The sequence below is a fragment of the Thalassospira permensis NBRC 106175 genome (assembly GCF_000714555.1).
Lineage (GTDB): Bacteria > Pseudomonadota > Alphaproteobacteria > Rhodospirillales > Thalassospiraceae > Thalassospira > Thalassospira xiamenensis.
In genome coordinates this window covers 57,672-115,342 of sequence record NZ_AUNC01000002.1, presented here as the reverse complement: position 1 = coordinate 115,342, position 57,671 = coordinate 57,672, and the positions used below count along the sequence as shown (strand labels likewise).

At 54.1% G+C, this 57,671-nt stretch carries 53 protein-coding genes and 1 tRNA gene (2 of these 54 cut by a window edge); 31 read left to right on the top strand and 23 right to left on the bottom strand.

Annotated features, from left to right (window positions below; genetic code table 11):
• Both mnmC and dusA read right to left on the bottom strand, forming a co-directional pair.
• Positions 1-824 carry the start of a bifunctional tRNA (5-methylaminomethyl-2-thiouridine)(34)-methyltransferase MnmC2/FAD-dependent 5-carboxymethylaminomethyl-2-thiouridine(34) oxidoreductase MnmC1 gene (mnmC, locus tag SMB34_RS02760; protein WP_037987575.1) on the bottom strand. The gene continues 1,210 nt to the left of window position 1, outside the view, so the window shows 824 of its 2,034 coding nt (coding positions 1-824); its start codon is at positions 822-824; the stop codon falls past the left edge of the window.
• The gene (dusA, locus tag SMB34_RS02755) at positions 821-1,816 is read right to left on the bottom strand and encodes a tRNA dihydrouridine(20/20a) synthase DusA (RefSeq protein ID WP_037987574.1); all 996 of its coding nucleotides are present in this window, start codon (positions 1,814-1,816) and stop codon (positions 821-823) included. The genes mnmC and dusA overlap by 4 nt, the downstream gene beginning before the upstream one ends.
• A gap of 144 nt (positions 1,817-1,960) precedes the next feature.
• On the opposite strand from dusA, the gene SMB34_RS02750 reads away from it, so the two are divergent.
• Positions 1,961-2,314 (top strand): ArsC/Spx/MgsR family protein, encoded by a 354-nt coding sequence (locus SMB34_RS02750; RefSeq protein WP_037987573.1) that lies wholly within the window; start codon positions 1,961-1,963, stop codon positions 2,312-2,314.
• 23 nt (positions 2,315-2,337) lie between these two features.
• Positions 2,338-3,009, top strand: coding sequence for an HAD family hydrolase (locus SMB34_RS02745; RefSeq protein ID WP_240478729.1), 672 nt, complete (start codon positions 2,338-2,340; stop codon positions 3,007-3,009).
• Between the two features lie 59 nt (positions 3,010-3,068).
• On the opposite strand, the gene ggt is transcribed toward SMB34_RS02745, so the two are convergent.
• Both ggt and SMB34_RS02735 read right to left on the bottom strand, forming a co-directional pair.
• Positions 3,069-4,844 (bottom strand): gamma-glutamyltransferase, encoded by a 1,776-nt coding sequence (ggt, locus tag SMB34_RS02740; protein WP_240478728.1) that lies wholly within the window; start codon positions 4,842-4,844, stop codon positions 3,069-3,071.
• Between the two features lie 149 nt (positions 4,845-4,993).
• Positions 4,994-5,830, bottom strand: coding sequence for an alpha/beta hydrolase (locus SMB34_RS02735; RefSeq protein WP_037987572.1), 837 nt, complete (start codon positions 5,828-5,830; stop codon positions 4,994-4,996).
• Between the two features lie 252 nt (positions 5,831-6,082).
• Between SMB34_RS02735 and SMB34_RS02730 the strand changes: the two genes are divergently transcribed.
• Both SMB34_RS02730 and SMB34_RS02725 read left to right on the top strand, forming a co-directional pair.
• Positions 6,083-6,763 (top strand): Crp/Fnr family transcriptional regulator, encoded by a 681-nt coding sequence (locus SMB34_RS02730; protein WP_007089920.1) that lies wholly within the window; start codon positions 6,083-6,085, stop codon positions 6,761-6,763.
• A 273-nt stretch (positions 6,764-7,036) separates the two neighbouring features.
• On the top strand, positions 7,037-7,414 hold the full coding sequence (locus SMB34_RS02725) for a DUF423 domain-containing protein (RefSeq protein WP_037987571.1): 378 nt from the start codon (positions 7,037-7,039) through the stop codon (positions 7,412-7,414).
• Between the two features lie 106 nt (positions 7,415-7,520).
• Here the strand turns inward: SMB34_RS02725 and rpmG are convergent, their stop codons facing one another.
• The 3 genes from rpmG to SMB34_RS02710 form a co-directional block, all read right to left on the bottom strand.
• A complete protein-coding gene (rpmG, locus tag SMB34_RS02720; protein WP_007089918.1) occupies positions 7,521-7,688 on the bottom strand; it encodes a 50S ribosomal protein L33 in 168 nt (55 codons plus the stop codon).
• Between the two features lie 94 nt (positions 7,689-7,782).
• Complete coding sequence (locus SMB34_RS02715; RefSeq protein ID WP_240478727.1) at positions 7,783-9,399, bottom strand: S41 family peptidase; 1,617 nt, start codon at positions 9,397-9,399, stop codon at positions 7,783-7,785.
• Between the two features lie 74 nt (positions 9,400-9,473).
• Complete coding sequence (locus SMB34_RS02710) at positions 9,474-9,911, bottom strand: DUF983 domain-containing protein (RefSeq protein ID WP_007089916.1); 438 nt, start codon at positions 9,909-9,911, stop codon at positions 9,474-9,476.
• A gap of 137 nt (positions 9,912-10,048) precedes the next feature.
• Here SMB34_RS02710 and SMB34_RS02705 point away from each other — a divergent pair, with 137 nt between their 5' ends.
• Positions 10,049-10,831 (top strand): Hpt domain-containing protein, encoded by a 783-nt coding sequence (locus SMB34_RS02705; protein ID WP_007089915.1) that lies wholly within the window; start codon positions 10,049-10,051, stop codon positions 10,829-10,831.
• A gap of 54 nt (positions 10,832-10,885) precedes the next feature.
• Here the strand turns inward: SMB34_RS02705 and rnr are convergent, their stop codons facing one another.
• The 7 genes from rnr to SMB34_RS02670 all read right to left on the bottom strand — a co-directional run bounded on the left by rnr (position 10,886) and on the right by SMB34_RS02670 (position 21,522).
• On the bottom strand, positions 10,886-13,315 hold the full coding sequence (rnr, locus tag SMB34_RS02700) for a ribonuclease R (RefSeq protein ID WP_037987569.1): 2,430 nt from the start codon (positions 13,313-13,315) through the stop codon (positions 10,886-10,888).
• Between the two features lie 48 nt (positions 13,316-13,363).
• Entirely contained in the window at positions 13,364-16,015 is a 2,652-nt protein-coding gene (topA, locus tag SMB34_RS02695) for a type I DNA topoisomerase (protein WP_037987568.1), read from the bottom strand.
• Between the two features lie 166 nt (positions 16,016-16,181).
• Entirely contained in the window at positions 16,182-17,495 is a 1,314-nt protein-coding gene (gene dprA / locus SMB34_RS02690) for a DNA-processing protein DprA (protein WP_240478726.1), read from the bottom strand.
• A gap of 19 nt (positions 17,496-17,514) precedes the next feature.
• The gene (gene plsY, locus SMB34_RS02685; RefSeq protein ID WP_205618032.1) at positions 17,515-18,162 is read right to left on the bottom strand and encodes a glycerol-3-phosphate 1-O-acyltransferase PlsY; all 648 of its coding nucleotides are present in this window, start codon (positions 18,160-18,162) and stop codon (positions 17,515-17,517) included.
• Positions 18,163-18,164: 2 nt separating this feature from the next.
• Positions 18,165-19,502, bottom strand: a complete 1,338-nt coding sequence (locus SMB34_RS02680) for a dihydroorotase (RefSeq protein ID WP_156962627.1) — start codon at positions 19,500-19,502, stop codon at positions 18,165-18,167.
• Positions 19,499-20,458, bottom strand: coding sequence for an aspartate carbamoyltransferase catalytic subunit (locus tag SMB34_RS02675; RefSeq protein WP_110252313.1), 960 nt, complete (start codon positions 20,456-20,458; stop codon positions 19,499-19,501). Before SMB34_RS02675 ends, SMB34_RS02680 begins: the two co-directional genes overlap by 4 nt.
• A 140-nt stretch (positions 20,459-20,598) precedes the next feature.
• On the bottom strand, positions 20,599-21,522 hold the full coding sequence (locus SMB34_RS02670; RefSeq protein WP_037987566.1) for an AEC family transporter: 924 nt from the start codon (positions 21,520-21,522) through the stop codon (positions 20,599-20,601).
• 255 nt (positions 21,523-21,777) lie between these two features.
• Here SMB34_RS02670 and SMB34_RS02665 point away from each other — a divergent pair, with 255 nt between their 5' ends.
• Positions 21,778-22,605: a VOC family protein gene (locus SMB34_RS02665; RefSeq protein WP_037987565.1), complete on the top strand. Its 828-nt coding sequence runs from the start codon at positions 21,778-21,780 to the stop codon at positions 22,603-22,605.
• Between the two features lie 56 nt (positions 22,606-22,661).
• On the opposite strand, the gene ruvX is transcribed toward SMB34_RS02665, so the two are convergent.
• Positions 22,662-23,192: a Holliday junction resolvase RuvX gene (ruvX, locus tag SMB34_RS02660; RefSeq protein ID WP_051682089.1), complete on the bottom strand. Its 531-nt coding sequence runs from the start codon at positions 23,190-23,192 to the stop codon at positions 22,662-22,664.
• Between the two features lie 492 nt (positions 23,193-23,684).
• On the opposite strand from ruvX, the gene SMB34_RS02655 reads away from it, so the two are divergent.
• The 7 genes from SMB34_RS02655 (at position 23,685) to gatB (ending at position 31,851) form a co-directional block, all read left to right on the top strand.
• Positions 23,685-25,145, top strand: a complete 1,461-nt coding sequence (locus SMB34_RS02655; protein WP_037987564.1) for a YfcC family protein — start codon at positions 23,685-23,687, stop codon at positions 25,143-25,145.
• A 21-nt stretch (positions 25,146-25,166) separates the two neighbouring features.
• Positions 25,167-26,396, top strand: coding sequence for an arginine deiminase (locus tag SMB34_RS02650; RefSeq protein ID WP_037987563.1), 1,230 nt, complete (start codon positions 25,167-25,169; stop codon positions 26,394-26,396).
• 40 nt (positions 26,397-26,436) lie between these two features.
• Positions 26,437-27,438, top strand: a complete 1,002-nt coding sequence (argF, locus tag SMB34_RS02645; protein ID WP_037987562.1) for an ornithine carbamoyltransferase — start codon at positions 26,437-26,439, stop codon at positions 27,436-27,438.
• 1 nt (position 27,439) lies between these two features.
• Positions 27,440-28,345: a carbamate kinase gene (arcC, locus tag SMB34_RS02640; RefSeq protein ID WP_037987561.1), complete on the top strand. Its 906-nt coding sequence runs from the start codon at positions 27,440-27,442 to the stop codon at positions 28,343-28,345.
• 279 nt (positions 28,346-28,624) lie between these two features.
• On the top strand, positions 28,625-28,915 hold the full coding sequence (gene gatC / locus SMB34_RS02635; protein ID WP_007089905.1) for an Asp-tRNA(Asn)/Glu-tRNA(Gln) amidotransferase subunit GatC: 291 nt from the start codon (positions 28,625-28,627) through the stop codon (positions 28,913-28,915).
• Complete coding sequence (gene gatA, locus SMB34_RS02630) at positions 28,915-30,393, top strand: Asp-tRNA(Asn)/Glu-tRNA(Gln) amidotransferase subunit GatA (RefSeq protein ID WP_037987560.1); 1,479 nt, start codon at positions 28,915-28,917, stop codon at positions 30,391-30,393. Before gatC ends, gatA begins: the two co-directional genes overlap by 1 nt.
• Positions 30,394-30,396: 3 nt before the next feature.
• Entirely contained in the window at positions 30,397-31,851 is a 1,455-nt protein-coding gene (gatB, locus tag SMB34_RS02625) for an Asp-tRNA(Asn)/Glu-tRNA(Gln) amidotransferase subunit GatB (RefSeq protein ID WP_037987559.1), read from the top strand.
• Between the two features lie 176 nt (positions 31,852-32,027).
• On the opposite strand, the gene SMB34_RS02620 is transcribed toward gatB, so the two are convergent.
• Positions 32,028-32,462: a helix-turn-helix domain-containing protein gene (locus SMB34_RS02620; protein WP_037987558.1), complete on the bottom strand. Its 435-nt coding sequence runs from the start codon at positions 32,460-32,462 to the stop codon at positions 32,028-32,030.
• A gap of 653 nt (positions 32,463-33,115) precedes the next feature.
• On the opposite strand from SMB34_RS02620, the gene SMB34_RS02615 reads away from it, so the two are divergent.
• On the top strand, positions 33,116-34,780 hold the full coding sequence (locus SMB34_RS02615) for a methyl-accepting chemotaxis protein (protein WP_037987557.1): 1,665 nt from the start codon (positions 33,116-33,118) through the stop codon (positions 34,778-34,780).
• 202 nt (positions 34,781-34,982) lie between these two features.
• On the opposite strand, the gene SMB34_RS02610 is transcribed toward SMB34_RS02615, so the two are convergent.
• Positions 34,983-35,741: an AraC family transcriptional regulator gene (locus SMB34_RS02610; RefSeq protein WP_037987556.1), complete on the bottom strand. Its 759-nt coding sequence runs from the start codon at positions 35,739-35,741 to the stop codon at positions 34,983-34,985.
• A 135-nt stretch (positions 35,742-35,876) separates the two neighbouring features.
• Here SMB34_RS02610 and SMB34_RS02605 point away from each other — a divergent pair, with 135 nt between their 5' ends.
• Positions 35,877-37,082, top strand: coding sequence for an MFS transporter (locus tag SMB34_RS02605; protein ID WP_037987555.1), 1,206 nt, complete (start codon positions 35,877-35,879; stop codon positions 37,080-37,082).
• Between the two features lie 66 nt (positions 37,083-37,148).
• Here the strand turns inward: SMB34_RS02605 and SMB34_RS02600 are convergent, their stop codons facing one another.
• Together SMB34_RS02600 and SMB34_RS02595 are read right to left on the bottom strand one after the other, a co-directional pair.
• On the bottom strand, positions 37,149-37,349 hold the full coding sequence (locus SMB34_RS02600; protein ID WP_007089898.1) for a heavy-metal-associated domain-containing protein: 201 nt from the start codon (positions 37,347-37,349) through the stop codon (positions 37,149-37,151).
• 70 nt (positions 37,350-37,419) lie between these two features.
• A complete protein-coding gene (locus SMB34_RS02595; RefSeq protein WP_037987554.1) occupies positions 37,420-38,100 on the bottom strand; it encodes a type 1 glutamine amidotransferase domain-containing protein in 681 nt (226 codons plus the stop codon).
• Between the two features lie 110 nt (positions 38,101-38,210).
• Between SMB34_RS02595 and SMB34_RS02590 the strand changes: the two genes are divergently transcribed.
• Both SMB34_RS02590 and SMB34_RS02585 read left to right on the top strand, forming a co-directional pair.
• Positions 38,211-39,122, top strand: a complete 912-nt coding sequence (locus SMB34_RS02590; protein WP_037987553.1) for a LysR family transcriptional regulator — start codon at positions 38,211-38,213, stop codon at positions 39,120-39,122.
• A 78-nt stretch (positions 39,123-39,200) separates the two neighbouring features.
• Positions 39,201-39,779, top strand: coding sequence for a thymidine kinase (locus tag SMB34_RS02585; RefSeq protein WP_037987552.1), 579 nt, complete (start codon positions 39,201-39,203; stop codon positions 39,777-39,779).
• A 60-nt stretch (positions 39,780-39,839) separates the two neighbouring features.
• On the opposite strand, the gene SMB34_RS02580 is transcribed toward SMB34_RS02585, so the two are convergent.
• On the bottom strand, positions 39,840-40,466 hold the full coding sequence (locus SMB34_RS02580) for a LysE/ArgO family amino acid transporter (protein WP_037987551.1): 627 nt from the start codon (positions 40,464-40,466) through the stop codon (positions 39,840-39,842).
• Between the two features lie 283 nt (positions 40,467-40,749).
• Here SMB34_RS02580 and SMB34_RS02575 point away from each other — a divergent pair, with 283 nt between their 5' ends.
• The 7 genes from SMB34_RS02575 (at position 40,750) to SMB34_RS02545 (ending at position 49,711) form a co-directional block, all read left to right on the top strand.
• A complete protein-coding gene (locus SMB34_RS02575; RefSeq protein ID WP_037987550.1) occupies positions 40,750-41,649 on the top strand; it encodes a LysR family transcriptional regulator ArgP in 900 nt (299 codons plus the stop codon).
• 151 nt (positions 41,650-41,800) lie between these two features.
• Entirely contained in the window at positions 41,801-43,087 is a 1,287-nt protein-coding gene (locus tag SMB34_RS02570; RefSeq protein WP_037987549.1) for a paraquat-inducible protein A, read from the top strand.
• Positions 43,084-44,769 (top strand): PqiB family protein, encoded by a 1,686-nt coding sequence (locus SMB34_RS02565; RefSeq protein ID WP_037987548.1) that lies wholly within the window; start codon positions 43,084-43,086, stop codon positions 44,767-44,769. Before SMB34_RS02570 ends, SMB34_RS02565 begins: the two co-directional genes overlap by 4 nt.
• 14 nt (positions 44,770-44,783) lie before the next feature.
• The gene (locus SMB34_RS20565; protein WP_167332727.1) at positions 44,784-45,386 is read left to right on the top strand and encodes a PqiC family protein; all 603 of its coding nucleotides are present in this window, start codon (positions 44,784-44,786) and stop codon (positions 45,384-45,386) included.
• A 203-nt stretch (positions 45,387-45,589) separates the two neighbouring features.
• Positions 45,590-47,278, top strand: a complete 1,689-nt coding sequence (locus tag SMB34_RS02555) for a hypothetical protein (protein WP_037987547.1) — start codon at positions 45,590-45,592, stop codon at positions 47,276-47,278.
• Between the two features lie 164 nt (positions 47,279-47,442).
• Complete coding sequence (locus SMB34_RS02550; protein WP_084716464.1) at positions 47,443-48,483, top strand: GlxA family transcriptional regulator; 1,041 nt, start codon at positions 47,443-47,445, stop codon at positions 48,481-48,483.
• Positions 48,484-48,535: 52 nt separating this feature from the next.
• On the top strand, positions 48,536-49,711 hold the full coding sequence (locus SMB34_RS02545) for an MFS transporter (protein WP_037987546.1): 1,176 nt from the start codon (positions 48,536-48,538) through the stop codon (positions 49,709-49,711).
• Positions 49,712-49,857: 146 nt separating this feature from the next.
• Here SMB34_RS02545 and SMB34_RS02540 read toward each other — a convergent pair whose 3' ends face one another.
• A complete protein-coding gene (locus tag SMB34_RS02540) occupies positions 49,858-50,079 on the bottom strand; it encodes a hypothetical protein (RefSeq protein WP_007089886.1) in 222 nt (73 codons plus the stop codon).
• 287 nt (positions 50,080-50,366) lie between these two features.
• Here SMB34_RS02540 and SMB34_RS02535 point away from each other — a divergent pair.
• Together SMB34_RS02535 and SMB34_RS02530 are read left to right on the top strand one after the other, a co-directional pair.
• Positions 50,367-50,459: transfer RNA gene (locus SMB34_RS02535), tRNA-Ser, on the top strand.
• A gap of 149 nt (positions 50,460-50,608) precedes the next feature.
• Positions 50,609-51,076 (top strand): hypothetical protein, encoded by a 468-nt coding sequence (locus SMB34_RS02530; RefSeq protein WP_240478725.1) that lies wholly within the window; start codon positions 50,609-50,611, stop codon positions 51,074-51,076.
• 81 nt (positions 51,077-51,157) lie between these two features.
• Here the strand turns inward: SMB34_RS02530 and SMB34_RS02525 are convergent, their stop codons facing one another.
• Both SMB34_RS02525 and SMB34_RS02520 read right to left on the bottom strand, forming a co-directional pair.
• A complete protein-coding gene (locus SMB34_RS02525; RefSeq protein ID WP_007089884.1) occupies positions 51,158-51,400 on the bottom strand; it encodes an Lrp/AsnC ligand binding domain-containing protein in 243 nt (80 codons plus the stop codon).
• 97 nt (positions 51,401-51,497) lie between these two features.
• On the bottom strand, positions 51,498-52,373 hold the full coding sequence (locus SMB34_RS02520; RefSeq protein ID WP_037987587.1) for a MurR/RpiR family transcriptional regulator: 876 nt from the start codon (positions 52,371-52,373) through the stop codon (positions 51,498-51,500).
• Between the two features lie 508 nt (positions 52,374-52,881).
• On the opposite strand from SMB34_RS02520, the gene SMB34_RS02515 reads away from it, so the two are divergent.
• The 5 genes from SMB34_RS02515 to SMB34_RS02495 form a co-directional block, all read left to right on the top strand.
• Complete coding sequence (locus SMB34_RS02515; protein WP_037987544.1) at positions 52,882-53,391, top strand: TRAP transporter small permease subunit; 510 nt, start codon at positions 52,882-52,884, stop codon at positions 53,389-53,391.
• Entirely contained in the window at positions 53,388-54,713 is a 1,326-nt protein-coding gene (locus SMB34_RS02510; protein ID WP_007089881.1) for a TRAP transporter large permease, read from the top strand. The genes SMB34_RS02515 and SMB34_RS02510 overlap by 4 nt, the downstream gene beginning before the upstream one ends.
• A gap of 169 nt (positions 54,714-54,882) precedes the next feature.
• Positions 54,883-55,935 (top strand): TRAP transporter substrate-binding protein, encoded by a 1,053-nt coding sequence (locus tag SMB34_RS02505; protein WP_007089880.1) that lies wholly within the window; start codon positions 54,883-54,885, stop codon positions 55,933-55,935.
• A 256-nt stretch (positions 55,936-56,191) separates the two neighbouring features.
• Positions 56,192-57,559: a glutamine synthetase family protein gene (locus tag SMB34_RS02500; RefSeq protein WP_037987543.1), complete on the top strand. Its 1,368-nt coding sequence runs from the start codon at positions 56,192-56,194 to the stop codon at positions 57,557-57,559.
• Between the two features lie 84 nt (positions 57,560-57,643).
• Positions 57,644-57,671, top strand: the start of a protein-coding gene (locus SMB34_RS02495; protein ID WP_037987542.1) for an aldehyde dehydrogenase family protein. 1,364 nt of this gene lie beyond the right edge of the window; only the first 28 of its 1,392 coding nucleotides appear in the window; its start codon is at positions 57,644-57,646; its stop codon lies beyond the right edge, outside the window.

Genomic DNA, 57,671 nt, shown 5'->3' with positions numbered 1-57,671 from the left:
GCGACACGTTTGTTATCCGTCACTTTTGGCAATACAAACCAAGGGTTTTCGTCCATTCCTTTGCCGCGATCTGCGCTTTTATCGGTCCCTTTCGGGGCAAGGCGGGCCGTGATCATATCGCGCTTATAGGCATATCCCTTGCGCTTGGCGACTTCAAACCCGGCCTGTTCCAGCCCGTCACGCACGATACGTGCTGCACTGAATGTCGAAAGGGTCGCGCCATCACGGCTTGATGCCGCGGCAAGGGCGGTGAACAATTCCGGTCGCCACATATCGGGATTGCGCGACGGGGCAAAACCGTCAAGGAACCAGCAATCGACCATTCCGTGATAATCGCGATAACAGTCAATCGCATCCCCGATCAGGAGTGTCAGCGTGACCGAACCATCGCCCAGATCAAACCGGTGCACACCGGGCAACATCGTTCCGGTTGGCCATTGTGTGACCAGTTGGTCAGAAATTTCGGCCAATTCCAGCCAGTTCTGATGCGCGCGCGCAATCGCATCACGCGTCAGCGGGAATTTCTCGACCGATACGAAATGAAGCCGTTTGGACCGCGCCGGGTCCTTTTGCCAGCAATCCCACGCGGCAAGGAAATTTAATCCTGTGCCAAAGCCGGTTTCACCAATCGTGAAATTCTCCCGGTTTTGCCATGCTTCGGGCAGGTTATTGCCCGAAACAAACACATATTGCGTTTCGGCCAATCCGTTTTTTGGATTGTAATAGATGTCGCCAAATTGCGGGGAAAAGGGGACGTTGCCTTCCCGCCATGTAATGCCGCCGGTTTGTCTCGCGGCTTCGGGCGATTGTTCATCTGCGCTCATGCAGACAATGCCTCGGCATCTTCTTTGGAAACCAGTGCCAGTGCCTCGCGCACCGTATCAACACCCGCGCCCTTGCGATGGGCATTTTCGCTTAAATACCGGCGCCATTGTTTGGCACCGCGCATCTGCTGAAACAGGCCAAGCATATGTCGCGTCACATGGCCAAGCGTCCCGTTGTTCGATTTCAGATGTTCGTCGATATAGGGCAACATCGCCTCTGCCACCTGATGACGGCTTAAGGGCTTTGTATCATCACCATAAAAACGCCGATCCACATCCGAAAGCACATAGGGGTTCTGATAGGCTTCCCGCCCGATCATCACGCCGTCCACCTGTTTCAGATGTTCTTCGGTTTCATCCAGTGTCTTGATGCCGCCATTGATCAGGATTTCAAGTTCCGGCAATTCCTGTTTCAACTGGTAAACCAGATCATATTTGAGCGGCGGGACTTCGCGGTTTTCCTTGGGACTAAGCCCGTTCAGCCATGCCTTGCGGGCATGCACGATGAAAGTTCTGCACCCGGCATCCGCCACGGTTTCCACAAACCGTTTAAGCGATGGGTAATCTTCCTGATCGTCGATACCGATGCGGTTTTTAACCGTTACCGGTGCGTCACTGGTGCCAATCATCGCTTTGACGCAATTTGCTACCACATCGGGGGTCGCCATCAGACAGGCACCGAATGCCCCGTTCTGCACGCGATCCGACGGACAACCGCAATTCAGGTTGATCTCGTCATAGGCATAATCATTGGCAATCTCGCAGGCACGCGCCAGATCATCGGGGTTGCTGCCGCCCAGTTGCAGGGCAACGGGATGCTCTGCCGTGTTATAGCGCAAATGCCGGGCCACCCCACCATGGATGATCGCACCCGTGGTAACCATTTCGGTATAAAGCAGCGCATGCCGACTGATCTGCCGCAAGAAATAGCGATCATGCCGATCTGTCCAATCCATCATCGGGGCGACGGAAATACGCCGATTGACAGTCATACCGAGTTGTTCCTGAACCTGAGCACGTGAATGGGGTTGCCGATTTCCGGGCGCGGTCTTTATATATGTTCCGGGATTTAGGGTCAAAACCCATTCGGCGATGCATGGCTGCATCGCACATTGCGCGACATACAGGAAGCATTCATGATTACGGTCTATGGCATCAAAAACTGCGATACAGTCAAAAAATCCCTTAAATGGTTCGACGCCAAGGGGATTGATCACAAGTTTCATGATTTCCGCATTGACGGAATTGATGCCAAAACCATTGAAGGGTGGCTTGCCGAAGTCGGCGGCAAAACCCTGATCAATAAACGCGGGCCAAGCTATCGTAATCTTTCCGAGGGCGACAAGGCCGTGCTTGAAAATGATGATGCGGCGGCGGCCGTCATCCTTGCGGCCAATCCGACCGTGATCAAACGGCCGGTTGTCGATTTCGGCACAACCCGCACGGTTGCCTATGACGAAGGGCGCTGGTCCGAACTGGCTGGGGCATGAGTGACAGGATGATGGACTCGATTGTGACTAAAAAACCTGTCGTCCGCGGCGTGATCTTTGATTGTGATGGTGTTCTGGTTGATACCGAAAACCTGGCAAACAGGGTTCTGACCGATCTGCTGTGCGAATATGGCTGTGACATGACCCCGGCGCAAAGCCACCAATTCTTTATCGGTGGCACGCTGGCGGCTGTTGCACCCAAAATGGCCGAAGCTTTTGGTGTGACCTTGCCTGACGACTGGATTAAGGAATGTTATGCCAGAACCTTCAAATCATTTGAAAAAGATTTGAAGCCATATCCAGACCTTGATCCTGTTCTCGACCTTCTGGATGCGAAGGGGATCCCGATGGCAATCGGTAGCAACGGCCCGCATGACAAAATGGATGTATCGCTTGGCAAGGTCGGGTTGCTGGATCGTTTTCGTGGTCGGATATGCTCCGCCCATGATGTGCAACATGCAAAACCGGCCCCCGATGTTTATTTGCTGGCTGCTGAAAAAATCGGTATCGACATCACCGAATGCGTGGTTATTGACGACAGCATCAGCGGCGTGCGCGCCGGTGTTGCATCGGAGGCCACGACAATCGGTCTGGTCGATCTGACATCGGCGGATGCTCTGCGCGGGGCAGGGGCGCATTATGTCGCAGAAAATCATCTGGCATTACGTGACTTTCTGGCTGATTGGCTTGCTTGACAAAAAAAGGGCGGCATCGCAATCGATGCCGCCCGTCCTCAAATCATCGAAATCTATATTTACCCGCCGATAACAATGCCTTCGCGTCGTGGATCTGCCCCGCCAATCAGACCCTGATCGGTAATCCGGATGATGTGCAAACCGGAATTAAGATCGCGGATCTCGGTTTTGAAACCGCGTTGCTGAAGGTATGGCTCAAGAGCCTCGGCCTCTGTTCCTGCCTCGATATCAAAGGTTCCGAACCGGTTGATCAGATGGGGCATGTTGATGGCCTGCTGCGGGTCCAAGCCCCAGTCAATCATCCCGACTAGCGCCTGTGCGACATACCCGATAATCCGCGATCCGCCAGGTGACCCGGCGGCGATAACCGGTTTGCCTTCCTGCATGACGATTGTCGGTGCCATGGAAGAACGCGGGCGTTTGCCCGGTTCCAGCCGATTGGCAATCGGCACACCGTTGCTGTGTGTCTTGAACGAAAAATCGGTCAGTTCATTGTTCAACATAAAGCCGCGCACCATCAGGCGCGACCCAAAGCCGTTTTCAATGGTGGTGGTCATCGACACAACGTTACCCATGGCATCGACAATTGAAAAATGGCTGGTGCTGGGGAATTCGATTGCTTCATCATCGGCCAGCCGCATGGCGTGACTGAACGCGGGCATGCCCGGTTCCACACTTTCCAGTGCCTGGTCGCTTTCCAGAAGCTTCGATCTTTTTGCCAGATAATCCTTGTCCAGTAATCCGGTCAAAGGCATCGGCACAAAATCGATATCAGCCATATATCGCCCGCGATCAGCAAAGGCCAAACGTGATGCATCACCAATCAATCGCCAGCTTTCCGGCGATTTGGGGCCAAAATCACCAATATCAAACGGTTCGATCAGCCCAAGTATCTGCCCGACCGTCAGGGCACCGGATGATGGCGGGCCCATTCCACATATTTCATATCCGCGATAATCGGCGCAAACCGGATCACGTTCCTTGACAGTATAATTGGCAAGGTCTTTCAGGGACAGAACACCGGGGTTCCAGCTTGCCTCCTGAACCTTGTTAATGATGTCATTGGCAATCGGCCCAAAATAGAACCCGTCAGTACCGTTTTGTGCCAACGCTTTAAGGGTATTGGCATATTCCGGGTTTTTCAGAAGCGCACCTTCTTCAAGCGGCGCGCCATTGCTGTCAAAGAAATAGCCCTTTGCGGTATCATCGCGTGAGAGCTTTTCGGCATCCTCGGCGATCAGTCCGGCAAGGCGAGGGGAGACATTAAAACCGATTTCGGCGCGTTCTATGGCAGGGGACAGCAATGAGGGCCATTCCAGTTGACCCCATTTTTCGTGGGCTACTTTCAGTAATGCTGGTGTTCCCGGTGTCCCGACGGACCGACCGCCGACAACAGCATCATAAAATTCCATTGGTTCGCCTGTTTCGGTCTGAAACAGGGGCGGTGTGGCGGCCATCGGCGCCGTTTCGCGGCCATCCATGGTTGTCAGCTTGCCGCTGCGTGCATCAAAATAAACCAGAAAGGCACCGCCCCCCAGTCCCGACGACTGTGGCTCAACTAGTCCAAGCATCGTCTGAACGGCGACCATGGCATCAATAGCATTGCCGCCGCGACGAAGCACATTTGCACCAGCTTCAACCGCCAGCGGGTTGGCCGCCGTAACCATCCAGTTCGGCGCGCGAACAGCGTCGCGATGTGAGACCGGCGATGTCGCACTTTCGGGTGCAATCGCATCCGTGGCCTGTTGTGCGTTGGCCGGCAGTGTCAGCAATATCGCCGTTGCACTGCTCAGCAGAAAGGACCGCAGACGGAAACCTTTGATCATGTGGGGCATGTCACCAACCTTTTTGTTGTGGTTCTGATGGCCCATGCTTCCAGAAATGGTGGTGATTGAAAAGAAAACAGTTGGGGACGTTCAGAAAAACAAAAGGCAGAATGCGCTAACATCCTGCCTTTAAAAATGAATTCGTTTTTTGTAATCAATCAGGCTGCGGACTTCTTTGAGGTACTGTCCTGTTTTTCGATTACGTTTTTTTCAAGCCATTTAGCAATTTGGGATGCTGCTTTTTCCCATTTTGCGTCAAGCATCATCGCGTGTGCGATATCATCAAGCAGAATGCAATCCGCGCCCAAACGCTTCGCGGTATGATTGACCAGCTCGCTTTGAATGATCTCATCATTGCGTGCCCCGATGGCCAGTATCGGCGGCAGATCTGTTTGCGATAGAAACACAGGATTGGCGCCCATCATATCCATCAGGGCGCGGTGGCTTTCTGTTTCAAGGCGACCGAAATAAATCATGCCTTCGTCCTCGGCGATGTCGGGCGACAGCATGGCACGCCCAAGCCTGTCTCGCAGCAGGGTGTGCGGTCCTATTGCCTGAAGCCAGAACATCTGAAGATAAAGATCGGGCTTTGCCATCGCCATCATGGCGTTGCTGGCAAGAAGGCCTTCCGGTGGGACGGATGCCATCAGTACCGCAGCGGCGGCCTTATGTTTTTCAAGATATTTCTGGATGATGTAACCACCCATCGAATGCCCGATCAGGATCGGCTTCTGTCCCAGCGTATCGACAACGGTTTCAAGGTCTTCGACATAATCATCAATTGACGCCAGACTGCGCAGGTCGCGTCCGCCGCTGCCACCATGGCCGCGCAGTGAAAATGAGATGGTTTCAAACCCCTGATCGGCAAACCAGGTCAGGAAATGCTCGTTCCAGCACCAGGCACCAGTAAACGCACCATGGACGAAAACAATCGGGGTTTTAGATTTGGGCTTGCTGCTTGGGTTACGGCGAAAAATTTCCAATTCGGGACTCATGGCAGGCCTCCTGCATGCGAATTGTGTAGGGATCCATATAATCTAACATGAAAATCGACAATTCACATCCGCAGCATTCGTTTGGATAGAGTATGGTCATACAATTGTATTGAAAATAGCCCCGAAATTGATTGCCGGTGATTGTCAGTGCCGACTGCTTTGCATATGATCCTAAGGGGATAGTCGGTATCGGTCACATTCGCGATGAACCGGTAAAACGATGAAAACGAGAGCATGGAAAAGCTGGGGTAGATGGTAGAATTATCGGTGGTCGGTATTCTTGCGGGGCTTGATCAAGCCGCACTTGCGGATGTCGAACGGCACATCAACCGAAAAACATTTTCGGCCGGTGCGCAGATCATTGAACCGGAATCGGACAGTTCGGATGTCTATCTGATCCTGTCGGGTAAGGTCAGGATCGTGAATTATTCGCTATCGGGGCGTGAAATCACGCTGGAGGAAATCGGGGCCGGCGGCTGTGTCGGCCATCTTTCGGCCATCGATGGAGAACCCCGTTCGGCTTGTGTGCTGGCCGTTACCAATACCGATGTTGCCATTGTCAGTCCGGCCAATTTCGAAAAAGTCGTCAAGAACCACCCATCTGTCGCCTGGAATGTCATTCATGAACTCGCGCGTATCGTGCGGACGTCGACCCGGCGGATTGTTGATGTGAGTACCCTTGGCGCGAACGAACGTGTCGTGGCGGAAATTCTGCGCTGCGCACAGATCGCGATTGCAGGGGACGGATCGGCAACGTTAAACCCGGTGCCGGTTCATTCCGACATTGCCGGGCGTGTCAGCACATCGCGCGAAACGGTTGCGCGCGTTATGGGCAGTCTGGCGCGCAAGGGACTGGTGACCAAAAACGATACCGGTCTTTACGTTCCCGATGTACGACGTCTGGAAGAATTCCTGAGTGAGTCGATCCATTGATTTAATCAGGTCGGTTGCGAAATGATGAAATGTCGACAGAAAGTCGAAATTGTTTCGTCAATTGTGACGGGTGTCACAGAAACCTTTGGCCGTACAGGATAGAAAAACAGGGTGACGGGCATTTAAATGGTCCGGAACATCTCCCCCAAGAGAGTTTACTGGCCGTACAATTTTTTGTACGGCCATTTTTTTTGCGTTTGATCATGGCGCGCCCAGCTACCGGTCTATAAAGTATCGCCAGTTTAAGGCTTTATAAAATCAGGAAACATCTTCATGCGGTTATCTGTTGTTTTGGCGGGGCTTAATGGGGCAATTGCCGTCGCACTTGGTGCGTTCGCAACCCACGGCATGGCAGGCGAAGAAATGAGCCACGCCCGTGATCTTGTCGAAACTGCCGCCCATTATCAGCTGGTTCATGCTGTGGGGGTTGCTGCCATCGCAGCCCTTGCCCATCAGGTGCCCGATGAACGGCTTTTGCGCTGGGCGGCATATGCAATGCTGGCGGGTATTTTATTCTTCTGCGGAGCGCTTTATGTCATTGCCTTTGCCGGGATAAGCGCCTTTGGCATGGTGGCTCCAATTGGCGGGCTGTCTTTCATTGCCGGCTGGCTGATGCTGGCGGGGGCAGGCTGGAAAAGATTTTCAGCCTGACGGGAGTTGGGGCGTTTCACTAGGTCCACCAGACAATAAAAAAGACGCGACCCGAAGGTCACGTCTTTTTTAAATTCCGGTAACCTAATCAGCCGAGGCTGAAAGATTACTTCATTTTCGCTTCTTTGAACTCGACGTGCTTGCGCACGACCGGGTCGTACTTGCGAAACGAGAATTTCTCGGTGGTATTCCGCGGGTTCTTCTTAACGACGTAGAAGTAACCGGTGTCAGCGGTGCTTACCAACTTTACGAGGATCGAAGCGGGCTTCGCCATATCTCAGCTTCCTGTGTTCAGGTGTATCTCAGGCCGCGGAACATAAAGGTTATGCGCCGGGTGTCAAGCCATTTTGGCAAAATTAATGCCATTTTTATTGCGAGGCAAAGGTATCGGCAATTTCATTGATCGGCAACTGAGCCAAATCCTTGTAACCCGGGAGGTTTTTGATCAATTCAAGCGCGATATCAATGTCGTTTTCATCAATGCCCTGACGGGCCGGGCACACCTTTCTAAGGTCCTGTCGTGCCTGTTCGTTCTGATAATCAAGATTGCGCCATTTTGTCATCACGGCGACCATGTCATCGCGATGGGCCAATGCAGATTTGATCTGTTCATCCGGACCAACTCCGTCGGCGGTTGTGCAGATCGACGGGAAAAGTCCGATACGATCAAATGTGTAACCGGATGGAGCCGTCATCTGCGACCATGTAAAGGTCAGGGTACCCTTGTTCGAAAGATCATTGATCGCCTGAACCGATCCCTTGCCAAAACTGGTCGACCCGATCAGAACGGCGCGATTGCGGTCCTGAAGGGCCGCGGCGACCAGTTCGGCCGATGATGCCGTTCTTCCATCAATCAGAACCACAAGCGGGGCACCGCGGGTCAGGTCCTCGGCATCGGCTTTGAAGATATGGCGCGCGGCCATCACGCGTGATCGGGTATTGGCAATCGGGCCACCGGCAATAAACAGATCGGCAACCTCCACACCCTGCTGCAAAAGCCCGCCACGATTGCCGCGAAGGTCAAGGATCACCCCGCGCAAACCACCGGGATAAAGATCGGCCTTCAGGATTTCATCGCCAAGCGCCTGTGCCGTCGCGCTGTTAAAACTGGCGATCCGCGCAATCAGAATATTGTCGCGAATTTCGGCAAAAACGGTCCGGCCGATAACGCGTTCTCGCATAATTTCAACCGGTGTGACGACCGGGCTATCGGCCCCATTGATCTCGATTGAAACACGTGTGCCTTCCTCGCCATGCAAAAGGTCGCTGGCGTAGGAGGCGGTCCGGTTATAAAGGTTGATCCCGTTCACCGAAATCAGTTGATCGCCGATATTAAGGCCTGCCTTGGCCGCCGGGCTGTCTTCGTGCACTTTCTTGATGACCGGATATCCATCGCCACCGATCAGTCGCACGCCAACCCCGATATAACCATCGCGCCGTGTCCGCGCCGTTTCGGCCTGGCTGGGACCCTCGTAACGGCTGTATCGATCAAGGTTCTTGATTGATCCACTGACAAGGGCCGATTGTACCGAAAGCGGATCGGCATGGCGCAAGTCTGGTGAATAAACCCGGTAAATGCCAACGCCCGTAAGCGTCAGCTCCGTCCACAAAAGGGTGTCCTGTTCTTCGCTATCGGCAGCGGGCAGGGCAAGATTGCGAACGGTTTTACCGTTATATCCAAGGATGATTTCGTCAGGCGTCATGCCGATGCGAATGTTCGGATCAATGGTCGAAAGCCCGTCAAGCGCATTGACAACGATCTGTTCACGGCCAATTGGATCAATATATCGGGTCGCGACCAGTTCGATGGTTTGTGACATCACATCGCGCGTCTGCGCATCATCACTTGAAATGATCACATCCGCACGCTGGGTCACACACCCGGCCAGCAAAAGGCAAATACCAACCATCCCGGCAACACGCCTTATCGGGCGTAAAGCCGGACGGAAAGAAACAGTATCGAAGTCCTGCGTGGCTGATGCCAAAATGTGCTCAATCCGAAAGGAGATGGATCAATGTGAAAGTCATTCTACTGCGAATGATGTGCAGTCGACAATGACTATCCCTTGATCTTCATCGCCCACTGGGTTCCAAGCACCGCCCCCTTGATAAAGGGCAGGAAGCCGAGGCAAAGCAAAACAGTGATCGGTAGCCAGACCGACAATTGCAGCGCCATGGATGGCTGCATGGATTGTTCCATCGTAAGCGCCCCGCCAACAACGATATGGCCGACAATGAAAATCGTGAAATAGGGCGGTGCATCATCACAGCGATATTCGCCGATCGGATGCGCACAGCAATCACATTCCTGACGCAGCTTCAGATACCCGCCAAACGCAAGTCCATGCCCGCAATTGGGGCATTTCCGGCGGAAACCGCGGCTAAGACCGGTTAGCAGGCGCGACCCGCTGCTTTGTTCGCTATATTCTGGCTGCATGGTGGCATTCGTTCCTGTTTTTTGATCCAGCCCCTTGATCGGGCCGAAAAAAAGGGGCATTGAAACGGATATCTATCATCATGAAGTTGAAGTGATCGGGCAAGTGCTTTTCTGGCATGGCTGAAAACCCTGCGAAACGCCGTTATAATACCGACTCTTTGATACTGATGTCTTCAACCCGGTACAGGAGCGCCCAGATGGGGAATGCAGACGATATCGTCGCCCGACTGAAACAGGATTTCATTGAAGACACTCTGGAACGCGCAGACCGCATCGAAACCACCATTGATCGTGTTGCCGGCGGTATGGACAAGGCTGATGTTGGCATCGCCGAACTGCGGCGCGAAGCCCACACAGTCAAAGGTTTGGCCGGATCGTTCGGTTTCCCGCTTGTCGGCGCTATTGCGCACCGCATGGAAGATTACATCGCCGAACTGACTGAAATTGATGATCTCGAAGCCGCATCGCTTGTCGATTTCACGACATGGATCCGCGAAATCATCGAAAGCGGGACCAATCCCCCGGCGGAGGAAGAAACCCGCATTCTGCGCTCATTGCCGACCCGAAGTGCAAAAAAGGGGGATGAGGATAGCGTCTCGAACACGCCAACAGCGCATGACAAGGAAGTTCTGATTGTCACTGCAACCACGGTTCAGGCGCACTTTCTGCAACGCGAATTGCGCGAAAAGGGGTTCCGGACCATCACCGCACGTAACGCAGTCGAAGCATTCGAGACCGTCGTGCAATCGCGCCCAGATGCAATCATCACTGCGGCGGTCCTTGATGGTCTAAGCGGGATCGAACTGATCCGCGCCCTTGCCGCAATGAAAACCATGAAGGACAAGGCGCTTGGCCTTCTGACCAGCTTCGAGGCATTCCACCCCGATCTGGAAGGTCTGCCATCAAATGTCGTGATCATTTCAAACCGGGGCAAGCAGACAGCCGAGCATCTGGCAAAGTTCATTGAAACGCTTGACTGATTGCAACATCCGATATCAACGAAAAAGGGCGACCATCGCGGCCGCCCTTTTTCTTTAACTTTCGCGTTTGGTCGTGTTGCGTGCGACCCGGCTTGATGCCACCAGCTTGCGCTGTTTTTTGGGTGTGGTTTTCTTCTTGCCTGCAGCCTTGGCACCAGGCTTGCTGCCCGGGTTTCCCCCACGGGGGCCACCACCAGATGCACCGCTTTTATCCTTTGGATTGGCGCGGAAACCCGGTTTGGTGCCGTGACGGTGGCTGCGATCACCGGGGCTGCCACGGCGCTTGCCGCGTCCACGCGGCCGTTCGATCAGGTCACGGTCGGTGATATCGGCATGTCCCGCCAGACGCAGTGCAAGCGATCCGGTTGCTGCATCCGCCTCAGCAATGCGGACAACAACATCATCTCCCAGACGGAATGTCTTGCCGCGATTTTGCCCGACCAATGCATGTCCGATGGCATCATGCACATAATAATCATCGGGCAGGGTGGAAATCGGGACGAGACCATCGGCACCGGTTTCCTGAAGCGATACGAACAGGCCAAAATGCGTGACCCCCGAAACACGTCCGGGGAATTCCGCGCCGACCTTGTCGGCCATATAGGCCGCTACATAACGGTCAACCGCATCACGTTCGGCCATGGCCGCCCGTCGTTCGGTGCCGGAAATGTCTTCGCCGATCTGCTCGAACCGTTCGCCATCTTCGGTCGGTAATCCGCCTTCGCCAAGTTTCAGGCCCGCAATCAGCGCGCGATGCACCAGAAGATCGGCATAACGTCGGATCGGGGATGTGAAATGGGCATATTTCTTAAGGGCCAGACCAAAGTGCCCGATATTGTCCGGGCTATACATCGCCTGTGACTGGCTGCGCAGTACGACCGTATTGATCAACTCGGCCTCGGGTGTGTCCTTGGCCTGTTCAAGGATGCGGTTGAAATCGCGCGGGCGCAGGACCGCCCCTTTGTTCAGCTTGTATCCAGCCCCCTCAAGAAATTCATGAAGTGCCTCAAGCTTTTCCTCGCTTGGCGCATCGTGAATACGATACATGCAGGGCTGCTTGATCCGTTCAAGTTCCTCGGCCGCACAGACATTGGCTGCTACCATGAATTCCTCGATCAGCTTGTGGCTGTCAAAGCGTGCCCGCGGGGCAATGGCAATGATCTGGCCCTTGTCATTCAGCTCGATCTTGCGTTCCGGAAGATCAAGTTCCAGAACACCGCGCCCTTTGCGGGCTTCAAGAAACGCTTCATACGCGCCGTAAAGCGGCTTGATAATGGTTTCAAGCAATGGCCCCGTTGTGTCGTCGGGATAGCCATCCATGGCGCGCTGAACCTGATCATAGGTAAGGCGTGCTGCTGATCGCATCATGCCGCGACAGAATTTATGCCGCAACTTTGTACCATGCCTGTTTAACCACATCTCGACGGCCATGCAGCCGCGATCTTCATGTGGAACCAGCGAACACCAGCCGTTTGACAATTCAAACGGCAACATCGGCACCACCCGGTCCGGGAAATAGCAACTATTGCCGCGCTTTACCGCTTCACGGTCGAGAGCGTCGTGCGGGCGCACATACCAGGACACATCGGCAATCGCGACCATGATGTGCCAGCCGCCCTCGTTTTCCGGATCAGGATCGGGTTCGGCCCAGACAGCATCGTCAAAGTCGCGCGCATCCGCACCGTCAATCGTCACCAGCGGAATATCGCGCAGATCGGTGCGCTTGCCCATTGGTGTTGCCTTGGACTCACGCGCCTGCAATTCGACCTCGGGCGGGAATTCAAACGGAATACCGCGCGCATGGATCGATACCAGACTGATCGATTTCGGTTCGTTGATATTGCCCAGAACCTCTGTAATCCGGCCTTTGCGCAGGCCAAAATGCTTGCCTGGGAGAATTTCGGTCAGAACCAGCGAACCACCTTCAAGATCGGGATGGTCATCCAGCGGCACGGCGATCTCGCCGCTATCCTTGCGGTCTGTCGGCACAACCCGGCCTTCGCGTTCATTGGGGCGGAAAATGCCCAGAACGCGTTGCGGGCCGCTGCCCAGAACCCGCATGATGCTGGCTTCATAGGTCTGCTTGCCGGTATAGCGCAGTTTGGCAAGGATTTTATCGCCAATTCCCGGTGCGCTTGGTCCGCCACGCCGGATCGTTTTCACGTAAATGACCGGTGGTTCGTAATCTTCTTTCCAGACATTGGGACGGGCAATTACCTCGCCATCATCATCAATGCCGATGATTTCCAGTACTTCAACCGGCGGCAGGCGGTCGGGTTTGTCAAACCGTCTGCGGCCCTTGACCACGTCACCACCGATTTTCAGATCCCTCAGGATCTTTTTAAGCTCGATCTTCGCTGCACCCTTGATGTTGAAGGCGCGCGCAATTTCGCGCTTGCCCACCGGGGTGGGGCTCATATCGATGAATTCCATGATCTGTTCCCGTGTGGGGAACGGGGTTTTATTTTCTGTGTCGTTCGCCAACTTCGCGGCGTCCTTTCAAATATATCGTCAAGAAAAGGAAGGCGGCGATTAGTTCGCCGCCTCTTTCCTGATTGTTTTTTTCGCTGCGGTTTTCTTTGCAGCGGTCTTTTTGGCGGCTGGCTTCTTGGCTGCCGCTTTTTTCGTCGTTGTTTTCTTTGCTGCGGTTTTGGTTGCCTTGGCCGGTTTTCCCGATTTGGCTTCCTTTTCCTTCAGTGCCGCAATGGCCATTTCCAGCGTGACATCTTCCTTGTTGGTGTCACGCGGCAGATTGGCATTGGTTTTCTTGTGTTTGACAAACGGACCCCAGCGGCCATCGGCTAGGAATATTGGTTCGCCGTCATCGGGATGTTTGCCGATTTCCTTGCCTGCTTTTTCGCGCTTATCCGCAATCAGGGCAATGGCACGGTTTTCTCCAACCGTCAGAACGTCATCCTCGGCCTTAAGCGATGCAAAAATGCTGCCCGCCTGAACATAGGGGCCAAAACGGCCGACATTGGCTTTAATTTCCTCGCCCGTATCGGGGAATACGCCCACCAGACGCGGCAATGTCAGCAATTCTTCCGCCTTGGTCAGATCGACAACCGATGGCTCCAGACCTTTCGGAAGCGACGTCCGCTTCGGCTTGACCTTTTTGGGTTTGCCGTTCTTGCCTTCAACTTCTTCTTCTTCACCCAGTTGCACATAAACGCCATACGGCCCTTTGCGCAGCGTGATTTCCTTGCCGGTTTCTTTGTCGATGCCAAGCACCTTGGGCCCGGAATCAAGTTCGGAATCACCGCCATTTTCATTGGCAACCAGCGGACGGGTAAAGTTGCATTCCGGATAATTCGAACAGCCAAGGAATGCGCCGAATTTACCAAGCTTGAGGCTCAGCGTCCCTTCGGAACATTTCGGGCATTTATGCGGGTCCGTACCATCTTCGCGCGTCGGGAACAGATAGTTTTCCAGCATCACCTGAAGCGCATCAAGCACATCGGTGATTTTCAGTTCCTTGGCTTCGTCAACATTGCCCTTGAAGGCCGACCAGAACTGGTTCAGCACATCACGCCAGGCAAGGCTTCCGTTTGAAACGTCATCAAGCTGGTTTTCCAGATCGGCCGTAAAGTTGTACTGCACGTAACGTTCGAAGAATTTCGACAGGAACGCCGTGACCAGACGACCGCGGTCCTGTGCGATAAAGCGGCGCTTGTCCAGCGTCACATAATCGCGATCCTGCAACACCGAAATGATCGATGCGTAGGTCGACGGACGGCCAATTCCCAGTTCTTCCATTTTCTTGACCAGGCTCGCCTCGGTATAACGGGGCGGGGGCTGTGTGAAATGCTGGTCGATACTGACTTTGCCAAGATCGGGCTTCTGGCCTTCGTTCAAAGGTGGCAGACGACGATCATTTTCGTCTTCTGCCTCGTCATCCTTGCCTTCCTGATACAGTTTCAGGAAACCGTCGAATTTCACGACCGAACCATTGGCGCGCAGAACCACGTGATTGTCATTCGATGACAGATCAACCGCGACCTGATCGAATTTGGCATCTTCCATCTGGCAGGCGACGGTGCGTTTCCAGATCAGGGTATAAAGCGCAAGCTGATCCTTATCCAGGTGACGCGCAACCTGATCAGGGCGACGGAACAGGTCCGTCGGGCGGATGGCTTCGTGGGCTTCCTGCGCGTTCTTGGCCTTGTTGGCAAAGCTGCGCGCACTTGGTGGCAGGTAATTTTCACCGTAATCCTTGGAAATCAGGCGGCGTGCTGCTGCCAGTGCCTCGCCCGACAGCACGACCGCATCGGTACGCATATAGGTGATCAGGCCAACTGTCTCGCCACCGATATCAACCCCTTCATAAAGGCGCTGTGCCAACTGCATGGTGCGTTTCGCGCCAAAGCCCAGCTTGCGTGACGCTTCCTGTTGCAGGGTCGAGGTGGTGAAAGGCGGCTGCGGACGACGTTTGACGTCTTTGCGCTCGACCTTTGAAACCGTATAGCTGCGGCTTTCGACCTTTTCCTTGGCAATCGTCGCTGCACCCTCATTGCCCAGTGCCAGCTTATCAAGCTTCTCACCGTTCAGATGAGTCAGACGCGCGGTGAAGTTGCCCTCAGGCACCTTGAAACCGGCTTCGAGTGACCAGTATTCGTCGGGGCGGAATGCTTCGATCTCAATCTCGCGCTCGCAAATCAGGCGAAGGGCGACCGACTGAACACGACCGGCCGACCGTGATCCGGGCAATTTGCGCCACAGAACCGGCGACAGGTTAAAGCCCACCAGATAATCAAGGGCACGGCGCGCCAGATAGGCATCGACCAGTTCCTGATTAAGCTCGCGCGGATTGGCAATCGCGTCGGTAACCGCTTTTTTCGTGATCTCGTGGAACACAACGCGATGAATATCGCGACCGCGCAAAAGCTTTTTCTGTTCCAGAACTTCCAGAATATGCCATGAAATCGCTTCCCCTTCGCGATCCGGGTCAGTCGCGAGATAGATGGTATCGGCATCGCGTGCAGCCGATGCGATCTCGCGGATCTGTTTTTCGGAACGGCCATCGGTTTCCCAGACCATCGCAAATTCGTTGTCGGGATCAACTGATCCATCTTTTGACGGAAGATCGCGGATGTGACCAAACGAGGCCAGCACCTTGTAATCGTCACCGAGATATTTATTGATCGTCTTGGCTTTGGCCGGGGATTCGACGATGACAAGATTCATTACGTTTTTCGTGTCCGGTTCTTGCGCCCTGGGGCGAAAATGTATGTCGTGCTGCGAATGATCCGAATGTCCGACACATATATATAGTGTGATCGTATTTCAGATCAGATTGCGCAAATTGCGGCAAATCACAACAATATTGTCGCAGCACAGATGTCTGCGACACTCATTCGGCGATACGCGATACCCTATTTCCGGGGTGACGTTCAACCCTTCCTGCAAGCTCAAGCTCAATCAGCATGGTCGAAATCACATCGGCAGGCATGCCAGAAGCCCGGATAAGTTGATCAATCAGAAGCGGACTGGACGACAATAATTCAAGTATATGGTCCGTTTCACGGTCTCCGTTTCGGGTCGGGGCAGGGACCCCTGTTTCTTCTTGGTTATCAATGCTTTCCGGGGTGTCGACGATGATCGCGCTTTGGGCATCGCGTTCGATGGATTTGGTGATGTCGCTGAAATCATCTGATGAACTGGTTGTGGTTGTCGCACGGCCGTCGATGGCAAAATGATGAATTCCTTCACGCAGATGGTTGTTTTGTTCGGAAACACGCAAGGCATCCAAAATCACATCAACGGAGTCGCACAGGATCGCCCCGTCACGGATCAGGCTGTTGGGGCCTGCCGCACGCGGATCGGTCGGACTGCCTGGAACGGCAAAAACATCACGTCCCTGTTCTCCGGCAAAACGCGCGGTAATCAGCGATCCGGAATTGCGTCCGGCCTCGACCACGACAACGCCATGCGACAGGCCGGAAATGATTCGGTTGCGCCTTGGAAAATGCCGTGCCTGCGGATTAAGTCCCGGTGGCATTTCCGAAATCACGCAGCCATTTTCGCAAAGCTTGCGATACAGATCGGCATGTTCACGCGGATAGATCACATCCACACCCCCACCCAGAACCGCGACGGTGCCGCCATCTGTATTTGCGATTTGCAGACAGGCATCATGAACCGCGCCATCAATCCCGCGCGCCATGCCCGATGCGACAACATATCCCGCGTCGCAAAGGGCGGCGGATAACCGCCGGGCAAAACCGCACCCATTGGCCGATGCATTGCGGGCACCGACGATCCCGATGGTTGGCCTGGTCAAAAGTTCAACACGACCCAGCGCATAAAAATAGGGTGGGGCATCCTCGATCGCGGCCAGCATCACCGGATATTCCGGATCACCGATAATCACCGGCTTGGCATCGCAGGCGCGCGCCTGTTCAATTTCGGCAATCGTGTCTTCGCGCGTTGCCAGAACAATCTGCCGTTTGCCACCTGTGCGCGCGATGATATCGGGCAGGGCATCAATGGCATTGCGTGCCGATCCGAACCGCTCGACCAGCTTGCGGAATGTGACCGGGCCAACATTGGTACTGCGCGCCAGTCGCATACGTGCGAGGCGTTCAGATTGCGGTAATCGTATCGGTTGTTGCATGTCAGAAACCATAACGCCCGGATTGTGATCATCCGGGCGTTGTTTCGTCAAGCTATTCCAACTGCACAGCTTATTCTTCGCTGGTGGCTGCGGCTTCTTTTTTCTTCTGGCCGATTTTCGGCTCTTCGCCTTTAAGAAGGCGGCGGATATTGCTGTGATGTGCAGCCCAGACAATCACCGCAAGGAAGATTGCAAGCCATCCGGCACCGGGATCATTGGCAATCAGGAAGGCGGCAATCGGGGCGGCAATCATCGCAATCAGGGCCGAAAGCGATGAAATGCGGAAAATCAGCGCCATGACAAGCCACGCCGCTGCCGCGACAAGCCCCATGATCCAGTTGACCGCAACAAGGGTCCCAAGGGTGGTGGCAACACCCTTGCCGCCCTTGAAACGCAGCCATACGGGGAACATGTGCCCGACAACCGCGGCACCACCAGCAAAAATACCGGCCTCGGCATTGACAAAATGGGTAAATAGCAGGGCTGCTGCCGCACCCTTGCCGACATCGCCGACAAGTGTCAGGAATGCCAGAAATTTGTTGCCGGTACGCAGTACGTTGGTCGCACCAATATTGCCCGATCCGATCTTGCGGATATCGCCAAGCCCGGCCATCCGCGTCAGAACCAGACCAAACGGGATCGAGCCCAGCAGATAACCGCAAACGGTCGCAATCTGCAGCGACATCAGGGTTGCCTTGTAAGTGGCATCAAGTTCCATATTCACGCGCCTTCCGCGACAGAGGGATCGGCAAAAACCTCGCGACCATCAATGATGGTGCGCAGGACACGGCCTTGGGTAAGGCGGCCGTCAAATGGCGAGTTTTTCGATTTTGACTCGAACTGATAAGGATCAATCTTCCACGGGCGATCCGGATCAAACAGCACCAGATCGGCTGCCGTCCCGATTTCAAGCGTACCGGCACCCTTGATGCGTACCAGTCCCGCAGGGGCGGTTGTCAGCTTGGTAATCACATCAAGCATCGACATGTGCCCGTTATGATAAAGCTCTAGCGTGATCGGCAGAAGTGTTTCAAAACCAACACCACCGGCGGCGGCCTGCGCAAAAGGCAGGCGTTTGGAGTCAACATCCTGCGGATTATGGTCCGACGCGATGGCATCAATCGTGCCATCGGCAAGGCCTGCCACAATCGCCTGACGGTCGTCTTCGGACCGAAGTGGGGGCGACAGCTTGGCAAAGGTCCGGTAATCCGAAACCGCATTTTCGTTAAGCGCAAAATAGAACGGGGCGGTATCGCACGTGACCTTAAGGCCGCGTTTCTTGGCCTTGCGGATTATCTCGACCGATTCCCCGGTCGAGATATGGGCAAAATGCAAACGTCCGCCCGTCATTTCAACCAGCCGCAAATCGCGCTCTATCTGCATGACTTCCGCAAGGGGTGATACACCGCTAAGACCAAGGCGCGTGGCAAGTTCGCCGCTATTCATCGACGCCCCCCTGGAAAGTTCCGGTTCCTCGGGATGCTGGACAATCATGCCATCAAAGAAGGTCGAATAAGATAGCGCCTGTCGCAGCAACCGGGCACTGGCGATGGTTTTTACGCCATCGCAAAACGCCACTGCACCGGCCTGATGCAAAAGGCCCATCTCGGTGATTTCGCCACCCTCAATGCCCTTTGATACCGCGCCATAGGCAAAAACCTTGGCCAGGCCAACCTTGCGTGCCCGGCGTGCGATAAATTCGACACCGGCCACATCGTCAATTACCGGATCAGTATTGGGCAGTGCGATGATCGTGGTGATCCCGCCGGCTGCCGCCGAACGACCGGCGGTTTCGATGGTTTCCTGATGTTCGAACCCCGGATCGCGCAATTGTGCGCGCATATCGACAAGCCCGGGCGCAAGACACGCACCCGCAGCATCAACAATTTCGCAATCCTTGGGCAGATTGTCGCGGGTGACCTGCGCACCGCAGTCGATGATCTTGCTGTTTTCAATCAGGATGCCACCCGCGCCGTCGGTCTGTGCCGCCGGGTCAAGCAGACGGGCATTGATAATGGCCTTACGGCCCGTACCCTTTACGCGAATGGCGGGGGTCATGCCTGGCCTCCCGCCTGTCTGTGGTTCTGGACCAGCAATTCAAGGGCGGCCATGCGCACCGCAACCCCCATTTCAACCTGTTCGCGGATGACGGATCGTTCGACGTCGTCGGCGACTTCGCTGTCGATTTCCACCCCGCGATTCATCGGGCCGGGATGCATGATCAGCGCGTCGGGCTTGGCATTGGCAAGCTTGGCGCGATCAAGGCCATGGAAATGGAAATATTCGCGGACCGACGGGATAAAGCTTCCTTCCATGCGTTCAAGCTGAAGGCGCAGCATCATGACGATGTCGCAATCCTTAAGGCCTTCTTCCATGTCATGGAAAATCTCGACCCCCATCCGGTCGATCTTTGACGGGATCAGGGTCGGCGGCGCGACAAGGCGCACGCGCGATCCCATGGTATTAAGCAGCAGGATATTGGACCGGGCGACGCGCGAATGCGCGATATCGCCGCAGATCGCAACATTAAGCCGATGCAGGCGGCCCTTGTGGCGGCGGATGGTCAGCGCATCAAGCAACGCCTGTGTCGGGTGCTCGTGGCGGCCATCCCCGGCATTGAGAACCGCACAATTGACCTTCTCGCTCAGAAGCTTGACCGCACCGCTGTCACCGTGACGGACCACAAGTGCATCGGGGTTCATGGCATTCAGCGTCATTGCCGTATCAATCAGGGTTTCACCCTTTTTAACCGAACTGGTGCCGACCGTCATGTTGATGACCATCGCCCCCAGCCGCTTGGCGGCAAGTTCAAACGATGTCAGCGTTCTGGTCGAATTTTCATAGAACAGATTGACGACCGTGGCCCCGGCAAGAATGTTGCTGGTCTTGTCTGCGGTGCGGTTCTTTTCCGCATAATGCTGCGCACGATCAAGAATAAGGGTGATTTCCCCCGGGGTAAGACCTTCGATACCGAGGAGGTGAGGATGCGGATAGTGATCCGCCGCTGGTCCCATGACACTCATGGCGTTGCACATATTCCTTAAATGGTATGGGCAGAATTTCGCGCGGAGCATACCCAATTGCCCCTGCCACGGAAAGTTAAAATATTGCCCCAACATCCTGACCGAATGGTCAATATTTCGCTTGGTTTAAATCACACCACATGCAGCAAAACCGCAAGGATCGGGATGCTGACAATCGCGACAAGCGTATGAACCGTAATGATGCTGGCCATCATCGGGGCGTCACCACCCATCAGGCGCGCCAGCACAAACGCACTCGCCGAACAGGGCAATCCGGCATACAGCACAACCGCCGCCAGTTCGACCTGCGGCAGGCCGAGCAAAAGGCAAAGCCCCGCTGCAATTGCCGGGCTGATGACAAGTTTGCCCAGCGTGGAAAATCCGACCGGCCCCCCGGCGCGTCGTGCCGCCGAAAGATCAAGCCCCGCACCAACCGCCAGAAGCCCGATCGGCAATGCCGCACGCCCCAGAACTTCCAGAAACGGTCCAAGCACTGGCGGCAGGCCAAATCCCGTCATATTGATCCCAATGCCAAGAACACACGCCATCAGCAACGGATTGCGCAGAACATCGCTCAAAAGCGATACCGCGCCGGGCGTGCGGTCATTATCCCCCCAATGCGCGCATGCCAGAACCGACAGCACATTGACCGTCGGCACGACAAGGGCAACGCAAAGGGCCGTTACCGTCAATCCGGCTTCGCCCAGAAGGGCCGCGGCAACGGCAAGTCCGATATAGGTATTGGGCCGGATGGCGCCCTGAAACAGAGATGAAAACGCCGGATTGCCGACTTTCAGAACCGGCTTGGCGATTAGGATAAGAACGGTACATATGAAAACCGTGCCCAGCATCGCAGTCGCAATTCCCGCTAGTGGCAGGCTGCCCAGATCGGCGCGCGCTGTATTGGAAAACAGCAATGCCGGGAATGTCACATAATAGGTCAGCTTTTCCGCCCCTGGCCAGAACGCATCAGGCAGGAATTTGCGTTGCCGCAGGATGAAGCCCAGCACGATCAGGGCAAAGGTCGGTATCAGGGCGGACAGGATGGCTAACATGGGGCGCTTTCGAAAATATCTTGCCGCACGATGGAGCGGTTATTAATCGGTTGTTATGTGATTTTCTGTGATGGTTTGCATTGTAACAGTCCGGCCTGACGTCGTATCGACAAGACTGCCTGTTTCATTGCACGGACATCCTGTGATAATGGATGTCGCTCAGATAATGCGTTCAACGCACTGATTTATCAATTGAAAGAAATTCCTGCGCTGTGACCTGCCGCGGCAAACAGGAATGCAATCAGGGGAAAGCCCATGAGTCGCGCAATCGATCATCTGGTTCTATGTGTCAATGATCTTGATGCGGCCTGCGATGCCTATCGCAAGCTGGGTTTTACCCTCACCCCGCGTGCCAATCATCCGTTTGGCACCGGCAATGCCCTGATCCAGCTTGATGGCATGTATATCGAATTGCTTGCCGTGATCGAGCCGGAAAAAATCGCTGAAACCGATCTTGCCGCGCCGTTTTCCTTCCCGATTTATAACCGCGATTATCTGCGTCATCGCGAAGGCATGTCGATGCTGGCGCTGCAATCGCGCGATGCCGAAAAGGACCGGGAGGATTTCATTGCCGCGGGTGCCGCCGTGCCCCGTGTTTTCAAGTTCGAACGCGAAGCGACCCTTCCGGATGGATCGCTTACCGATCTGGCTTTTTCGCTGGCCTTTGCCAATCATCCGCTGTTGCGCCATGCGGTGACCTTTGTCTGCCAGCATCGACATCCGCCGCAGAATTTCTATTATCCGGAATATCAAAACCACGCCAACGGCGCCTATGCGATTGGCAAGGTATTCCTCACGCATTGGGCGGCGGACGCGGTTACGGATTTCGTCGAAGAAATCGGAACCGAGAAGATCGTCACAGCTCTGCATAGTGATGAAATGGTCACCCGGTTCGGAATTGACGACCCGGCTTTCCCTACCGATGGCTTTGCCGGTTATGAAATCATCGTCAACACGCTCGACACGATTGCCCAAGCCGCCCAGTCCATGGGGGCAATCCATAAAAAGGGCCGTCTGATCCTGCCGCCCTCGAAATTTTTCGGAACACTGGTTGTTTTTACGGCCAAAGGAAAAGCCGCCTGAACAAACAGGCGGCTGATCGAAAACTCTGAAACCAAGTGGTTTCGTTTGGCTGAAAATCAGGCTTCTTCGTTACCAAATTCATCTTCATCATCGTCGTCATCAGGGGTTGCGCCCGGATCGGTATGAAGATTAAGGTTATCAAGCGCGCCTTGCAGTATATAGGCCGCAGCCGTTTTATCGACGACCTGGGCCCGGCGTTTGCGCGTCATGTCGACATCTTCAATCAGGATGCGTTCAACCGCGTTGGTCGAAAGACGTTCATCCCAAAGCAGGATCGGCAGATCGATATAATTCTGCATCTCGTCGACAAAGGCATAAACCCGGTGGCATGCCTTGCCGACCGTGCCGTCAAGTTCACGCGGAAAACCGATGATGATGCCGCCGACATTCTGCTTGGTGACGATTGCCGAAAGTTCGGCAATATCACGCGTGAATTTCTTGCGCGAAATCAGCGAATAGGGGGACGCGATCTGTAGCCCGACATCCGAAAGGGCCACGCCAATGGTTTTGGTGCCGAGATCCAGCCCCAAAACGCGTGCTGCCGGTGTTAGAAACCGCAGCAATTCCTGTGTGTCATTGCAAATCATGGCGCCCTTATAGGTGTAAGTTATGTCCTGTGCCAGAGCTAATATTTCGGATCGATCAAAAGGCCAAATGGCAAATTGTTAGCTTTTGAAAATGACGCCATATTCAGCCCGAAAATCCACCATAAGGCGATTTAACGCAGATTGTAACGCATGATTGATAAGGTTGAAGTCAATTTGGGAAGCGGACGTGCTGGATGGCCGGTTGAAGGTAAATTTAAGGTATTTGAATTTTTATTTTCCATTATTTCAATTTATAAATTACTTCTAATAATAAAATAAGAATAAAAATAGATTTTATTTTTCTTATTTCAAATTTTACATAAAATTTATTCTGGTTTTACTTTTTTGTGAATTCAATTTTTTTAGATGTATGTCAATGAATTTGGCGTCTGCTTATGGGATAAGTGGATATCCATCCTGATTGGATTGCAGTTTTTCTGAGACGAGACCTGAAAACATTGTTGGTTTTTCGTTATTTAGCAGGAGTTTGCAATGCCGTCCAAGCTTGACAAACCGCCAAAGCCAGAACAGACACATGAGCATGATTTGTTGTCCCGTTTTCCCACGGCCTACACGATCCTGTTTGCTCTGATTACTGTTGTCGCGGCTCTTACCTGGGTCATTCCGGCCGGGCAGTATGACCGGGAAATGAATGAGGCGATTGGTCGTGAGGTTGCCGTTCCCGGCACATATCACGAAGTCGATCCGAATCCGCAGGGATTCTTTGATGTCATGCTGGCACCCGGTGCCGGTTTTTATGATCCTGATAGCTATGCCGCAAATGCGATTGATGTGGCGCTGTTTGTTCTTTTCCTTGGCGGTTTTCTCGGCGTGGTAAACGCGACCGGTGCAATCGATACCGGTATTCGATCTGCGATGAAAAAGCTAAAAGGGCACGAGATATGGATGATCCCTATTTTGATGACCTTGTTTGCCATCGGGGGGACCACCTATGGCATGGCGGAAGAAACGCTGGCTTTTTATGGTCTGTTAATTCCGGTCATGATTGCAGCGGGCTACGATACCGTGACTGCGGTTGCGATCATCATGCTTGGTGCTGGTATCGGTGTTCTGGGCTCGACCATAAATCCGTTTGCCACCGTGATTGCGGCGAACGCAGCGAATATTCCGTTCACTTCGGGTATTGTGTTGCGCTTTGTTATCCTGATTTTGGGTTTGGTCATCTGCATTGCTTATGTGATGCGTTATGCCGGTCGGGTGAAAAATGACCCGTCGAAATCGATTGTTGCCAAGCAACTGGATTCACACCGGTCCTTCTTTCTGAAAGGCCATAACGCCCAAACCGACAGTGCGACCCTTACTGGTAAACAAAGCCTGATCTTGATCCTGTTCGGTTTAACCTTCGCGGTGATGATCTGGGGCGTTTCATCCCAGGATTGGTGGATGGCCCAGATGGGGGCTCTGTTCCTTGGTTCTGCGATTGTGATCGGTCTTTTGGCGCGAATGGGCGAAAAAGAAGTGACGGGGCATTTTGTCGACGGGGCGCGCGATCTTTTGGGGGTCGCCCTTGTTGTCGGGCTGGCTCGGGGGATTGTGGTGATCATGCAAAACGGCCTGATTGCCGACACATTGCTGCACGGGGCTGTTGGCAGCCTGAGCGGGCTTGGCAATCTGGCTTTTATCAACCTGATGTTCTGGATCGAGGCGGGAATGAGTTTCCTTGTGCCGTCGTCATCGGGGCTGGCTGTTCTGTCGATGCCGATTCTGGCACCCTTGTCCGATTTTTCCGGGGTCGACAGGCATCTGATCGTGACCGCCTATCAGTCGGCAAACGGGTTGGTCAATCTGATCAATCCGACATTTGCCGTGGTGGTTGGCGGGCTCGCCATTGGTCGGGTGTCTTACGACCGCTGGCTGGCATTTGTCTGGCCGCTTCTTTTGATGCTGACAGTCATGATTACTGTCGTTTTGTCTGTCGGAACTTCTCTTTAGGTCCCCCGAAAGGACAGTGTCATGTCTGAAAAAATGCTCGGCGTTCATTCTGAGACCGGAACGTTGCGTCAGGTTGTTGTTTGTCGCCCCGGATTGGCCCATCGTCGTTTGACGCCGGGTAATTGTCAGGAGCTTTTGTTTGATGATGTTTTTTGGGTCAAGCAGGCCCAAAAGGATCATGATGTCTTTGCCAGTATCATGCGCAACGAAGGTGTCGAAGTCCTTGATGTCAATGATCTGCTATCTGAAACGCTTGCCATCAAAGAAGCCCGTTCCTGGGTTCTTGATCATCGCATCACTGCCGATCAGATCGGTGTTGGCGCGCTTTCGGAATTGCGTGGCTGGATGGAAGATCTTCCGGCTGCCAGCCTTGCGGAACTCCTTCTGGGCGGGTTGACCGTCGATGAGTTGCCTTTTGAGCCGACCGGCTTGTTCGGCAGCTATCTGGGGCATCATGGTTTCATTTTACCGCCATTGCCCAATGCGCTGTTTACCCGCGACAACAGTGCCTGGATTTATGGCGGGGTTACCGTCAACCCGATGTTCTGGGCGGCACGGCGGCCGGAAACATTGCTTAATACGGCAATATACAAATTTCATCCAAAATTTTCGGGAAAGACAAAGATCCACTGGGGCGATCCAACCCGCGATCATGGTCTGGCGACGCTGGAGGGCGGTGATATCATGCCGGTCGGGAATGGCACGGTACTGGTTGGCATGGGCGAGCGATCTTCGCCACAGGCGGTGGGGCAACTTGCGCAGGCTTTGTTCCGCGATAACGTGGTTGAACGTGTTCTTGCCTTCCAGATTCCGAAATCACGTGCCGCCATGCATCTGGATACGATTTTCACCCTGTGCGGAGGGGATGTCGTGACGACGTTCAAGGAAGTCGCTGACGGTCTGGTTTGCTATGATATTCGTCCTGGTTCCGAAGCAGGCAAGCTGAACTTCCGTGTCGATCCGCGTCCCATCTTTGACATCGTTGCCGAGGTTCTTGGCTATAAATTCCTGCAAGTTGTCCCGACTGGCGGCAATAACGAAGCCGAACAGTCACGCGAACAATGGAACGACGGAAACAATGTTCTGGCCCTGCGTCCGGGCGTCGTCATCGGTTATGACCGAAACGACGATACCAATGCCGCCCTTGAAGCCGCAGGTATCAAGGTTCTTGCCATACCGGGCGCCGAATTGGGCCGGGGGCGCGGCGGTGGGCATTGCATGAGCTGCCCAACCATGCGTGATCCGGTGTAGGGGCCAGGCCCCAGGTTGCATAGAACGAAGGAGCCTGAAAATGGCATTTAATCTTAAAAACCGTAGCTTCCTGACCCTGAGCGATTTTTCCGGTGAGGAAATCAAGTTCCTGTTGAAGCTGGCGAAGGATTTGAAATCGGCGAAATATGCCGGCTACGAAGTTCCGACTTTGACCGGTAAGGACATTGCGCTGATTTTTGAAAAGGATTCCACGCGTACACGGGTCGGGTTCGAAGTTGCCGCCTATGATCAAGGCGCGCGCGTGACCTATCTTGGGCCAACCGGAAGCCATATTGGCCACAAGGAAAGCGTCAAGGATACGGCACGTGTTCTGGGTCGTATTTATGACGGGATCGAATATCGTGGTTTTGGGCAGAAAGTTGTGGAAACGCTTGCGCAATATGCGGGGGTTCCGGTTTTCAACGGGTTAACCGATGAATTCCATCCAACGCAAATTCTGGCAGATTTCCTGACCATGCAGGAGCATGTCGAAAAGCCGCTGCACCAAACCCGATATGCCTTTTTGGGCGATGCTGGCAACAATATGGGTAACAGCCTGTTGATTGGTGGTGCCAAGATGGGCATGGATGTACGCCTGTGTGCGCCCAAAAACTGTTGGCCGGTCGAAAGCATTCAGCAAGAAGCACGATCGGTTGCGCGTGAAACCGGGGCCAAGCTGACCCTCACTGAAAATGTTGACGAGGCGGTCAGGGACGTTGACTTCGTTTACACGGATGTCTGGGTTTCGATGGGGGAGCCCAAGGAAAAATGGGCCGAACGGATCAAGATCCTGCGTCCGTATCAGGTGAACAAGGACGTTCTGGACAAAACGGGCAATCCGCATGTGCGCTTCATGCACTGTCTTCCGGCATTTCATGATACCACCACCAGTGTGGGGGCGGAAATCAAGGCAGAGTTCGGCCTTGATGCGATGGAAGTTATCGACGAGGTGTTCGAAAGCCCGGCATCGATTGTTTTTGATCAGGCTGAAAACCGGATGCATACGATCAAAGCCGTTTTGGTCGCAACACTGGGAGGATAACATGCTTGTTGTGGCAGCCCTTGGTGGGAATGCTCTGCTTAAACGCGGCGAACCCATGACGGCCAATACGCAGCGCGCCAATGTGCGGCGCGCTACCACGGTGCTGGCCCAAATCGTTCGCGATGGGCATCATCTTGTTCTGACGCATGGCAATGGGCCTCAGGTCGGTTTGCTGGCTTTGCAAGGTGCCGCATATCGTCCGGAAGAAGAATATCCACTTGACGTTCTGGGGGCTGAAACCGAAGGCATGATCGGATACATGATCGAGCAGGAATTGGAAAATGCGTTGAATCATGAACTGCCGGTTGCTGCTTTGCTGACACAGGTCGTTGTCGATAAAAAGGACCCGGCTTTTGCTCGTCCGACCAAATTCGTCGGCCCCGTATATGACAAGGAAGAGGCCGAAGAAAAGGCTGCCAAAGGCCATTGGACCATTGCGCAGGACGGCAATAAATGGCGTCGGGTCGTTCCCTCCCCAAAGCCGGTCGAAATACCTGACATCCCGGTTATTCAATTGCTTTTGAAGCATGGTGTTATTGTTATTTGCACGGGAGGGGGCGGTATTCCGGTGGTCTATCAAAAAGACGGCAGCCTGACCGGCATCGAAGCGGTCATCGACAAGGATGCCGCCAGTGCTCTTCTCGCCAAGGAGATCGGTGCCGATGCTTTGCTGCTGCTTACCGACGTGGACGGGGTTTACCGTGATTTCGGGACGCCAGATGCCTGTCGGATTGACAGGCTTTCCCCTGATGAGGCGCGCGCACTTTCATTGCCTGACGGGTCGATGGCCCCCAAGGTGACTGCGGCAGCCGATTTTGTCACGGCAGGGAGGATGGCCGGGATCGGTCGTCTTGAGGACGCAGGTCAAATTTTGAAGGAGCAGGCCGGAACCAGGATTTCGCTGTGAACCTGGTGCAACCATGATCGCGTGACAAAGCCTGAACGGGCTCCTCTTCGGAGAAGAAATCCATCTGGTTTGAGCCGGGCCGTTCTCTTTTGTTCAAATAACGTCGGCATGGCGCGGTACGTTGGTTACGAAACCGGGCAATGCTAGCCCATAGTAAAGGGCGGCAACGACCCTTGCAGCGGCGGCGGCGGGGTGCTAGTTTCCGCGCTGTAATTTCAGGTTCCGGCAGGCTGCCTGCCTGCCGGGTGTTTTGTCATTCCTTAAGAGAGACTTTCATCCATGTCGTCTTTGGATAAGGAAACAGTTCGCAGGATCGCCTTTCTGTCGCGTATCAACGTGTCCGAAGAAGGGCTTGGCGAACTGGCGGGAGATTTGACCCGTATCCTCGATTTCGTCGAGGAACTGCAAGAAGTTGATGTCGAGGGTTGTGATCCCCTGACGTCGGTTGCCGATCTGACCCTGCCGATGCGCAAGGACGAAGTCACCGATGGCAATATCCAGCAAAAAGTGCTGTCAAACGCACCGATGACCGATGCTGGCTGTTTTGTTGTGCCGAAGGTGGTTGAATAATGACTGATCTGACAAATCTGACGCTTGCTGAAGCCCGTGACGGGCTGGCAAAGGGCGATTACACGTCGGTCGAACTGACCGAAGCCCACATCAAATCGATGGAAGCGCACCGTAATCTGAACGCTTACATCACCGAAACCCCGGACAAGGCCATCGACATGGCCAAGGCTTCCGATGCCAAGCGCGCCAAGGGTGACGCGGGCAAAATGGAAGGCCTACCGATTGCGATCAAGGATCTGTTCTGCACCGAAGGTGTCCAGACGACCGCAGCCTCGCACATTCTTGAGGGGTTCAAACCGGAATATGAATCCACCGTCACCACCAACCTGTTTGGTAACGGCGCGGTGATGCTCGGCAAGGCCAACCTTGATGAATTTGCCATGGGGTCGTCCAATACGTCGTCCTACTATGGCAATGTCATCAACCCTTGGAAGGGCAAGGATGGCAAGGATCTGGTTCCGGGTGGCTCGTCCGGTGGTTCGGCGGCTGCTGTTGCTGCGGGCATGGCGCTGGCGGCAACCGGTACCGATACCGGCGGCTCGATCCGTCAACCGGCATCCTATTGCGGTATTGTCGGCCTGAAGCCTACCTATGGCCGTTGCTCGCGCTGGGGCATTGTTGCCTTTGCAAGCTCGCTTGATCAGGCTGGTCCGATGACCAAGACCGTTCGCGACGCTGCGATCATGCTGGGCGCAATGGCCGGTCACGACGCCAAGGACAGCACATCCGCCCCGGTTGCCGTTCCTGATTTCGAAGCTGCCCTGACGGGTGACATTCGCGGCATGAAAATCGGCATTCCCAAAGAATACCGTGTCGATAACATGCCCGAAGAAATCAACAAGCTGTGGGATAACGGTATTGCGATGCTGCGTGATGCGGGTGCCGAAGTGGTCGATGTGACCCTGCCGCACACCAAATACGCGCTTGGCACCTATTATATCGTTGCCCCGGCCGAGGCATCCTCGAACCTTGCGCGTTATGACGGCCTGCGTTACGGCCAGCGCGTCATGGACGAAGGCGACAGCCTGGACGACATGTATATGAAGTCCCGTGCTGCCGGTTTCGGCAAGGAAGTCCAGCGCCGCATCATGATCGGCACCTATGTGCTGTCGGCTGGTTACTATGACGCCTATTACAACAAGGCGCTCAAGGTCCGTAGTCGCATTTACGAGGATTTCGCAACCGCATTTGGCACTGTTGACGCCATTCTGGCACCGACCGCCCCGTCGGCGGCCTTTGCGATTGGCGATAACGAAGACGATCCGGTCAAAATGTATCTGAACGATGTCTTTACCGTTCCGGCAAGTCTTGCGGGTCTTCCGGGTCTGTCCGTTCCGACGGGCCTGTCTGCCGAAGGTCTGCCGCTTGGTCTGCAGCTGATTGGTAAGCCGTTTGACGAAGAAACCGTTCTGCGTGTCGGTGGCGTGCTTGAAACTGCCGCCAACTTTACCGCGAAACCGGCCGGGCAGGAGGGCTGATCCATGACCTATATCATCGAAGGTTCAACCGGCCCTTGGGAAATCGTTGTCGGTCTGGAAGTCCACTGTCAGGTGGTTTCCAAATCCAAACTGTTTTCCGGTGCATCGACCACATTCGGTAACGATCCGAACACCAATGTCAGCCTTGTTGACGCGGCCATGCCGGGCATGTTGCCGGTCATCAACGAGGAATGCGTGCGGCAAGCCGTCAAGACCGGTCTTGGCCTTAAAGCCAGGATCAATCTTGAAAGCGTCTTTGCACGCAAGAACTACTTCTATGCCGATCTGCCGCAGGGCTATCAGATTTCACAGTTCGACAAACCGATTGTCGGCGAGGGGACCATTATTCTCGACATGCCTGATGGCTCGACCAAATCGGTTGGCATTGAACGCCTGCATCTTGAACAGGATGCCGGTAAATCGATGCACGATCAGGACCCGAAATATTCGCATATCGATTTGAACCGTTCGGGCGTTGCCCTGATGGAAATCGTGTCCAAGCCTGATATCCGCACCCCGGAAGAAGCCGGCGCATACCTGACCAAGTTGCGCGCGATTGTGCGTTACCTGGGCACATGCGATGGCAATATGAACGAGGGTTCGATGCGTTGCGATGCCAACGTTTCGGTCCGTCGTCCGGGTGCCGAATTTGGCACGCGTTGCGAAATCAAGAACGTCAACTCCATCCGTTATGTGATGCAGGCGATCGAGATCGAAGCAAAGCGTCAGGTCGAAGTCATCGAAGCCGGTGGCGAAATCGTTCAGGAAACCCGTCTTTACGATCCGCGTCTGGGTGAAACCCGTTCGATGCGGTCCAAGGAAATGGCACATGATTACCGCTATTTCCCGGACCCGGATCTGCTGCCGCTAGTATTCGATCAGGCATTCGTTTCCGAAATCGAAAAGACCCTGCCGGAACTCCCGGACGAGAAAAAAGCCCGCTTCATGCGTGAAAACGGTCTGTCGGCTTATGATGCCGGTGTTCTCGTTGCCGATCAGGAAAAGGCCGCCTATTACGAAGTTGTTGCCAAGGGCCGCGATGGCAAACTTGCCGCGAACTGGGTGATCACCAACCTGTTTGGTGCGCTCAACAAGCTGGAAGTTCCCGTCACCGAAAGCCCGGTTACGGCCGAAAATCTCGGCAAACTTCTGGACCTGATTTCGGATGACACCATTTCGGGCCGTATCGCCAAGGACGTCTTTGAAATCATGATCGAAACCGGCAATGATCCGGAAAAGATCGTCGAAGAAAAAGGTCTGAAGCAGATCACAGATACCGGTGCGATTGAAACAGCAATCGACGAAGTCATTGCGGCCAACCCGGACAAGGTTCAGGAAATCCGCGACGGCAAGGACCGCATGCTGGGCTGGTTCGTTGGCCAGGTCATGAAATCCACGGGTGGCAAAGCCAACCCGGGCATGGTCAACCAGATGCTCCGCGACAAAATCCTCGGCTGATTTCAATCATCAGAAGATGTGCAAAAGCCGCCCGTTTCGATCTGAAACAGGCGGCTTTTTGTTGGGTTCTATGTGTCGCTAATCATCTTCAACGTTAATGAGCCAAATGTTGCCTGAAGATTTCATAAAACATATTTTTGTAGAATTGGGAGGCACCTGAGCTTTTTGTCGTTAAATCACAGATTTGCTGCCTGTAAGAGTAGGTTCAGGTTTCTTGGAGATGGCTCAATACCCCGATCTCTTTCTGCTTGCAGCATTTCATAGCTTAGAACAATAACGCGAGCCGCCTCCGATATGCTCCATGTCCTATTGTTTTGTGAGCGATAGGATTCAATTTCCTCGAGAATCATGCGTATTAAATCGGGGTCAATCACGCGCGCTTGATCCAGCACTTCGCTTCTCAGCATGCTGCCCCTTCCTGTCAGCAGCCAGCTTGCGTCTATGCCCTTATCAACCAGTACAGCCAAAGATGATGCTTTTGGTTCATTTTTGTCCAGCTCGTAACGTTCCCACGATTTGCGTGTAAGTCCGGCAAGGTTTGCTGCTTCCGATGCACTAAGCCCTAGATGCTTTCTTGCCTCTCTTATTCGCTCACTAAGGTTGGTTATCATAACTGCTGTTCCTGTATGGAATTGGAGTGTGAAGAATCAAAAAAACATGAACCTTTGATTTATTTAGATTCTCAAAATTGATACTTTTGGGTTTAATGGTCTAAAAAAATACCACTAAAGGTGTTTTTTCTTGATTTTGGTTCATTTTTGTACCACTGTTTCTCTGTCTTTGATGGTGTGTGCAGAGTGAACTTCAGTGCCAAACTGAAATGATCGCCTGTATCCGTGCATAAGCGATGTTTTGCCCGGGCGATATTTGGCATTCGCGATCTATCTGCGCTTGACTGTTAACTTTCCGACTGGGGTGTTGGTTAATCTCAAGCAAAGTTTGAGACGTGATTATACACAGCTTGGCGAAGTGCTCAGGATGATCGTCGCACAGTGTTTATTTCCTGTAAGCATTCTGAAACCTTAGAAAACCTTCGTGATGACTTGAGGCAATGTCGCATATTTCATCTCAGGTTGCGTGCGGGCAGGTCATGTTCATTCAAAGCCATTGATTGCATGGGACAATTTTGCTCAGAGCGAAACAGTTTCCTCTGATTGCGGCGTGAAATGAATTCATTCTTTTGTATCAAGGCTCCCTCTAGATGTGTGGTTCTTTTTTGGGGGAACAATACTAAAGGATAGTTATTGGGGTGTGGGGTAGTAATATGGGGCTTCTAAAGCGAATTAAAATTGCCATCAAAGTTGCTGGCGGTTTTGGCGTGATGTTGGTTTTGATGATCACGGTGTCGGCGATCTGCGTTATTGCATTGATGGATGCAGACAGTAATTTCAACGAGTACCGGCAGATTGCACTGCAATCAAACCAAGCTTCACGTGTTCAGGCCAATATGCTTGAAGCTCGTGTCTCGGTTTTGAATTTTCAGATGAGGCAGTCTCCTGAAGCACTTGAAAACGCAAATCAAAGATTGGAAACAACCAAAAAGCTTAACGCCGAATTTTTGTCTCTTGTTAAAGACCCTGACTATCTCGAAAGTGCGAAAGCTGTGGATCAGGATATTGCGACTTATGCTGCGGCGGTTCGCGCGTTAAGTGCAACCAAGGATACTGCGGAACAACAACGTATCGCTGAAAAGACCCTGAACGTTCTGGGGCCAAAGGTCGCAAGCGACATCGAAGAACTCAAACTGTCCTTCAAAGCCAAACAGGATGAGATTGGTCCTAGAGCAAAAGCAGAAAACGCTTTTGCCATTTCGCTTGCCGCAATTATTTCTGCAATTGCTGTGGTGGTCGGTTTGGCAGCAGCGTGGCTGGTCGGTGTTGGTATTTCGCGTCCGATTATTACCATTACAAACGCGATGCGGGTTCTTGCCGGAGGCGACAAAACCGTCGATATCCCCGGACAGGATCACAAGGATGAAATTGGTGATATGGCCAAGGCGGTGCTCGTGTTTAAAGAAAACATGATCAAGGCAGAGGAACTGGCCGCCCAGGAAGTCGAAGCCCAGAAACAGCGTGAATCCCGCGCCAGGTTGATCGAAAAACTGACCGGTGATTTTGAAGGTGATGTATCGGTCGTTCTGAAAACGGTCTCGGATGCAGCGACCGAAATGCAGCATACTGCAACGTCAATGACGGCAACCGCGGAAGAAACCAGTCGTCAGTCAACGGTTGTTGCTGCGGCGGCCGAGCAGGCATCAAATAATGTTCAAACCGTTGCCAGCGCATCCGAAGAACTAAGTGCATCGATCTCTGAAATCAGCCATCAGGTTACCCAGTCATCCCGTGTGGCGGATAAGGCTGTTGTGGAAGCGCAAAGTACGAATGCACAGGTTCGTGGACTTGCAGAAGCGGCTCAGAAAATTGGTGATGTTGTCGGTTTGATCAGTGATATTGCGGCACAGACCAATCTTTTGGCTCTGAATGCCACGATCGAGGCTGCCCGCGCAGGTGAAGCAGGCAAAGGTTTTGCCGTTGTCGCGGCCGAGGTGAAAAACCTTGCTAATGCGACCTCCAAGGCCACCGAGGAAATTACAAATCAGATAACCGCAATCCAAAGCGAAACAGAGGGCGCTGTTGTTGCCATTGATTCCATCGGAACAACCATCACCGAAATTAGTGAAATTGCATCGGCAATAGCCAGTGCGGTTGAACAGCAAGGTGCCGCAACCGATGAAATCAATCGGAACGTCCAGGAGGCTTCTGCGGGTACCGGCGAAGTAACGGCCAATATTCACGGTGTCAACCAAGCCGCGGCATCAACCGGGGCTGCGGCCGAACAAGTTCTTTCTGCCTCCAATAATATGTCTCAGCAGGCAGATATCCTGCTTCAGAAAGTCGAAGCTTTCTTGTCGGCGGTAAAGGCTGCTTAGGCTGTCTGCTACGTTTCGCCAAGGCTCGGGCGCTGATATGGTATTATGAATGCCACCGATCTTGTTTCGGCGTTATCTTTCAATGGTTAAGCCTGATTTAGCATGCGGGCTTAACCATTTTTCTATGTGCAATTTGCTTGGTGCCCGATGAAGTGATCCTGATGTTCCATTTTTTTTGCAAGCTCAGAGGCGAAATATTTTCCTAAGTGCCCGCAGTCCGGTAATCGCGCGGTGATGCGCCAAGGATGCGTTTGAACATATTGCTGAACGCGGCGGGATTGTCATAGCCAAGGTCCATCGCAATCGTTGTAACGGCTTCACCTGCGGCCAGTCTTGGCAGGGCGGCAAGGATGCAGGCCTGTTGACGCCATTCGACAAAGCTTGATCCGGTTTCCTTGCGAAACTGCCGGGTAAAGCTTCGGCGGCTCATGCCCAGATGATGGCACCAGTCATCGATGGTTTCATGCGGTGTCGGAGATGCCAGAAAGGCACGGCATTTTTCCCGTAATGCGGCCTGTTCCGGTAGCGGAAGCGACAGTGGCAGGATCGGCAACCGTTTGATTTCATGTTCGATCAGCGCCATCAGTGTACCATCACGACCCGCCATGTCATATTCCGCCGGGACGGCAACCGCTTCGATCAGTAAATGACGCATCAGCGATGAAATGCCGACCACCTTGCACTGGTTGTCCGCCGCACCAAGCCGGTCCGGGCGCAGATAAAGCGACCGCATTTTGACATCGCCAAACAGGCGGACCTCGTGGATGACCCCAGCGGGGATCAACATGCCGCGCTGGGGCGGCATCATCCATGCGCCTTGTGGGGTTGATGCCATCAAAACCCCGGTCATGCCATATAGCAACTGATCGCGATCATGGCGATGGGCGGCAATCACATGACCATCGGGATAATCCGTACCCAATGCGATAACCGGTCTTGGAACTTCGCGAAATGATGACATTGATGCCTGTCTGTGATGATTGGCCCAGTCTGGTAATAAATTGACCCTAACGCGGTGGTGGGCCGTTTTGCAATTTTTATAATGACGATCAACGCACCAAGGCGTGCGTTTAATGTCATTTCAACGAGGTCCCCGATGAACGAAGCCGTTCTCAACCGACCGCAAGTCTCCCGAACCGTTTTGCCGGTTCTGGGTGCGGCCAGTTTCTGCCATTTGCTGAACGATATGATCCAGTCGCTATTTGTCGCGGCTTATCCGGTGTTCAAGGGCGGCTTTGACCTATCCTTTGCGCAGCTCGGTCTATTGACCCTGACCTATCAGGTGACGGCATCACTGTTGCAGCCCTTTATCGGCCATTTCACCGACCGTCGGCCGCAACCTTATTCCCTGCCGTTTGGTATGGGGATGTCGATGGCGGGGCTTCTGGTGCTGTCCTCGGCAACCAGTTTTGCGATGCTGCTTGTGGGCAGTGCGATGCTCGGCGTGGGATCATCGATCTTTCACCCGGAATCCTCGCGTCTGGCGCGTCTGGCATCGGGCGGGGCGCATGGATTTGCGCAGTCGCTGTTTCAGGTGGGCGGCAATGTCGGTTCAGCCATCGGGCCGTTGCTGGTGGTCGCAGTGGTTTTGCCGCACGGACAGGGCAGTCTGGCATGGTTTGCCTTTGCCGCATTGGCTGGGGTCGTCATCCTGACCCTTCTTGGGCGCTGGTATAAACGCAACGGCCATGCCGTGCGCCGCCCGCGTGTTGTTCATCTGGCGGCAAATCTTCCGGCCCGACGCCAGGTGATTGGCGGCCTTCTGGTTCTGTTCTGTCTGATGCTGTCGAAATGGTTCTATCTCGCCAGCTTCACCAGCTATTACGTCTTTTACCTCATGGAAAAATTCCCGCTCTCCGAAGGCGATGCGCAGATTTATCTGTTCATTTTCCTGGCTTCGGTCGCGGCAGGAACCCTGATCGGCGGATCGGTGGGCGACCGGATTGGTCGCAAAAAGGTGATATGGGTATCGATCCTTGGAGCACTGCCCTTTGCACTGATCCTGCCTTATGTTGGATTGGGGGCGACCGTGATGCTCTCGATTGCCATCGGTCTGATCCTGTCATCGGCATTTTCGGCGATTGTGGTCTATGCGCATGAACTTGTGCCGGGGCGTATTGGCATGATTTCCGGGCTGTTCTTTGGCCTGGCCTTTGGGCTTGGCGGGATTGGTGCGGCCATTCTTGGCGTGATGGCTGATCATTTCGGGCTGGGGCTGGTCTATCAGGTTTGCGCATGGTTACCGGCCATTGGTTTCCTTGCGATTTTCCTGCCTGATATCGAACATGTCGACAAAGCCTGAATGCGGGAAACCGAAACGCAGAAGACCGCCCATCGGGGCGGCCTTCCGCGTGGATATCTTGATCGATCAGGCCAGTTCGCGGGCCGGATAACCGGCATCGTCAATGGCGGCGATCAGGGCTGCGACATCGGGATTGCCGGTCACGGTTACTTCGCCCTTTGCAAGGTCGATATCGGCTTTCTCAACCCCCGAAACGCCCTCGACAGCTTTGGTAACAGTGGCAGCACAATGGCCGCAGCTCATTTCATCGACTTTCAGTTTCAGCATTCCGGTGGCTCCGTCAGGTTGGATTCGATAATCCGACTATGGGGCTTCCAGTTGCTGGAAGGTCAAGCGATTATTTACCAAGCAGTTTGATAACCTCATCTGCGGCCGCATCGCTGGATGCAGGGTTCTGGCCAGTTACCAGTTTGCCATCGACAACCGCATGGGACGCCCACATGTCAGCGCGTTCATAAAGGCCGCCCTGTTTGGTGAATTCGTCCTCAATCAGAAGCGGTACGACCTTTTCAAGGCCGACGGCCTTTTCTTCGTCATTGGTGAAGCCGGTGACTTTTTTGCCCGCCACCAGCGGCTTGCCGTCTTTGGTTTTGGCATTAACGAATGCCGCCGGGCCGTGGCAGACGGCGGCAACCGGTTTGTCCTGTGCAACAAATGCCTCGATCAGTGCGATGGATTTGACATCTGTTGCCAGATCCCAAAGCGGCCCGTGACCGCCGGGATAAAACAGCGCGTCGTAATCATCGGCTTTCAGGCCATCAAGCGTCACGGTATTGGCGAATGCTTTTTGCGCTTCCTCGTCACCCTCAAACCGTTTGGTTGCCTCGGTCAGGGCATCGGGAACCTGACTGTTGGGATCAAGTGGTGGCTGACCGCCCTTGGGGGAAGCCAGCGTGATATCGGCACCGGCATCGCGGAACCGGAAATAGGGGGCGGCAAGTTCTTCCAGCCAGATACCGGTTTTGTGGCCGGTATCGCCCATTTTGTCGTGGGACGTCACAATCATCAGAATACGCATCGTTTTGGTCCTTGATATGTGAATAGGATTTGCACCAAGCGTAGGATGCTGATCTAATTTGCGCCAGATCGAAGAATTGGACAGATTGTCAAATTAAATGAGCGCATGAAATGTCAGCACTGGATGAAGTTCGGGCGATGATGATTTTCGCCCGCGTGGTCGAGGATGGCGGGTTTTCTGCCGCGGCGCGCAAGATGGGGCTGAGCCGGGCTGCGGTGTCTCATCAGATCAGGCAGCTTGAAGCCAAGCTTGGCGTGCCGTTGCTTCGGCGCAGCACCCGCAATTTCAGTCTGACCGATGCCGGGACGCGTTATTACGACAGCTGCCGGACGATTGCGCTGGAGGCCGAGGCCGCCCGCAAGCGGGTCGAAATCCTGCGTGACGAGCCGGTCGGCAAAATATCGATCACTTCATCGGTGCATCTGGGCACGCTTCGCATCGTGCCGATCCTTGACCGGTTTCGTCAAACCTATCCCGGGGTGGCGATTGATGTTCATCTGTCTGACGAGGTTGTCGATCTGATCGGGCGAGGGATTGATATTGGCATCCGGTCCGGGCCGCTTAAAAGCTCGGAGCTTAAAAGCTTCAAGCTCTATCAGACCCACCGGATCATTGCGGCGTCGTCGGGGTATGTTGCACGGGTGGGCTTGCCCGAAACCCCCGAACAGCTCGCCGATCATGACTGGGTGATGTATAGCCGGGTTCCCGAAACCCTGCGCCTGATCTGCGATGATCAGGAAAAATCCATTCGGGTATCGGGTAGTGTCCGGGTTGATAATGCAACCGCCCGTCTGCAATTCCTGCGTGGCGGGCACGGGCTTGCGGTTGTGCCGTTTTGCGATATTGCCGATGAAATTGAGCGCGGCGATGTCGTGCATGTTCTGCCGAACTGCAAATTGCCCGATCTTGAAGTTTTTGCCGTCTTTCCGGCCGGTGTGACGCGCAGTGCCAAAATCCAGTCGCTGCTTGATTTCATGCGCCGCGAACTGCGCGATATCGATATGGGTCGCAATGGCGGATAACCGTTTTTGGCTGCCGTTGTCATATTGATCAATCCCGATTGATCGGCTATTCCCCAATAATGATTTTCGGGGGAAACCATGGCCAAGCTGTTCTTTTATTATTCGTCGATGAATGCGGGCAAATCGACGACGCTTTTGCAATCGAGCTTCAACTATCAGGAACGCGGCATGCAGACGCTTCTGCTGACCGTGGCGTTTGATGATCGGTTCGGTGTCGGCAAGATCGCATCGCGCATTGGCCTTGAAGCCCCGGCCGTCTTGTTTGACGGCAATACCGACCTGTGCGCCCTGATCAAGGAAAAGCTGGATGAAGGCCGGATTGATTGCGTGCTGGTGGACGAGGCACAGTTTCTGACCAAGGATCAGGTCTGGCAGCTTTCCGATGTCGCCGACAAGCTTGGCGTGCCGGTGCTGTGTTATGGCATCCGTACCGATTTTCAGGGGCAGCTTTTTGAAGGTTCGAAATGGCTTCTGGCCTGGGCGGACAAGCTGAGCGAGCTTAAGACAATCTGTCATTGCGGACGCAAGGCCGGGATGGTTCTGCGCGTTGATGAAAACGGCAATACGGTGCGCGAGGGGGCCCAGGTCGAAATCGGTGGCAATGATCGCTATGTCTCGGTCTGCCGACAGCATTTCAAGGAAGCGATGGGCAAATAAGCCGCCCGAATCCCTATTTTTCACAAAAAATGTTTAATCACATCGATTATTCATTTTTACTCAGGAATAAATCAGGGACGTGATTTCCGGTGCGATCAGCTTGTAAGCCACCAACCACATCACCGCACAGGTGACCCCATCAATGATTTTCCAGGTAATTGGCCGCGCGACATAGGGCGCCAGCCACGCCGCGCCCAGCGCGATGGCAAAGAACCAGACAAAGCTCGCACTCATCGCGCCAAGCGCAAAGGTCAACCGTTCGTCGGCTGGGAATTGCCCGCCAATCCCGCCCAGCATGACAACGGTATCAAGATACACATGCGGGTTCAGGAGGGTCACGGCCAGCGTCGTCGACAGAACTGCCTTCCAGCCCGCCTGCCTGACATCGCTTTCTGACAGGGTTTCGTTTTCAAACAGACGCCTGAGCGCTGCAAACCCGTACCAGATCAGGAAGGCCGCACCGCCCCATGCCGCGATTTGGGTCAGGATCGGGTAGGTGGCAACCAGTGTTCCCAAACCGGCAACCCCGGCAGCAATCAGGATGGCATCACACAGCGCACAGACAAATGCCACCATCACCGGATGGTTGCGACGCAATCCTTGCCCGAGAACAAAGGCATTCTGCGCGCCAATGGCAATGATCAGTCCGCCGCCAAGGCCAAATCCGGTCGCAAAGGTCAGAAGCATTTTTCATCCCGCAAAATCGCTGTTGATGGGGCAGGGATAGCAGTTTTAAGAAATAAGAAAATCGAATTATCATGATATAGTATTAGTAAATTTTATGACAGAAGTGCGCGAGGCAGCGTATGGCCTGCCCTGGTATCGTTTGGCTCGCAAGCTTGTTTTAGCAGCATGGAAGCATCGTCGTGACGACAGGTGATATACCCTGATGGGGGCGATACATCTTTGGTGGTAGGCGATACATCGATGAAGGGGATGCGTGGCTGGTGGATAAGGCGGGGATAATAAAATGATCGATTACAAGCTGTTGCAGGCCAGTGCCGAGGTGATCCGGCATGGCAGTTTCGAAAAGGCGGCGCGTGATCTTGGTCTGACGCAGTCGGCGATATCGCAGCGGGTCAAGTTGCTGGAAGACCGGCTGGGGCAGCCATTGATCATCCGGTCTAAACCGATTGCCGCGACCGATGCGGGCAAGCGGCTTTTGCAGCATTATCAGCGGGTCAGTCTGCTTGAGCAGGAATTATATGATGAACTGCCAAAGCTGCATTCGGCCAACCGGTTTGGCCAGATCGCGATTGCGGTGAATGCCGACAGTCTGGCGACATGGTTTTTCAATGTGCCCAAGAAGCTGTTTGATGAGCTTGACCTGCTGGTGCATCTGACGGTTGAGGACGAGGCCCTTAATCACGAGGCACTTCAGGCTGGAACGGTGTTGGGCGCGGTCAGTTTGCGGCCCGATCCGATACAGGGATGCCGGGTGCGGCCATTGGGCTCGATGCGCTATATCATGGTGGTATCGCCGGAATTCCGTGACCGGTATTTTGCCGATGGGGTCACGGCGGATGCGTTGCGATCCTGCCCGGCGGTAAATTTTTCGCGCCATGACGAATTGCAAAACCAGTTCTTGAGCAGGTATTTCGGATTGGTGCCGGGGGAATTTCTGGCCCATACGGTGCCAAGTTCACAAGGTTTCGTTACCGTGGCCGAGCAGGGTATCGCCTATGCCGTGGTTGAGGAGCATCAGGCGGCGGAGGGTTTACAGAGCGGACGGTTGGTGCAGCCGTGTCCGCATGTAATCGAACGGCCGCTTTATTGGCATCACTGGAATATGCAAAGCGGATTGCTGTCGCAGGTGAACGAGATTGTTCTGGGCGAAGCGCGCCATTATTTGCCCAAAATCGGGAACTAAACGGTTGGGATCGCGTTTGTTTTCGGGTTTGGCGATATGGCATGCCGATCCATCGGCTTTGCCAATCGGATTTGACAGGGGATGAATTCTGCCGCTTACTCATATGACTTCCAGATTGTGCGCTAATGCCTTATGGAAACAGGAAGATTGAATGTCGCATCGCCTTGTTGCCTGTGAACATTGCGATTACCTGCATGTCGAAGACGACATTCCACCGGGCTTTGTGGCACGTTGCATCCGGTGCGGGTCGCCCTTGTATCAGGCGCAGAAGGGTACGGTTGAACGGCCTCTGGCCTTTGCCATTACGGCACTTGTCCTGTTTCTGATTGCCAATTCATTTCCGATCCTGACCTTTGCCATGGAAGGACGCACCGAAAGCAATACGTTGCTGAGCGGGGTTGTGACCTTCTGGCAGGAGGGGTTCCCGTTTCTGGCCTTTATGGTCGCGTTGACGTCGATTGCTGCCCCGCTGATGCTGATCGGGGCTTATATCTATGTGCTCGCGCCGCTTTATTTCGGGTTCGTGGTGCCGGGCTTGCGGGCAGTCTGGCGTGTTTTGGCTGTTATTCGGCCTTGGTCGATGCTTGATGTGTTTCTGATCGGACTTCTGGTCGCGCTGACCAAGCTTACGGATTTTGCCGATGTCATTGCCGGGCCTGCCTTTTATGCAGTTTGCTTTCTGATCCCGACGACATTGCTGATGAGCACGACGCTGGATCCAAGGACGATCTGGCGGCGACTGGCGCCGGAAAATTTGCGCTATGCGACGTTAGAGGATCTGGAAGAATTGCGTGCCGGTACCGGGCAGGAGAAGGCAACAGGCTGGATGACCTGCGAGATCTGTGCGTTTGTCGTAACGGACAGTGCCGCACGGGAAACCGGGGGCAAATGCCCGCGTTGCGGGACGCATCTGCATCATCGCAAGTCGGGCAGCCTGTCGCGGGCCTGGGCACTGCTGGTGACAGCGGTCGTTTTGTATATCCCGGCCAACATTTTTCCGATCATGACGATCACCTATCTGGGGCGGGCGGAATCCGATACGATCCTTTCCGGGGTGGTGGTGCTGTTGCAATCCGGGCAATGGCCGATTGCGATTGTTGTCTTCACCGCCAGCGTCGTGGTGCCGATCATGAAGATTATCCTGCTTGGCTGGGTTTATGCCGCAACGGGTCTGGGGCTTGCCGGGCCGCTTCGCGAACGGACATTGATCTATCGCGTGACCGAACTGATCGGGCGCTGGTCGATGATTGATGTGTTTATGGTGTCGATACTGGCAGCACTTGTGAAATTGGGTAACATAGCAACCGTTGCACCGGGCTTTGGTGCTGTGGCCTTCTGTGCCGTGGTCATTCTGACCATGCTGTCGGCAATGGCATTTGATCCGCGGCTGATCTGGGATCGGGCGGGAATGCAAAAGGAACAGGGGATGTCATCATGACGGACGACACCAGCCGGAATGCCGGTCAGGGGCAGCCAGGCAGGCCCGATGTGAAAAAGGCATTTCAGAACCTGCCGGTCATCTGGATCGTGCCGATTGTCGCGTTGATCATCGGCGGTTGGCTTTTGTGGCGCGATGCGGCAGCCAAAGGACCAGAAGTTACCGTGACGTTCGAAACGGCCGAGGGACTGACCGCGGGCAAAACCGCCGTGCGGTATCGTGATGTTGATGTCGGACAGGTTACCGAAATCAATCTGAGCGAGGATTTCGGGCATGTGGTTCTGACGATGCGGATGAATTCGGATTTTGAACCCTATCTGACCGATAAAACCAAATTCTGGGTGGTACGCCCGCGCGTTTCCGCACAGGGGATTTCCGGCCTTCAGACCATCGTTTCAGGGGCTTATATCGAAGCGGTTCCAGACAGGTCTGGCCAAGAGGCCCGCGAGTTTACCGGATCGGAAGAACCGGAATATGTGCCTGATGGATCGGACGGAACACGGTTTATCCTGATGGCGGAGGAACTTGGTTCAGTCGCGTCGGGAACGCCGGTTCTTCTGCGCGGGGTAGAGGTTGGCGAGGTCCTTGATACCAATCTGGATTCCGCAGCCGAAAAGGTGTCGATCCCGATCTATGTCCGCAAGCCGTTTGATGGATTGGTCAAGCGCGATACGCGTTTCTGGAATTCCAGCGGCATCAGTCTTGATCTGAATGCGGAAGGCGTATCGGTGCGTGCCCAATCTGTTCGATCAGTTTTGGCCGGTGGCATCAATTTCTATACGCCTGACGAAAGCCTGAATTCGGAAACAGCGAAACCCGATACGGTGTTCCGGTTAAATGACAGCCGTAAACAGGCGGAAATTCTGGCGTATGGCATCACGCAGAAATACATGCTGTATTTCGATTCCTCTGTACGCGGGCTTTCGCCCGGCGCGCCGGTTGAATTCAATGGCATTCGCGTCGGCACGGTCAACAGCGTCAATCTGGAATATGTCGTTCCCAATCAATCGTTCCGGGTGCCTGTTGAAGTGACGCTGGAGCCCGAACGGGTGCAAATGGTCGGCAATCAGGACACCGCCGATGTCGATTATGCGAAGATCATGGATGTTCTGGTCGAACGTGGTTTGCGGGCACGTCTGAAAACCGGGAGCTTTATAACCGGCCAGCTGTTTGTTGATCTGGGCATGTATCCGGTGACACCACCCCGCTATCTGGGCGATGCGCAGGGGAAAATTCCAGAATTGCCGACATTGCCGCAAAAGATCGACGAGATCAGCAATTCCCTGTCCTCGTTGCTTGAAAAGGTTGAAACATTCCCGATTGAGGAAATCGGCATTCGACTGCTGGGGACTGTCGAGGGGATGGAGAACATTGTTACATCGCCTGCGATCATTGAGAGCATGGATAGCCTGAAACAGGCGGCTGCCGGGGTGAACCAGCTTGTGACGAACCTTGATACCAGCGTGTTGCCAGCCACTCAGAAGGCGCTAGAATCCGCGCAGGTTGCACTTGGCGGTGTACGTGACGTGACATCGCCGAATTCGCCGATCCGCTATAATTTTGAGGAAACTCTGAAAGAGCTTTCGGCGGCAGCCCGGTCGTTGCGGGATCTGGCCGATTTCCTTGAGCAAAATCCGAATGCTCTGATCCTGGGCAAACCGGGCCGCCGGGAGGAAGAATGATGCGGGAAATGCAAATGAAACCGAAAACAACGGCGACAATTCGCAAGCGGCTGATCGCGGGGGTGTTCTTGGCATCGCTTGGCTTCCTGTTCGCGTGCAGCACACCGGTTCAGGAACGTTATTATCTGTTATCCCCCGACGATGTTGCAGCCCCGTCGGGGGCCACCCGAACGGCGGTGATGGGGGTGGGACCGATAACCATCCCAAGCCATCTTGATCGCAGCCAGATTGTGACGCGCAGTAGTGACAACCGGCTGGTGATCAACCAGTTTGATCGCTGGGCCGAGCCGCTGGATGAAAACATTCAGCGGGTGTTGATCGAAAACCTTGACCATCGGTTGAGCCCGCAGCGGATCGAGACATTCCCGTGGAACTCGCGCGACGGGGTTGTCTGGCAGATCGTGGTCGATCTGGGACAGTTCGAACGTCAGCCGGACGGTTCGGTGCAGATCGCAGCGCGCTGGAAAATTGTCAATTTCAATTCGGGTGAAACCGCCGTATCCGAACGGTTTACCGATTCCGTGGTTCCCAAGGATACAACAACCGAGGCAACTGTCGCTGCCATGAGTGTCCTTTTGGGGCGGCTTAGTGATTCTATTGCCCAGTCTTACAGGTAACCCAAAATATGTCGGGTCGGAAGAGGGCTCCCGATCTTTGATTTGGTCGGTTTTTTGTTGGGGAACCGGAATTCAATCTATTGTTTTTAGCCCAATATTCACCTTATAAAGAGACATAAACACAATAACTGGGACATGCGCCTGACTATGAAATGGCATGCAAATGTCGCTCCAAACAGGACGTTAGGGAGCCAGTGCGCGGTATGTCGGATAAGACATTTGAAGTACGTGTCCAGCGTGGGGACCGCTGGATCATTCATTCGACCTTTGATGTCGAAAGAGAGGCACTCAGCGAGGCTGAGAAGCTTTTAAAAACAAAAGTCTCTGCTGTCAGGGTCGTTCGAGATTGGGAGCGTGCCGACGGTCGTCATGTCGAAAAAGTGATTCTGGAGAAGGCTGGCTCCAGCGATGGCGATGATCAGGATGTGCGTATTTCGCACATTGACGATGCTCCTTTGTGTGATTCCGATAATGATCTTATACAGTTTGAAAGCCGGGCCACCATCAATCGGCTGCTACGCAAATATTTCGATCATGAAATTCTGACACCATCCGAGGTAATGTATAATTACCAGAACCTGCGAAAGCTGATGTTCCACGATACATTGATGCCGACAGCGGTTGACAAGGTAGCGGGCATTCATGCCAGGGCGACAGGTGGTGATTACATGGCTGCTATGGACAAGCTTCATGAAGCGATTGATCAGCTTGCCGCCCGTGCCCGTGAAGTTGAAAAAGTCGATCTTCCGGCATTTGAAGATGTTACCATTTCTCAAGTTCGTGATGAGATCGGTAACTTGCGTCTTGCCGAAGATACTGACTTCCTAACGATGGTTGCGCTTACGCGCGCGTTGTCAGCCAACCGCAGCTGGGTCGGAAAGCTGGATTTGGTATTGCAGCTAAAGGGTGACGAGAAAGACGACGCAGCGCGCCAAATCCTGGACGATGTCGTTACGGATATCCTGGGTTCTCCTGTTGCCCTTAAGGAATTGCTAGGGAGTTCGAGCAGCTTTGGTGAGGCTATCATTCTGCACATTGACTTGGCGATGGGGCGAGCTCGCGGTAATCCCGGAGCCGCAGATGATATCCTTGAGCTGCTTAATCCGCTGTTTGGGGCCGGTCTGTTGGCAGGTGCGCAGAATGCAATGTTTGATTACATTGTTCGTGAATTGCGCAGTCCCAATACCCTGACAAACCGGGAAAATGCCCCCGATCCCATGGTGGGTATTCTTGACAGATTGATCAGTGAAAAAGGGGTTTCTTATGACGGGCCAATGGTCGCCGCGCTGGCCGAGCGTGGTGCACGTATACGCAATATCGGCGGTCCGCGGGCTTTGATTGAGGGAGTGGCTGAAATCACCGAACGTTTGCGAGCCAATTGGCGCAAAATGTCTTGGCTTTTGGCCGTTGCCAATTCCGGAATCGTCGAGAGCTATGGTGATGAGTTATTCAAACTGCTTTTGGGTACGGTTAAAGACATGCAGGGTTTGCGGGCTTTCTGCGATAGTGATGCGAAGCCACGCGCCAAAATGGTAACTGTTAGCGCAATGAACCAGGCACTTCTGGACTCAGAACTGCCGAACAAACAAAAACAGCGGATCGGAAGAATGCTGGACGAGGGCCTGGCCGATTATCTGGTGCGTGAAAAGGTGATCGAGCGGATCGACAATCCGTCGCTTCATCTGCGCAAGCGCGCCTATATGCTGGTGCAATTCTGTTCGAGTGGCGTGCTGATTGAGGGAAAGTCGGCATCGATGGCGCGAAAAAGGGTCGTCGGATATTTGAAGCAGCCCAATTTCACCGACAAGCTGGTTGATGACATCAAGGACATAACGGCCAAGGAAGGCACGATTCGTGACTTCTATGCCCTGCTGCAGCGAAGCGGTTTTTAGGGTGGCTGAACCCGGGGTTGGTGGGGAGACGCAGTAAAAACTGCGAAGAGACACATCCCGCGAAGATTGTTGCAGCATACGCTGTGGCAAGATTCGTGGGGTGTTTGTCATTGTTGCCATTCGTTTCGTGAGGCATGCTGCATTCCTGATTAAAGGGGATCGCCATGCCAGAGCGCATTATCAACACCACAAGCATCAGAATGATTGCCTGTTTTGCCTTTGACGATGTCATGAGCCTTGACGTTGTCGGGCCCTTACAGGTTTTTGCATCCGCCAATGCCGAGCTGGAGCGGCAGGGGCGTGAACGCGGCTATGAGGTGCTGGTGATTGCCGATGCGGCAGGGCCAGTGCCGACATCGGGCGGTTTCAGGCTGTATGCCGATCTGGATTGGCGGGAGTTGGAGCTGCAAGCGACCGATACGGTGCTGATTGCCGGGGGCGATGGTGTCAATCGGGTGCGCGAGCGGCGGGATATACTGGATTGGCTGGTGCAGGTCGAAATGTGCGTGCCAAGGCTTGGTTCGGTCTGTTCCGGAGCGTTGATCCTTGCCGAGGCAGGATTGTTGGACGGGCGTCTGGCAACCACGCATTGGTCGCGATGTGATGAGATGCGCAAATGTTTCCCCAAGGTCGATGTAACCGAAGATCGTTTGTACAGTTATGATGCGCAGGGCCTGGATGGCGATCCACATATCTTTACCTCGGCCGGGGTGACGGCGGGTATTGATCTGGCGCTAGCACTGGTGGAGGCGGATCACGGGCGGGTAATTGCCCTTGCCGTAGCACGACGTCTGGTGATGTTCTTAAAACGGCCGGGCGGGCAGGCACAGTTTTCTGCCTATCTGACACCCGCCATCGGAACCACGGCACAGCTTGCCGGGTTGCTGGAATGGATACCGGGCAATCTGGATGGTGATCTGTCGCTGGAGGCATTGTCCCTTCGAGCGGGCATGTCGGCGCGGACTTTTTCGCGCGTATTTACCCGCGACCTTGGCATGACACCGGCACGTTATGTTGAACGGGTCCGGATCGAAGCCGCGCGTGCCCTTTTGCATGATGATGGCATGACGGTGACGCGTGTGGCGCGGCTTTGCGGTTTTGGTCATCCGGAAACCCTGCGCCGGGCCTTTCAACGCCATTTATCTGTCAGTCCGCAGGAATATGCTGATCGTTTCGGACGAAGGCCGGTGGCCGTTCCGGTTTAGGTGAACGGCGAAGATATTTTCTTAATCATCTGTTTTTATTGGAGTTGGCAACATGCTGTTACTGACCAATGGATCAGTGCGTCTGCTATTTATTGCCCAGGCGCTTTACTGGTCCTGTTCGCTGATCGGGATAACCCTGACATCACTGATTGGAATTGATCTGGCACCGATGGCGGAACTGGCGACCCTGCCATTGGCCTTGCTGGTTGTGGGCAATCTGGTTTGTGTGCATCCGCTGTCGATGATCATGCAGCATTATGGCAGGCGCACGGGATTGTTTCTGGGAGCGGCGAGCGGCGTGGTTGGCGGTGCTGTCGTGGCGGGTGGTGTGTATCAGGCGGAATTTTTGCTGGTGTGTCTGGGCACGTTTTTGATTGGCGGATATCAGGCATCGGCAATGTATTACCGTTATGCCGCCCTTGAGGCGGTCCGCGATGATCAGAAAGGTCGTGCGGCGGCACTTGTGGTTGGTGGAGGTATTCTGGCGGCGCTGATCGCGCCGGAAATTGCCAGCTATACGCGTAACATGGTCGCGATTCCGTTTTCCGGATCGTATCTGGCATTGGCCGGGTTGGCGACCATCGCAGCCCTGATCATGTTGATGTTGCGTGATGGCGGGGTTCCGGCAAAAACGCGCACCGGTGGTGCGGTCATGCTGGAACTGTTGCGCCGTCCAAGGTTGCGCGGGGCGATTGCCATCAGTGCCGCGGGGCATGGCATCATGATCCTTGTGATGACGGCAACACCGCTTGCCATGAAGTTTTGCGGGTTTGATGTCGATACGGCGGCGAATGTCATTCGCTGGCACATTATCGGCATGTTTTTACCGGCCTTTGTCGCCGGCCCGATGATTGATCGGTTTGGCGCGCGTTTGATGGCGATGGTCGGCGCGCTGGCGCTGGTGTTCAGTGTGGCCTTTGCCGTGTCGGGGATCAGTTTTTCGGCGTTTCTCATCAGTTCGTTCTTGCTTGGGATCGGTTGGAACCTGATGCTTCTGGCGGGGACGACGCTTTTGGGCGAGGGGCATGACGCATCGGAACGCGGCCATGCGCAAAGCCTGATGGAGCTTGGCAACAGCATTACCGGAACCGTGGCATCGCTGGTGGCAGGTGCGCTGATTGCCGGGGCGGGCTGGAACATCATCAATTTCGGTGTTTTGCCGGTGCTTCTGGTTGCCATTTTCCTGATGTGGGCGGGGGGCCGCAAACCGGTGACGCAAGGCGCATGACGTACATAAAGAAACCGCCGGTCAAACGACCGGCGGTTCGAGTTGCAGGGCGAACGGGGAGTGTCGCCCCGGCGCGATCTCGTATCGCGTGGTGTCACGGGCGGGAATGACCGCGCCGCTGTATCCGGGCAATAAAAAACCGGCCCTCAGGCCGGTTGTGCATTCATTGTCGGGCTGTGGGCCGCGACGAATTCCTTGATCTTTTGCAGGACAAATTCACGAGATGAGTTTTCACGGGTGCGAAACAGCACTTCGCGATCATGAATGACAAGACCGAGATAGACCGGGCTTGTGTGGCCTTCCTTGCTGAGTTTCAGGGCGCGAAGGGTATGACCGTTGTCATCCGTGCTCTGATAGATGGTGCGCATGATGCTTTAACCTGCTTTCTGTCTCTGACGGGTTCAAACCGGAAAAAGAAGCTTACAGTGCCCTTATGACAGCCAAGTTTTTCGCTGCGATGACAGCAATATGATGGTTTGAAGACTCTTTTGATCCTCAACCGCAAAAGGCAATGGCAAAGCCCCTCAAAAAGCTGGTGGTTTCATTCGCCCGATTTGATAAAAGAAAACGACCAGATCGCCTGTTTCCGGCATTGACATGGGATGATGCGATGTTTAAGAAAGGCGTCGTTCCGCACGGAACAGCAAAGAGATAAGGGCAAGTGGCCGAGTGGCTGAAGGCGCTCCCCTGCTAAGGGAGTATGGGGTCAAAAGCCCCATCGAGGGTTCGAATCCCTCCTTGTCCGCCATTGATCAAAGCACCCCAAAAGGGTGCTTTTTTCTTTTGGACCGGGAATAAAACAATCATTTCAAACGTTATCGTATCAGGCGGGCTCGCTAATGGCGTTCTCGAACATCATCTATGATGGATCAGCTTTAATAATCCGACGAGGTTGCGATGATGTATTTCGATCAGTTCAAGTCCATCGCCAAACCATTGTTACTTGCGGGTTCGACCTTGCTGGCAGTGATGGTTCTGACGGCAACGGCGGCTGCGAGCAAACCGGCTGCTGCGCCAGTTTACGAAATCGCGCAATCGGGTGGTTTTAGCCAAGAAGAACGGCGTATCATTTATGACGTGCTTGATGCGGTTGACCGCAATATTGGCGATGACGAAAATCGAGGCAAAGGTGGCAAGAGCAAGGACAACGGCAAAGACGGATTGCCACCAGGCATTGCCATGAAGCTTGAGCGCGGCGGCACCTTACCCCCGGGGATTGCCAAGCGCGATCTTCCGGCGGATTTTCAGTCGCGTCTGCCATATCGTTCGGATGCCATTCGCCAGATTGTCGGCAATGATGTGGTCCTGATTGAAAAGGGGACCGATATCATCCTTGATGTGATCCGCGATGTGGTGCGCAACTAGCATCAGATGCGGTACCGACAAAAAACGCGGCGAAAATCTCACCGCGTTTTTTGTTAGTATATCTTTTATCTTTGCAGAAAATCAGGTGAAAGCGTTGAAGGTAATGATTGTCTGGGTGTCCTTGATATGGGGCAGCAGATGGATTTTTTCGTTCACATAGCGCCCGATATCCTGCCCGTCCTCGATATAGACCTTGACCAGCAGTTCGAACGGGCCGGAGATCGAATAGACTTCCGAGACCCCTTCGATTTCCTCGACCAGTGCTGTGGCAACGTCATAGGCTTTGCCCAGATCGCATTTCACGAAAATGAAAAAGGGATGCATCGGTGCGGCTCCGGTATTTGGGGATAAAAATTATGCCCCAAGCTATCGCGGTGCGGCGGTGGTTTCAATCATTACTGCGGCGAATATACGCTACGTATTACGATTGCGGCGGGCGGCGCAGCATTTCAAGATGTTTGATGCGCGCACGCACCTGTTCCGGGTTATGCTGCCCGACCCCTTCAAGCAGGGTTTCAAGCATCACCATGCTGGCCGCCGAGCTATCCCATGTCGTGCCGGTTTCGATGCGCACCGGAAAGACATGCCGGGCGAATTGCGCAATCGGACTGAGCCACTGATCGGTAAACAGGATGATTTTGGCGTCCTGTTTTGCGGCGGCCTCGGCAAAGGCAATGACATCGGCCTGATAACGCCGGACGTCGAAGACCAGAAGCACATCGCGTTTGCCGATATCCAGAAGGTCTTCGGCCCATTTGGCACTTTGGCCCGAAACGCGCCTAACGTGGCTTCGCATGGTGCGCAGATGTTCATAGGCATATACCGCAAGGGCGGAGGTGAACCGCCCGCCAAGGATATAGACCGATCCCTTGCAGTCGCCGATCAGTTCGATGGCACTTTGCAGTTCGGCCGGATTGATATTGGCAAGGCTTGTGCGGATGTTGCTGATGGTGGCCTCAGTCATTTCATGAAGCAATTCCCCCATCGGATGACCGGAATGATTGCGCGAGCGGGGCAGACTGCTTCGCGTTAAAGGCGATTGCAGGCGGGCTTCGAGTTCGCCGCGCAGGCGCGCCTGCATGTCGGGATAGCTGTCAAAGCCGATCTTGCTGGCAAAACGCAGCACCGTTGGGGCAGAAACGCCACACCGTTCGGCGAAGGTCGCCACCGTTTCAAGGCCAGCCATCGGATAGTTACCAAGCAGAGCTTGGGCGAGCTTGCGTTCCGATGCGGTCAGTGTATCGGCTTTTTGCGTGATCTGTTCGGCGACCGTTGGCTTTGTAGCCTGCTGCTTCACATTCAAAGGCGAGATTTCCCCGGTTATGCCATCCGCATGGAATGGCCAAACACCCGCAAAGTGCGCTTATGCATTGTTCGGGCGCGGTTTACCTTGTCTGACATACAAATACAATGATTGTAATGAATTTTACAATATTTGATATTCTTGTCATCAAAATTGAAATCATGTAACGTTCGTTACAGAGGGGATAAAACCCGCGCCGCAAAAAGCGGTGCAACAATTCAACGGCTTGGCAAAAGTCGGTCGCCCGGGAGGCGGTTCATCACACGGTACGGCCTTGCAAAAGGTAGTGCAGACAAGGGGATGCAATATGGGTTGTCAGGGCTGCGGATACTTCCATCCAGATTTGGTGTCGATGTTCGACCTGTCGGGTTTTTCCGGGCGGTAAGGCATTTCGGATCACCGTTCGTGTCCGCCGGATGCGAACGGTGAGGATCGTATTTGCAGATGACAGGCCAGCCGCTGTTGCGACCGATAGAACAGGGAGATGTTGGGGTGGCGTTAGATGCCTGAATTTATCAAGACCTACGTCAGATGGGTCGATTGCGTGAACCGGATCATCGGCCGGTTTGCGATGTATCTGATCTTTGCGATGCTTGCGGTGCTTTTATATTCCGCGGCCACCAAGCTTATGGAATTTCCGGCCCTTTGGACGCTGGAAACCGCGCAGTTCCTGATGGTGTCGTATTTCCTACTGGGTGGGGGATATTCCATGCAGCTGGACTCGCACGTTCGGATGGATTTGCTGTATGGCGCCTTGTCGCCGCGCAAACAGGCCGGGCTTGATGCAATCACAATCCTGTTTCTGATCTTCTATCTGGCGTTTCTGCTGTATGGCGGCGTTTCATCGACCGCCTATGCGTTCGAGTATGGTGAAACCAGTTATTCCGCGTGGTCGCCGCCGATGTCGCCGATCAAGGCGATTATGACCTTTGGCGTGTTCATGATGTTGCTGCAGGCGATTGCAACCTTCTTCAAAGATGTGGCAGCCGCCCGCGGGGAGAGCCTTTCATGAGTTATGAGATGATCGCTCTTCTGATGTTTTCCACGATGATGCTGATGCTTCTGACTGGGAAACGGGTTTTTGGTGCCATTGGTTTTGTTGCCGTTGTCTTCGCGCTTGGCATGTGGGGGGATGGCGGTTCTGAAATGGCGTTCAGTGCAGCGATGAAGCTGATGAAGTGGTATCCGCTTCTCACACTGCCGCTGTTTGTCTATATGGGTTACATGCTTTCCGAATCCGGTCTGGCAGACGATCTTTACCGGATGTTCCATGTTTGGATGGGGCCGGTCCGCGGTGGCCTTGCCATCGGGACGATTGTTTTGATGGTGGCGGTCTCGGCCATGAACGGGCTGAGCGTTGCGGGCATGGCGATCGGAGCGAGTATCGCGCTGCCGGAACTTTTGCGACGCGGCTATGACAAGATTATGGTGACCGGGGTTATTCAGGCGGGCAGTTCGCTTGGCATCCTTGTGCCGCCAAGTGTGGTTCTGGTGCTGTATGGCATGATCGCGCGTCAGCCTGTAGGGCAGCTTTGGCTGGCGGGGGTATTTCCCGGGTTGCTGATGGCCGCGATGTTCATCGTTTATATCGCCATTCGCTGCTGGCTGCAGCCCGATATGGGCCCGGCACTGAGCAAGGAAGAGCGCGCGGAAATCACCTGGGGTGACAAGATCGGATTGCTGAAGGCGGGGATTGTTCCGCTGTTCATCTTTTTCTCGATGACCGGTCTGTTCCTGATGGGGATTACGTCGCTTGTGGAAAGTTCGGCGGTGGGGGCACTTGCCGCGACCATTGCCGCCTTTGCCAAGCGTCGCCTGACCCGTGGGGTCATGGAAGAAACCCTTCGCAAGACACTTTCGATCAGCTGCATGTTTATGTGGATCATTCTGGCGGCACTGGCATTTGGTGCGGTGTTTGACGGGCTGGGTGCGGTCAAGGCGATTGAAAGTTTCTTTGTCGATCAGCTTGGACTTGGTCCGTGGCAGATCCTGATCATGATGCAGATTTCCTTCATCCTGATGGGCATGTTCCTTGATGACACGGCGATGCTGGTGATTGTCGCACCGCTTTATGTGCCGCTGGTCGGCGCACTTGGTTTCGATCTGGTCTGGTATGGCGTGCTTTATACCATCACCTGCCAGATCGCCTATATGACGCCGCCGTTCGGCTACAACCTGTTCCTGATGCGTGCCATGGCCCCGCCAGAGGTGACGTTAAAGGACATCTATAAATCCATCACACCGTTTGTGATCATCATGGCGATGGCGCTTGGCATTGTGATGGTGTTCCCGCAGATCGCGCTGTGGCTGCCGGAATGGCATTACGCCCGGTAACAATACGAATCCGATACCGGCGGGGTCGCAGAAGGCCCCGCCGTTCAAAACAAAATCAATTCAGGGGAGGTTTGAATTTCCAACAACAGGAGGCGCTGCCAGACCCGTTAGGCGGGCAGGGCAGTTAATGAATGCGTTAACGAACTTCATCGATCAGGGAGATGATACAATGACGACGAGACGCGACTTTATGAAAAAAGCCGGTGTTGCAACCGCAGCAGCGGGTACGACCGCCTTTGCCGCACCTTATGTCAAGGCGCAGAATGCCAAGATCACCTGGCGTTTGCAGACCTATGCCGGTCCGGCACTGGGCGAGCATGTTATCAAGCCAGCGATTGATGCCTTTAACAAGGTCGCCAACGGTGAAATGGAAATCGAACTTTATTACGCCGATCAGCTGGTTCCGACCGGCGAGCTGTTCCGTGCCATGCAGCGCGGTACCATTGATGCGGTTCAGTCCGATGATGACTCGATTGCGGCTCCGGTCGATATTTCGGTCTTTGGTGGCTATTTCCCGTTTGCGACCCGTTACAGCCTTGATGTTCCGGTTCTGTTTGAGGAATACGGCCTGAATGAAATCTGGGACGAGGCATATGGCGAAGTTGAAGGTGTCAAATGGCTTTCGGCCGGTTCATGGGACCCGTGCCATTTTGCAACCGTTGATCCGATCAACAGTCTGGAAGACCTTAAAGGCAAACGCGTCTTTACCTTCCCGACGGCAGGCAAGTTCCTGTCGCGCTTTGGCGTTGTACCGGTCACCCTGCCGTGGGAAGATATCGAGGTTGCTGTTCAGACCGGCGAGCTTGACGGGATTGCGTGGTCGGGCATCACCGAGGATTACACGGTCGGTTGGGCCGATGTGACCAACTACTTCCTGACCAACAACATTTCCGGTGCATGGTGTGGTTCTTTCTTTGCCAATGAAGAACGCTGGAACGAACTTCCGGAACATCTGAAAGTTCTGTTCAAGCTGTGCATGGACAGCTCGCACTATTATCGCCAGCATTGGTACTGGGGTGGTGAAGCCAAGCTTCGGACCCAGGGTACGAAGCTGAAGCTGACCTCGATCCCCGATGCGGAATGGGCGACGGTTGAAGCCGAAGCACATAAATTCTGGGACGAGATTGCACAGACCAGCCCGCGTTGCGCCAGAGTTGTGGACATCTTCAAACAGTATGCTGCTGTGATGGAAAAAGCGGGCAAGCCGTATCGTTACAGCTAAGCCAATCGGGAATGGTCACATTTGACCGGGCAGGGGGCGCAGGCGCATCATTTGTGTCTGTGCTCCCTGCATTCCCTAGGGTTTAGTTGATGTTCCGGTTTGTAACAAATAATACAAAAAATCAAAATTTATGTTTATTTGTTACATAGTGTAATTTATGTTACGCAGCAAGACGTCACAAGACGCGATGACCAAAAACGGGCAGGAACCGGTCAGTCCGACACAATAACAAAGCCCAAATCACAGGAGGCCGCCGATGCAGGCGAAGGATGTCAAAACCGCCGATGACGCACGAAAACTGATTAAGGAACGAGACATCAAATTCGTCAAAATCGGTATTTTCGACGTCGACGGAATCATGCGCGGCAAATACATGCATCGCGAAAAATTCCTGTCGGCACTCGATTCCGGTTTTGCCTTTTGTGATGTGGTTCTGGGTTGGGATTCAAATGACCAGCTCTATGACAAATCCGAGTTTACAGGATGGCACACGGCATATCCGGATGCACCGGTGCGCGTGATCCCCGAAAGCTGCCGCGAATTGCCGATGGAAGACGATACCGTCCTGTTCCTTGGCGAGTTCGAGGGACGGGCGGAAACGGTTTGCCCGCGTGGCACATTGCGCCGTGTCCTCGATAAAGCCGATCAGATGGGATATGACGTGTCGGCTGCCTGCGAGTTCGAGTTTTTCCTGTTCGAGGAAGATCCGCATTCTGTGCGTGAAAAGAACTATCGCAATCTCAAGAACATTACGCCGGGTTTTTACGGTTATTCGATGCTGCGCAATTCCGTGCATTCGGAATTCTATCATGACCTGCTTGAACTGGGTGAAAGCATGGATTTCCCGATTGAGGGACTTCATACCGAAACCGGTCCGGGTGTGCTGGAAGCCGCCATCGGTCATGACGAAGCATTAAGAGCCGCCGATAAAGCCGCATTGTTCAAAACCTTTACCAAGGTTCTGGCCCAGCGTGCCGGATGGATGGCGACCTTTATGGCGAAATGGTCACCTGATTGGCCGGGACAGTCGGGGCATATGCATGTTTCGATCAAGGGCAAGGATGGCCGGGCGGCATTTTATGACGCCAACAAGCCGCACAATATGTCCGATGAAATGCGTTGGTTCCTCGGCGGTCAGCAGAAATTGATGCCGGAACTGCTGTCGATGGTGGCCTGCACGGTAAACAGTTATTCGCGACTGATCCCGGGTTTCTGGGCACCGACGACGGCAACGTGGGGTGTTGAAAACCGTACCACAGCGCTTCGCGTTATTCCGGGCAGTGCGAAGTCGCAACGCATTGAATATCGCATTGCGGCGGCGGATATTAACCCCTATATCGCGCTTTCGGCTGCAATCGGCTCGGGGCTTTGGGGCATTGAAAACAAGGTGGAGCCGGGCGAAATGGTCGTCGGCAACGCCTATGCGCAGGAATTCCCCGAAGATACGAGCTTACCTGCAACGCTTTACGAGGCAGCCGGACGTTTGCGCAAATCCGAGGCGGCAAAATCGCTGTTTGGTGAAGAATTCGTGACCCATTACGCCCAGTCGCGGGAATGGGAAGAACGCGAATTCCGCAAGGCGATTACCGACTGGGAAATGCAGCGTTACTTCGAAATCATTTGATCTGTTGCACGCGGCGACGCATCGTCGCTTCGCGCCTGGTCACATATCTTCGCGCCCTAACTCATTCTCCAATTGTGAGGCATCATGTCTGAGAGTTTACGCACCATCTCGC

Coding starts and splice junctions, on each gene's coding strand:
- gatA (WP_037987560.1), top strand. CDS start 28,915: ATGACTGATCTGACAAATCTGACGCTTGCTGAAGCCCGTGACGGGCTG.
- SMB34_RS02550 (WP_084716464.1), top strand. CDS start 47,443: ATGCCAGAGCGCATTATCAACACCACAAGCATCAGAATGATTGCCTGT.
- SMB34_RS02730 (WP_007089920.1), top strand. CDS start 6,083: ATGGTAGAATTATCGGTGGTCGGTATTCTTGCGGGGCTTGATCAAGCC.
- ggt (WP_240478728.1), bottom strand. CDS start 4,844: ATGCCCCACATGATCAAAGGTTTCCGTCTGCGGTCCTTTCTGCTGAGC.
- SMB34_RS02570 (WP_037987549.1), top strand. CDS start 41,801: ATGTCGCATCGCCTTGTTGCCTGTGAACATTGCGATTACCTGCATGTC.
- SMB34_RS20565 (WP_167332727.1), top strand. CDS start 44,784: ATGAAACCGAAAACAACGGCGACAATTCGCAAGCGGCTGATCGCGGGG.
- SMB34_RS02510 (WP_007089881.1), top strand. CDS start 53,388: ATGAGTTATGAGATGATCGCTCTTCTGATGTTTTCCACGATGATGCTG.
- SMB34_RS02505 (WP_007089880.1), top strand. CDS start 54,883: ATGACGACGAGACGCGACTTTATGAAAAAAGCCGGTGTTGCAACCGCA.
- argF (WP_037987562.1), top strand. CDS start 26,437: ATGGCATTTAATCTTAAAAACCGTAGCTTCCTGACCCTGAGCGATTTT.
- SMB34_RS02750 (WP_037987573.1), top strand. CDS start 1,961: ATGATTACGGTCTATGGCATCAAAAACTGCGATACAGTCAAAAAATCC.
- rpmG (WP_007089918.1), bottom strand. CDS start 7,688: ATGGCGAAGCCCGCTTCGATCCTCGTAAAGTTGGTAAGCACCGCTGAC.
- SMB34_RS02675 (WP_110252313.1), bottom strand. CDS start 20,458: ATGGGACCAGCGGCGGATCACTATCCGCATCCTCACCTCCTCGGTATC.
- SMB34_RS02555 (WP_037987547.1), top strand. CDS start 45,590: ATGTCGGATAAGACATTTGAAGTACGTGTCCAGCGTGGGGACCGCTGG.
- SMB34_RS02610 (WP_037987556.1), bottom strand. CDS start 35,741: ATGTCATCATTTCGCGAAGTTCCAAGACCGGTTATCGCATTGGGTACG.
- ruvX (WP_051682089.1), bottom strand. CDS start 23,192: ATGATTTGCAATGACACACAGGAATTGCTGCGGTTTCTAACACCGGCA.
- SMB34_RS02670 (WP_037987566.1), bottom strand. CDS start 21,522: ATGTTAGCCATCCTGTCCGCCCTGATACCGACCTTTGCCCTGATCGTG.
- SMB34_RS02575 (WP_037987550.1), top strand. CDS start 40,750: ATGATCGATTACAAGCTGTTGCAGGCCAGTGCCGAGGTGATCCGGCAT.
- SMB34_RS02530 (WP_240478725.1), top strand. CDS start 50,609: ATGATGTATTTCGATCAGTTCAAGTCCATCGCCAAACCATTGTTACTT.
- gatB (WP_037987559.1), top strand. CDS start 30,397: ATGACCTATATCATCGAAGGTTCAACCGGCCCTTGGGAAATCGTTGTC.
- SMB34_RS02735 (WP_037987572.1), bottom strand. CDS start 5,830: ATGAGTCCCGAATTGGAAATTTTTCGCCGTAACCCAAGCAGCAAGCCC.
- SMB34_RS02545 (WP_037987546.1), top strand. CDS start 48,536: ATGCTGTTACTGACCAATGGATCAGTGCGTCTGCTATTTATTGCCCAG.
- SMB34_RS02655 (WP_037987564.1), top strand. CDS start 23,685: ATGCCGTCCAAGCTTGACAAACCGCCAAAGCCAGAACAGACACATGAG.
- gatC (WP_007089905.1), top strand. CDS start 28,625: ATGTCGTCTTTGGATAAGGAAACAGTTCGCAGGATCGCCTTTCTGTCG.
- SMB34_RS02540 (WP_007089886.1), bottom strand. CDS start 50,079: ATGCGCACCATCTATCAGAGCACGGATGACAACGGTCATACCCTTCGC.
- SMB34_RS02585 (WP_037987552.1), top strand. CDS start 39,201: ATGGCCAAGCTGTTCTTTTATTATTCGTCGATGAATGCGGGCAAATCG.
- SMB34_RS02665 (WP_037987565.1), top strand. CDS start 21,778: ATGAGTCGCGCAATCGATCATCTGGTTCTATGTGTCAATGATCTTGAT.
- SMB34_RS02710 (WP_007089916.1), bottom strand. CDS start 9,911: ATGCCCCTTTTTTTCGGCCCGATCAAGGGGCTGGATCAAAAAACAGGA.
- arcC (WP_037987561.1), top strand. CDS start 27,440: ATGCTTGTTGTGGCAGCCCTTGGTGGGAATGCTCTGCTTAAACGCGGC.
- SMB34_RS02500 (WP_037987543.1), top strand. CDS start 56,192: ATGCAGGCGAAGGATGTCAAAACCGCCGATGACGCACGAAAACTGATT.
- topA (WP_037987568.1), bottom strand. CDS start 16,015: ATGAATCTTGTCATCGTCGAATCCCCGGCCAAAGCCAAGACGATCAAT.
- plsY (WP_205618032.1), bottom strand. CDS start 18,162: ATGGAACTTGATGCCACTTACAAGGCAACCCTGATGTCGCTGCAGATT.
- SMB34_RS02605 (WP_037987555.1), top strand. CDS start 35,877: ATGAACGAAGCCGTTCTCAACCGACCGCAAGTCTCCCGAACCGTTTTG.
- SMB34_RS02620 (WP_037987558.1), bottom strand. CDS start 32,462: ATGATAACCAACCTTAGTGAGCGAATAAGAGAGGCAAGAAAGCATCTA.
- SMB34_RS02525 (WP_007089884.1), bottom strand. CDS start 51,400: ATGCATCCCTTTTTCATTTTCGTGAAATGCGATCTGGGCAAAGCCTAT.
- SMB34_RS02725 (WP_037987571.1), top strand. CDS start 7,037: ATGCGGTTATCTGTTGTTTTGGCGGGGCTTAATGGGGCAATTGCCGTC.
- SMB34_RS02650 (WP_037987563.1), top strand. CDS start 25,167: ATGTCTGAAAAAATGCTCGGCGTTCATTCTGAGACCGGAACGTTGCGT.
- SMB34_RS02590 (WP_037987553.1), top strand. CDS start 38,211: ATGTCAGCACTGGATGAAGTTCGGGCGATGATGATTTTCGCCCGCGTG.
- SMB34_RS02580 (WP_037987551.1), bottom strand. CDS start 40,466: ATGCTTCTGACCTTTGCGACCGGATTTGGCCTTGGCGGCGGACTGATC.
- SMB34_RS02515 (WP_037987544.1), top strand. CDS start 52,882: ATGCCTGAATTTATCAAGACCTACGTCAGATGGGTCGATTGCGTGAAC.
- SMB34_RS02615 (WP_037987557.1), top strand. CDS start 33,116: ATGGGGCTTCTAAAGCGAATTAAAATTGCCATCAAAGTTGCTGGCGGT.
- SMB34_RS02705 (WP_007089915.1), top strand. CDS start 10,049: ATGGGGAATGCAGACGATATCGTCGCCCGACTGAAACAGGATTTCATT.
- SMB34_RS02600 (WP_007089898.1), bottom strand. CDS start 37,349: ATGCTGAAACTGAAAGTCGATGAAATGAGCTGCGGCCATTGTGCTGCC.
- SMB34_RS02595 (WP_037987554.1), bottom strand. CDS start 38,100: ATGCGTATTCTGATGATTGTGACGTCCCACGACAAAATGGGCGATACC.
- SMB34_RS02565 (WP_037987548.1), top strand. CDS start 43,084: ATGACGGACGACACCAGCCGGAATGCCGGTCAGGGGCAGCCAGGCAGG.
- SMB34_RS02680 (WP_156962627.1), bottom strand. CDS start 19,502: ATGACCCCCGCCATTCGCGTAAAGGGTACGGGCCGTAAGGCCATTATC.
- dusA (WP_037987574.1), bottom strand. CDS start 1,816: ATGACTGTCAATCGGCGTATTTCCGTCGCCCCGATGATGGATTGGACA.